Below are 51,059 nucleotides of genomic sequence, written 5' to 3'. Positions count from 1 at the left end.
TTCTCCACCTTCCACGACAAGGCTCGCATCAACGCGGCGACCAGCCGTTCGCGCACCGGATGCGCGGCCACCAGGTCGGTAAGTTCCGTGACCAGCTCCGCGCCGTGGCCGAGGCCGATCTCCGCATCGAATCGATCCTCCATGGCGATCAGGCGTAACCCTTCGATCCGGGTGAGCGCCGCGTCGAACGCCGCACTCTCCTGCAGACCGACGTCCTGCATGGCCGCACCGCGCCACAATGCGAGGGCATCGCGCAGCCGCTGTACCCCGGCAAGACCCTCGTCGTTGTGGGCCTGGGCGACGAGGCGCTCGAACCGCACGGCGTCGACAGCGTCGGGTTCCACCCGCAATCGGTATCCGTCCGGCTGCCCCTCGACCAACCCTTCCGGCAGCACCTTCCGCAGCCTGGAAACCAACCGCTGCAAGGCATTCGCCGCGTCGGCCGGCGGGTGTTCACCCCAGATCCAGTCGATGAGCGTCGCCTTCGGGACGGCGTGACCTGGTTCGAGTGCGAGGGCGATCACCAGTCCGCGCAGCCGCGCGCCCGGCACATCGACGAAAACACCGTCGTCCCTGCGAATCTCGAATGGACCAAGTATCCCGATCTGCACCTGGCCGATCTTGCCATGGGCAATCTGCGGACGCCGCGCCGAAAAGTTGCCCCGGTACTGGCCTTTCGTGGTCGCCGGCCGGGTCGGTGTCAGCGCCGTGACAGCCGTATGTCAGGTCCGGCGGTGAATGTGGTCTCAACAACCGCAACGAAAAGGACATCCGATGAGTCAAACGGCGCCTATCCCGCACGGTCTCCCTGTGGAGCGCGATGCGGGCCCCTTCGACCCGCCCCGTGACATCACCCGGCTGCGCGAGGTCGGTCCGGTCAGTCCCATGGTCTTTCCCGACGGTCACGAGGGCTGGCTCGTCACCGGCTACGACGCGGTCCGAAAGCTCATGGCCGACACTCGGTTCAGCTCCCGCCAGGACATCGGCATCGTGCACGCGGCATACGAAACCCCGGGCATGCCCGTCCCCACCGAGCCGTCCCCGCAGGTGCCGGGCTTGTTCATCGCGATGGACCCGCCGGACCACACCCGGCTGCGACGCAAGTTCACCGGCGCGTTCACCGTCAGACGCATGAAGCAGCTCGAAGAGCACATTATCGACATAGCCGCACGGCAACTGGACGAGATGGCGCGCCTGACCCCGCCGGTCGACCTGGTCAAGGAATTCGCGCTGCCGGTGCCCTCGCTGGTGATCTGCGAACTGCTGGGTGTCCCCTACGCGGACCGCGCGACCTTCCAGGTCAATTCCGCCCAGTTCCTGGTTCGGGACCAGTCGTTGGAGGAGAAGATGGCCGCGTACGGCGCGATGACCACGTACCTGGCCGAACTGGTCACGCGCAAACGTGCCGAACCCGGTGACGACCTACTGTCCGACCTCGCCCGCGATGACGATCTCGGCATCGAGGAGCTGGTCGGCGTCGCCTTCCTGTTGTTGCTCGCAGGTCACGAGACCACCGCCAATATGCTGGCCTTGGGCACCTTCGCGCTGCTGGAGCACCCGGCGCAGCTGGCCGAACTGCGCGCCGACCCGGACCTGGTCCCCGACGCCGTCGAGGAACTCATGCGCTACCTGTCCGTCGCCGATATCTTCTATCGCTACGCCACCGAGGACATCGAACTCGGCGGTGAAACGATCGGTAAGGGTTCGACCGTCGTCGTCTCGCTGCTGGCCGCCAACCGCGACCCCCAGCGCTTCGACAACCCCGACGCCCTGGACATCCACCGCAAGGCTCGCGGTCACCTGTCCTTCGGTCACGGCGTCCACCAATGCCTCGGCCAGCAGCTGGCCCGCATCGAGATGCGCGCCGGTTTCGCCGGACTGCTGCGTCGCTTCCCGACCCTCGAGCTCGCCATCCCCGCCGACGAGGTGAAACTCCGGACCGATATGAACATCTACGGCGTCCACGAACTGCCGGTCACCTGGACGGAAACCGCCCGATAGAGCTGTCGGCCGAGCCGCACGTAGGGAGAGGACGAAAGTGCGTATCACTGTGGATCGGGAGCGCTGTATCGGTGCGGGCATGTGCGCCCTCATCGCATCGGCGGTCTTCGATCAGGACGAGGACGACGGACGGGTCCGGTTGCTCGACCCCGCACCGCGGCGCAGTCACGCCGCAGTGCGGGAGGCCGTGACGGCTTGCCCGTCCGGGGCACTCACGGTCGACGAGTCCTGAGCCGGATTCAGCGGCGCCCCATCGTCAACGCACGACCAAAGCACTTGGGGGTTCAGTTGGTGGTCAGGGTGCGGTCGAGCAAGGGGAGCAGGCGGTCCCAGTGACGCTGTAGTGCGGCGGGGTTGAAGGCGTCGGTGTCGGACATGGTGAAGCCGTGGATGGTGCCCGGGTAGATCTCGGAGGTGTAGTCGACACCCGCGGCATCCAGGGCCCGATTGAGCTCGCCGAGGGCCTCGGGCGTCAGGTCGGTTTCGGCGTGGCCGAAGTGGACCTGGGCGGTGAGCTCGGCGAGACCGTCAGGCCCGTCAGCACCCCCGGGTGCCGCTCACCGTGGTCGGGGAAGGCGGCGAAAGCGTCGGCCTGGCCGTCGGTAGTGGGGATCTGCAGCGTCTTGGTAGGCATGAATTCTCCTGTCGTGGTTGATGTGTCGAGCCGGCATCAACACGACGGCGGCGGAGCCCGCGCAGCGGCGCAAGTCACTCGATCGAATAGTGGGGCCCGCACCGGCTAATACGGCGCGCAGTAGCGCACCAGGTCACCAATCCGTTTGTGGCGCAACGCCGTTACGGTAGTCATCAGCTCACAGCATAGCCACCGGACAACCCGACGCCGGGCCGCGGAGTCGGTCCGGGTGAAAGGGCGCGAAGCTGTCACGGAATGCGGTGCGAGGCGATAGCATCGGGCAATTCCCGCGCTGTCGAGCGCCGCGACGGTTGGGACGATGCACCTGGGGTGGGTGCACTGCCATGCGATGCCCATAGATCGGCCTTGATGAATGTATGAAGATCCCGACCTTGCCCAAGCTCAGGTCTTTCTGGAGTTGTTGGCGAATCGGGCCGAAGCGCTGACCCGGGAACTCGGATTCGCGCACCGGCTCGACTCCCCGCCGCGCGAGGAATTGGTGAATGAGCTGCGCGCCGTACAACGCTTCATAGACCGCATTCACCGTCGGTTTCCGGAAACCTGCCGCCGCCTGGCGACCTGACAAGCGTGCCGATCGATGTTGCGTAGTGGCATCTGAGGACGGAAAACCGTTGCCGCCGAACGAGATCGGGAACTTACTCGTCGGGACCGGCTGCCGACCGGGCAGGCGGTCGGGAGCCGGTCCGTGCGATTTACACCAATTCGGGAACGCGGAGATGGGCGAGGGCCAACTCGAACTCGCACATGTCGACCATCTTTATCCCGGCCTGGCGGGTGATCCGCTCGCGCATAGCGGTTGCGTCGTTGCGGTTGTGTTCCATGGCTTCGGCGGTGTCGAAGGTGACGCAGGAGACGCCACGGCCGGCTGCGCGATCGACCAGCAGGCTCGCGCTGCAGAAACCCTCGAGGGATTCCATGTCGCGCAGGGCGTGGGATTTGTAGGTATCTATTGCCTCCTCCTGCCGATTCGGGTCGGTCTCGGTCCAGACCGCACGGGCGCAGGCACCCTCTTGTGAGCGGTGGTCACGATGTAGGACGGCGATTTCCCATTGCTCGATCTGAGTGCCGCCATCGCCGAATGCCGCGGCCGCACGGTCCCGAATGGGGCGGACCCGGTCGGCGCTCTTGGTCATCGCGTCCTGGGTTTCCCATGACGTGGTGATGATGCACCGGCCGGACTGGCGATCGACCAGCAACGATAGTCCAACGCAGCCGGGTATGTCTTGCACAGCCGGCATTACCTCGTCGCGTACGTGCGCAATCCCGGCGTCGATCGCGGAGGTTTGCGCCTGAATAGTGGTTGAACGTGCGAACACGATCACTCCCTCGGTGTTCAGGGCAGCGCCCCGGCGGCGCCACCGGTATGTTCACCCTGCCCCGCCGCACCGCGCATGGCAATAGGCACTCAGCACACTCTGCGCAATGTGCGTTCGGGCTCGCGAGCCGCCGCCGTGGCTTCCGGAGTTCGCGGAGGATGGCGGTGGCGACAGCCACGCTCGTCATTCGCGCCCAGCATCGAATACCTCGGCGTCCAACGCTCGAGTTGTCCAGTCATGGGCGCGAAAGCCGAAGGGGCAAGGGCTACTTCGTGTCTGTGGCCAGTTGGATCAGGCGGGCGCGGACGAGTTCCGGACGTTCGTCGACGACGAAATGTCCACAGCCGGTTACTGGTTCGAGGGTGTAATCGTCGGCGCGGGCGGTTTCGGCGGCGGCGAGCGAGCGATGTACGGCGGGGTCTTCCACACCGAACAACGCGCGGATCGGGATGGTCGCGCGACGGCGTTCGGGATGGCGTGCGGCATCGGGGATTTCGCGCAGCCAGAAGGTGCGGTAGGTGTCGGTGGCGGCGCGGGCGCAGACCGGATCGCGGAACCGGTCGGCGAAGATGCGGATCACCTCGAGGGAGACCTTGCTGCGGTCGGTGATCGCCGCTGCGAAGACCAATTCGACGAATCGGGTGCGCTGTTGCAGTGGTACGCCCACGGTGGCGATCAGCGGCTGGTAGGTGAGGAAGCGCCAGATCTGTCGCATGACCGTCATCGGCCGCACCCACGGATGGGCCATATTCAGCACCAGATAGCCGTCGAAACGGTCGGGTTCGCGCAGCACCATGCGGTAGCCGATATAACCGCCCCAGTCGTGGCCGACGAGCAGTACTCGGTGCAGGCCGAGCGCATCGAGCAGCGCGAACACATCGGATGCCACATCCTCCTTCGACCACCGATGCGGCGGCGGACCCGACCAGCCGTATCCGGGCAGGTCGGGCGCGATGATCCGGAGTCCTTCCGGCGGGTCGGCGAGTAGATCCCGGTAGGCGTAATGGTGCTGCGGCCACCCGTGCAGCAGCACGACCGGGCGACCGTCCTCCGGTCCGGATTCGGTGACGTGGAACCGGACATCGCGGGCTGTCACGAACGACCGGCGCACACCGGGAATGGCCGGCGGGTCGGAGGTAGCGGTACCGTCGGTAACAGGCATACGCCCACGATAGTTCGCCGAGCGTCTGCTGAACGTCCTTCTCGGGTCGGATTCGCACCACCACCTGTGGTCGGAAACGGCGTACTGGACCCGCTGCCGGGGTCGAAGTCGCAGCAGAACGTCCAGAAGCTCGGGTTCGGAGTTGCTCTACCCGCGTGTCATTCTGGTCCGTTAGTAGCGGCCGAAGGCGAGCGCGACATTGTGCCCGCCGAAACCGAACGAGTTGTTGATCGCGTACTCGATCTCCTGGTCGCGCGCCTCGCCGTGCACCACATCCAGATCGATCTGCGGATCCTGGTTGTCCAGGTTCAGCGTCGGCGGCACGACACCGTCGCGGATGCTGAGCACGGTGAGAATCGATTCCAGCGCGCCCACCGCGCCGATCGAATGTCCCAGTGCGGATTTCGGCGCGTAGACCGAGGCGTGGTTACCGACGGCCTTGTTGATCGCGTTCGCCTCGGCGGTGTCGCCGACCGGGGTCGCGGTCGCGTGGGCGTTGATGTGGGTGATGTCCTTCGGGGTCAGACCCGCGATCTGGATGGCCTTGGTCATCGCGCGTGCCGCGCCGGCGCCATCAGGGGCGGGAGCGACCAAATGGTAACCGTCGGACGTGATTCCGGCACCGAGCAGGCGCGCGTGGATGGTCGCACCACGGGCCTTGGCGTGTTCTTCGGTCTCGATGACCATCAGCGCACCGGCCTCTCCGAAGACGAATCCGTCGCGATCGGAGTCGAACGGCCGCGAGGCGCCCTTCGGATCGTCGTTGCGGGTGCTCATCGCGCGCATCATGGTGAAGGCCGCGATCGGCAGGACATCGATGTATCCCTCGACGCCGCCGGTGACGACCATATCGGCATCACCCATCGCGATCATGCGCCAAGCGTTGACGATTGCCTCGGACCCGGACGAGCAGGCCGAGACCGGCGTGATCACCCCTGCCTTCGCCTGCAACTCGAGACCGACCACCGCCGACGGGCCATTCGGCATGATCATCTGAACGGCCAGTGGCGAAATCTTGCGGTAGCCACCATTTTTCAGTCTGGTATTCGCATCGGTGATCGCATCGGCGCCACCGAGCCCGGTGCCGATCGCCACGCCGAGTCGCTCGGGATCGACCTCCGGGCTGCCCGCATTGCGCCACACCTCGCGGCCGAGGACCGTCGCGAGCTGTTCGACATAGGCCATCCGGCGCTGTTCGACCCGGGTGAGCAGGGTCTCCGGCCGGACCTTCAGGTGACCACCGATGCGGACCGGGAGGTCGTACTCCTCGACGAAGGGATCCTCCAGTACGTCGATTCCGCTCTCGCCGTTGAGGAGTCCCTTCCAGGTCGCGTCGACATCACCCGCGATGGAGGTGGTCGCCGCGAGACTCGTCACGACGACGTTCGGGAATCGCCCGTTGGCGGCAAAGAGGTTTCGCACGAGAGTCGCTCCTGGTTTTCTTCCGATAACGCGGTTTTCGGTGTCCTGGCGAATGCCTTATCCGAACTGGACAGGCGTTCGACGGACTACGACGGCCGGACATCGTTGTCGCGCGGCATCGTCGCAGGCGTTCTACTGTGCCGCCGAATGCACCGAAATGCATTGCTGAACAGGTATTTCCGCTGGACATCGTCTCGGGAAGAGCATACCGGCGCGGTTTGATCATGGTATGCCCGTCGTTACGAACCTTCGCGCCGGCGGTTGTGGGAAACCTCCAAAGTCGCTGGAACGGCGCGCAGCCTTGGGCGGTTCGGGCGTAGTGTGCTGGCCCGCTGACCGGTTCTGTCCGGCCCATTCGGTCGCCATTATCGCTGCAGATATGCAATCTTGTTATTGCACAACGGCATTGAAGGGGTCGCCCCAGCGGCACGGTGAAGGGGTGTGGCGGGATCATGGTGTCGTCGAACACGGCCAGGCGCGGGGGTCGCTCGGCCGACCCGCTGTGGCCGGGCATGCTCCCGCCCGGACGCGCACCACAGGTCCTGACTGCGCCCCGCCCACATCGCCGGAAGCGGCGTACGCCGCGCCGGCACTGGCTGGTCGGCAGTGTCGCGTTCTTCGGGGCGCTGGCGGCGGTGGCGGTGGTGCTGGTGTATACGGCCGAGGCGAGCAATACCCGGCAGTCGACGGCCACGGTCACTGATCCGGTGCTCGGCGGCGGACCGAACTGCGAACCGACGCGCACCGAACAGTTGGTGCGCGGTAATGGAACCGGGTCGACCAAATCCGGTCCGGATGTGATCCTGGCCTTCCAATACGCCTATTACGTGACCCGCTCGGGCTGGGACGCCCGCGCATTGACCATATCGGATGCGGCGGTGTCCTCGGTCGCCGTGATCGATGCGGGCATCACATCGATTCCGCTCGGCACCCAGCACTGCGTCATGATCTCCCCGATGCTCGACGGTCGCTTCGACGTCGTCATCACCGAGTTCCGTACGGATGCGACGGTGCGCACGTATCGCCAGTTCGTCACCGTCGCGCCCCACGAAGCCAGCACCGTCATTACCAAGATCGCCCCGCCGTCCTGATGCTGGTAATCGAAGCGATCAGCCCCGCCTACCAGGAAGACCCGCGGCGGTCGCCGCGGCAGTCAGCACCGCTTCGAGCATTTCCGGAGTGAGCCGACCGGTGAAGGTGTTCTGCTGGCTGACGTGATAGCAGCCGAACAGATGTAGCGGCGCTCGATCATCAGCCGTCGGCGCCAACACAACGTGGGCACCGTGCCCGAATTCGGGCCGCGGCCGCGGCACCGTCCAGCCCGATGCGGCGAGGACCGGAAGCAGCGCCCGCCAGCCGAACGACCCGAGTACGACCACAGCTCGCACTGTCGGTGTGAGCAGGCGCAATTCGGTTCTCAGCCAGTGACTGCAGCGGTCCCGCTCGTCGGGCGTCGGCTTATTGCCGGGCGGTGCGCAGTGAACTGGTGCGGTCACACGCGCGCCGATCAGCCGCAATCCGTCGTCGCGGTGTACCGCCGTCGGTTGATTGGTCAGCCCGACGTTGTACATGGCGGCAAAGAGGAAATCCCCACTGCGGTCGCCGGTGAACATTCGCCCGGTCCGGTTGCCGCCGTGGGCAGCTGGGGCGAGTCCGACGACGAGCAGTCGTGCGTCATCCGGACCGTATCCGGGAACTGCCCTGCCCCAGTAGGTTTCGTCACGGTACGCGGCGCGCTTGTCCCTGGCCGCCCGCTCTCGCCAGGCGACCAGCCGGGGGCAGGCGAAGCAATCCGCGACCGCGGCATCCAGTTCGGCGATGGTCTCGCACACGATCACATCGTGCCGCAGGCCATGTCCACTACGCATCGATAGCCGCCCGATTGTGTACAAGGTCGCGCGAGCGGTTCGAGACGACGGTGCGGCGCGCATAAGGACCCGGACATGTGAGGCTGACCACGTGGGTCAATTGATAGCATGGCCTTTCTGGCCGACCGGATGCGGGCAACGCCCCCGGATTCACCTCGAAAGAGTCTGTTCATGCAGTTTGAAATCGTCGAGCGAGACGAAACGTGGGTTGCCGGGCTCCCGGTGCGCAGCCCGAAACGTGCGCTCGGGGAACTGCGTGACCACGATCTGGAGACCGCGTGGGCGGCGGTGCTGCATCAGGAACTCGGCGGTCAGCTGGCCAGCGCCTACACCGACTACTCCGGTGAGCTCGGCACCTATAACACCCAGATCGTCGGCTATGAGTGTGCGTCCTTCGATGAGGTCACCCGCGGCCACCTGGTGGCGCGACTGCCGCGCGGCACCTATGCCAGATTCTCCTCGGTCGGTAACTTTCCGCAGGTGATGACCGACCTGTGGACGCAGATCGCCTACGCCGAGGAACACAACCAGATCAAACGCACCTATACCGGCGATTTCGAGTGTTATCCGCACGCCTACAAGATCGATCTCTACTTGGCGGTCGAGGCGCGATGACCTACGCGATCGTGGTCCGGCGCGAGGCCGTCTACGGCGGTCTGGTGGTGCCGCGGGTACGTCCGAGCTTCAAGGTCAGCAATAGCGACCTGATCGAATTCCTCAAGGATCGGCTGCGTGACCGTGCTGGCGACGACCAGCCGATGTACACGGTGTACGTGCCGGATCCGGCCGGAAACTACAACGCGGTCGTATGTTTCGAGTACCCGGGTCCGAGTGCGGTTCCGGTCGGTGACGTACTGGTCAAGGTGCCCAAGGGTGTCTACGCGCGATTCGAGCCGAACGGGGATTACCACGATCCGGTCGAGGATGTGTGGGCCCAAGTCGACGATGCGACGGCCTCCGCCGAGATCACCCGGGCGTACCGGGAGGAGATCGAGGTCTGGCGTGGGCCGGATTCGGTCGAGTTGTTCATCTCCATCCTCGTCTGAGATAGCTATATATTAGCTGCATCGGTACCGACTGGTCTCCACGTTCTGTTCGATGGTCGATTAGAGCGTTCTGACCTGCGGAAATTGCGCGGTAGGCGATTAGTTTTCGGAAGATTAACCAGATATCTGGTCAATTCTTGCTGGATGACGGATACTGCCCTAGGCAATCTCATCCGATCGGCGAGTCGTCTGGCGAGTCGGTCAGGCCGGCTCGATGACCGTACAAGTGTGCGGTAGCAAACGGAGTAGGAAAACCATGACTGTCGAAACAGTCGCAGTCGGCCCGGGCGGCACACATGATGCCGAGGTGTTGCGGTTTCGCGACATGTATTCCGGATATGTCTTTCATGTCGCTACTCCGCAGGCGCATCCGGATCTGTGGCGCCGTTATCTGTGTGGGGCGCTGCAGGTTTACCGGCATTACGGCGTTGATCACGTATTGGAATACGACAGTGTTGTCGACGGCCGCTCGACTTCGTTGTTCTTCGCCGCTGTCGATCCGTCCGGCGCGGTCGTCGCGGGATTGCGGGCACAGGGCCCCTATCGTATGGCCGACGAAGTGCAGGCACTGCGCGCGTGGGCGGGTCGACCCGGTGCCGACGGGTTGCGCACGATGGTTGCTGATCGGATACCGGAGGGCGTAGTCGAGGTGAAGGCGGTCTGGGTGGCGCGAGCGGTCGAGCATCGTGCGGCGCTCGCGGCGGCGGTCTCCCGCTGCGTTGTGCACGCTGCCCGACTACTCGATGCTCGGTTCGGCTTCGTCACCACTGCCACGCGAAATATCACTCTGTACCGTTCCAGTGGTGGGTATGTCGCCGATCGGACTCCGTCGGTGCCCTATCCGGACGACCGCTACCGGACCGTTCCGATGTGGTGGGACATTCAGACATATCGCACATTAGCCACAAAATTGCAGGGCTCGATGACGGCGCTGGAGTGTGCGGCGCTCGATGCCTGGCGGTCGCCGCATTGTCGAGCTCCCTCGGGTGGACCAGGGATCGGAGGATTGGCGCAGGCATGAACGGTGACCTCACCGCGGACTACCGCCCGCTGATTCTCGACGAAAACGCCACATACGACGCACAGATCCTCATGCAATTACGGAAAGCACCGCAGGTCCGCATTCTCGACCTGCGTGATGTGCTGCGCGCCGAACTCGCCAAGGTCCGGCGGCCGCCGTCGGATCTAGGTGGCCCGGAGACAGACCGATGGGTCTATTACCCGTGGCGGCGCGCGGTCGTGGGGTTGCCAGGGGAGAAGACCTTCCGGACAATTCGCTTGGATCGCAACCAGAACAAGCTCACCCGCGCCGAACAGGAACGTTGCGCGGGCCTGGCGGTCGGAGTGGTCGGACAGAGCGTCGGGCACGCGGTCGCTCACACCTTGGCCCTGGAGGGCACCTGTGGCCTGCTGCGCCTGGCCGATTTCGACGATATCGAGCTGTCGAATCTGAATCGGGTGCCCGGGGGGATCTTCGATATCGGGGTGAACAAGTCCGTCGTGACGGCGCGCCGGATCGCCGAACTCGATCCGTATCTGCCGGTCGAGGTCGCCACCGCGGGTGTCGACGAGCACACCGTCGACGCATTCCTGGACGGGTTGTCGCTGGTCGTCGAGGAATGCGATTCACTCGATGTCAAGTTCGCAGTCCGGGAAGGCGCACGCCGACACCGCATTCCGCTGGTGATGGATACCAGCGATCGCGGCCTTCTCGATGTCGAGCGCTATGACCTGGAACCGGACCGGCCGCCGTTCCACGGTCTGCTCGGCGCGACCGTCGGCGCGGATCTGCATGGGTTGTCCACCAAAGACAAGGCGCCGCACGTCATGCGGATTCTGGATCCGAAGGAACTCTCGGCCCGGATGGCCGCGAGTCTGGTCGAGATCGACGAAACCGTGACAACCTGGCCGCAACTCGGCGGTGACGTGCAACTGGGCGCGGCCATCGTGGCAGCGGCGGTGCGCCGGATCGGGCTCGGACAGAAGCTGTCCTCGGGCCGCACCCGGGTCGATCTGGAGCGTGGCCTCGACGAGCTGGCCGAACCGGAACCCGGATGCGAGAAGGTATCCGACGAATTCCCGGTGCCCGAAGACGGGGTGTCGACTCCGGACGGGTCCGCCGTCGAAAAGCTGCTCGAAGCCGCACAGCGCGCGCCGTCGGGCGGCAATAGCCAACCGTGGTGCCTGCGGGTCGACGGTGCCGAGTTACACATCGAGCTCGTCCGAACCCGCTCGTCGGCACTGGATATCGGCTACCGCGCCAGCGCGGTATCGATCGGTGCGGCGCTGCACAACGCCCGCGCCGCGGCCGCCGCGCACGGCGTACTCGGCCCGCACGAGTTCATCGAGGACAGCTCCACCGCATTCGCCGCGGTGCTACATCTCGGCAACGGCACCGACCCCGTACTGGCCGGCGACTATTCCGACGCGCTGACCCGCGCGACGAACCGACATCTCGGCACGGGCGCGCCGCTGGCGGATCATGTCCTGCCCGCACTGGCCGAGGCCGCCGCAGATGCGTCGGTCCATGCCATTACCGAGCCCGATCAACTCCGCGCCGCGGCCGCACTGCTGGGCGAATCCGACCGCATGCGCTATCTCACCCCGCGCCTGCATCAGGAGATGTTCGGCGAACTACGCTGGCCTGGCGAGGATCCGCGCACCGGGATCGATATCCGGAGTATGGAATTGGCCGCTGACGAACAGGCCAAAATCCGGATCGGCGAGCGCTCGGATGTCATGGATCGACTACGCGAATGGTCCGGCGGTGCCGCGCTCGGCGAGTACTGCCGCGACCGGGTGCTGTCGAGTTCGGCGGTGCTCGCGATAACTTTTCCGCGTCGATCCAGCACAGAGTCGGTATCGCTTGCCGACTACGCGCGCGGCGGCGCGGCCGTGCAGCGGGTCTGGATCGCGGCGCAACGGCTCGGTCTTGCCGTGCAACCGGTCTCGCCGTTATTCCTGTACGCGCGGCACCCCGACGAGCTGAAGGGGATTTCCCCGGATTTCGCGGATACACTAACGTCACTTCAGGGCCGTTTCCTGGACCTGCTGAGAGTGCCTGAGCATGAGATCATGGCATTGGTGCTTCGCCTGAGCTATGCGGCAGCAGCCACGGTCCGCAGCAGGCGGCTTCCAGTGCCGGGCGCGGGCAACCGCAGCTAGCGCGATCGGAGATAGGGTGCCTCGGCGAACGCTCGACTCATTGGTGACCCAGGTCGCCTCCGAGTTGATGGGCGTCGACGCCACGACGATGGTGGCGGCCAGTGAGCGCGTGCTTGCCCGATTGGTCGAGCATTTCGATGTCGATTTCAGCTACCTACGCCATACCGATAGAGAGCAGCGGGCGACCGTGCTCATCGCGGAATGGCCGCACCGTGGTGACATACCGGATCCGGACCCGCTGAAGATCGTACATTTCGAACACGCCGACTCGGTGTTCCGGGAATTGGAACATGCCACCGAGCCGATCATCGTGCGGCCGTCGCAGCAATCCGCCGACTATCAGGAGACGATCCGGCGCTCGTCGGGCATTCCACAGGTCGCGATGGCCGCGGTGCCGCTGTTATCGCGCGGCGAGTCGACCGGCGTGCTGGGATTCATCAAACAGGGCGATCGCGACTGGAGCGCTCGGGAACTCAACGTGCTCAAGGCGATCGCCGCTCTTTTCGCCCAGTTGCAGGCGCGCGTGGTGGCCGAGGAGCGATTGCGCTATATCGCCCTGCACGATGATCTGACCGGACTGGCGAACCGGCGGGCCCTACTCGAACATATGGAGGAGCGGCTCGGACCGGGCAGTCCGGGTCCGGTGGCCGCTTTCTTCCTCGATCTCGATCGGCTGAAAGCGCTCAACGATTTTCTCGGACATACCGCGGGGGACAACTTCATTCGCACACTCTCCTCGCGACTGCGCGAAAATCTCGATCCCAATGACATGATCGCCCGGCTCGGCGGCGACGAATTCGTCATCGTGCCCGCCAAACCGATGGATCCGGTGGCAGCCGAATTGGAGGCGACGCGGATCCAGCAGCTCATCGGACGGCGGGTCACCGTCGGCGGGGAATCGGTCAGCCGCGGCGCCAGTGTCGGTGTCGCGGTGGGTATTCCAGGGGAGACCACGGTCGCGGACGTGCTGCGCCGGGCCGATCACGCGCTGCTATCGGCGAAATCGGGTGGTGGCAATGGCGTCGCGGTCTTCACCGATGCCATGCGCGCGCAGTTCGAACTGCAGGACGATGTCGAGCTGAATCTGCGCGGAGCGGTCTCCGACGGCTCGCTGCTGCTGCACTATCAGCCCGAGGTCGATCTGCGCACCGGCCGGGTGGTGGCGCTGGAGGCACTGGTGCGCTGGTTGCATCCGACCAGGGGACTGCTGCCGCCCGGTGCGTTCGTCACCGTCGCCGAGGCCACCAACCTCGCGGGTGAGCTGGGCCGCTGGGTGATCCGGTCGGCGTGTGCGCAGTTCGCCGAATGGCGCAGGCGGGGGCTGGCGGCGAATGTCGTGATGCGGATAAATGTCTCGCCGGTGCAGCTGGTCAGCCTGGATTTCGTGGAGCGGATCGAGGATATGCTGCGGCTGTTCGGGATAGATGGCAGTTCGGTCTGCCTGGAAATCACCGAACACGTGGTGGTCCAGGATCTGGCGCGCACCCAGGTCACGCTGCGCGGACTCAAGCGGATGGGTGTGCAGATCGCCATCGACGATTTCGGCACCGGATACAGCTCGCTGTCGCATCTGAAGGCGCTCCCGGTGGACGCGGTGAAGATCGACCGCGGTTTCGTGCAACGACTCGGTGCGAGCACCGACGATCTGGCGATCGTGAAATCCATCATCGGATTGGCCGGGTCGTTCGGGCTCGGCGTGGTGGGGGAGGGCGTCGAGACGCCGGTGGCCGCACGCACCCTGGTCGGGCTGGGTTGTTATCGGGCGCAAGGATTTCTGATCGCACGACCGATGCCCGCCGATGAGGTAGAGGCGCATCTGGCCACCGGGCGCATTCCGTTGGATCTCGATCTGCCGCGGGCGGGCCGGGGTATCACCCGGGCGTGACCGGTCCTGACTGCTGATCGAAACGCTCGGCCCTGACCCAGAGTCGACGCCGGTCGCCGACGGTCATCCGCACCGAACCGACGGTTCGCCGAACCCGAGCCCTGATGCATGAGCTCAGCGATGTCCGCGCATTCGACCGGTGCGAACCCGGTCCTCGTTAGCAGGGTCTTTCACGGCTGTTCATGCGGTGTTGGGCGCATGGGTTCCGGGCAGAACCCGATTCGCTGCACGATCGGCGATGTGCGCATCGTGCAACTGGCGAACTTCTACGGTCCGCGGTCGGGCGGGCTGCGCACCGCATTGCATCACCTGGGCGAGGGGTATGTGGCCGCCGGGCATGACGTGGTGCTGATCGTGCCCGGACCGCGCCGGGCCGAAGAGATCCTGCCGACCGGTGCGGTGCGGATCACTTTGCCCGCCCTGGCGATACCGTGGACCGGCGGTTATCGCGCGGCGGATCCGCGCCGGGTGGCCGATGTGCTGGCCGGATTGCGACCGGATGTGCTCGAGGTTTCGGATCGGCTGACGCTGCGGGGGTTCGGACGCTGGGCGCGCACCCGCGACGTGGCGAGCGTCATGATCTCGCATGAGCGCTTGGACCGACTACTCGGCCAGATCATGCCTGGCCGGGTGGCCCGTCGGTGCGCCGATATGGCGAACCGGCGCACTGCGGACGACTACGACATAGTTGTCTGCACAACGGAATTCGCCCGCGAGGAGTTCCTGCGCATCGATGCGCCGAATGTCGAACTGGTGCCGCTCGGCGTGGATCTGGAGCTGTTCAGCCCGGGTCGCCGCGACCACCGCCTGCGCGCTGACCTCGGCGCGCCCGGACATCCGCTGCTGGTCCACTGCGGCCGATTGTCGGTGGAGAAGCGGGTAGATCGCAGCATCGAGGCTATTGGCGCGCTGCACCGGGCGGGAATCGAGGCTCGGCTGGTCGTGGCGGGTGAGGGACCACGGCGCGAGGCCCTGGAGCGTCGGGCCCGTGCCTTGCCACCACTGCCCGGAGGGCGACCCGCGGTGCACTTCACCGGATTCATTTCCGACCGGTCGATGGTGGCGAAACTGCTTGCCACCGCTGATGTTTCGCTGGCACCGGGCCCACACGAAACTTTCGGCCTGGCCGCGCTAGAGGCGTTGGCCGCGGGTACGCCGGTCGTCGCCAGCCGGTCTTCGGCGCTCGCCGATATTGTCACCGCCGAGTGCGGTGCGGTCGCCGCCGATCGCCCGTCCGCCTTCGCGCAGGCCGTCACCGATGTACTCGCGCTGCCGACCGCCGATCGTCGGAAGGCGGCGCGCACTCGGGCCGAGCAGTTCACCTGGCCGCGGGCGGTCGCGGGAATGCTGGCAGTGCTCGGGCGATAACCCGCGGGCGTGCACTGCCGACCGAATCCGGCAATTTCGCCATATCCAGCGAAAAGGGCGCGATGACGTGTCTGGATCGAACTTTCGACCGTATGAACTTCGCAACCGCGCCATTGCCGCGTACCCTGCGTGCAACTGATGCGGGCTATTCGAGATGGGATCCGGTGTGCTTGGTTTTGGGCGCAGGAAGACGGTGCGTGGTGCGAAGGTGCTCGTCACCGGGGCCGCGAGCGGAATCGGCCGGGCGAGCGCCGTGGCGTCCGCGACCGCCGGCGCCGAACTGGTGCTGACCGATATCAGTGCCGAGGGCCTCGACGATACGGTTCGTACCATCAAGGAGGCCGGCGGTACCGTGCTCGCCGCGCGTGCCCTGGATATCACCGACTACGACGCGGTTACCGCCTTCGCTACCGACGTGCATGCCGAATTCGGCAGCCTCGATATCGTCATGAATATCGCGGGCACCTCCACCTGGGGCACCGTCGAGAATCTCGAGCACCGCCACTGGCGCCAGATGGTGGACGTCAACCTGATGGGCCCCATCCATGTGATCGAGAACTTCGTGCCGCCGATGGTCCGGGCGAAACGCGGTGGGGCACTGGTGAATGTCTCCTCGGCGGCCGGAATCCTGGCGCTGCCATGGCATGCCGCCTACAGCGCCGGCAAATTCGGCATCCGCGGCGTCTCCGAGGTTTTGCGATTCGACTTACGGCGTCACGACATTTCGGTGCATCTGGTGGTGCCCGGCGCGGTGAATACACCGCTGGTGCACAGCGTCGAGCTGGTCGGCGTGGACAAGGAAGATCCGAGGGTGCAGCGACTCACCAAGGCATTCACCAAACATGCCGTGGCGCCGGAAGCTGTTGCGGCGGCGATCCTTCGCGGTATCGAGCGCGATCGGTTCCTCGTCTACACCTCCTTCGATATCCGCTTCGGTTATTGGTTGGCCCGCAAATTCGCCTACCCCTATGAATTCGTGATTCGCCGCAGCAGCGATCGATTCAGCAGGCTGCTGGCTTCGATGGGCAGTTGAGCGTCACATCGAGCACGCGGGCACCCGGCCCCTGTTCGCCGAGGCGGTCGTGCTCATTGACCAGTCGGCAGCTGCCGAGTGACAGGCAGCCGCAGCCGATGCAGCCGGTCAGGTTGTCGCGCAGGCGAGTCAGCTGGGTGATGCGGTCGTCGAGGTCGGCCCGCCAGCCAGTGGACAGGGTCTCCCAGTCGCGCCGGGTGGGGGTGCGACCCTCGGGAAGTTTGTCCAGTGCGGCGCGGATTTCGCTCAGTGGGATGCCGACCCGCTGGGAGATGCGGATGAAGGCGACGCGGCGCAGCGTTTCGCGGGCATATCTGCGTTGATTTCCACTCGTGCGACGGCTCGAAATGAGACCCTCGCGTTCGTAGAAGTGCAACGCGGAGACCGCTACTCCGCTACGCTCGGACAGCTGCCCGGGGGTCAGCTCCTTCGCTCGCCAATCGGTTGTCGACATCCCGCTCCTCCAATCACCTGAACCATACTTCAGGTTAGGGTGTGCTGGGGTCGGAATCGGAGACACCCAATTGCGTGCTCTTACGGCCGCGGCGAACTACGGTCGGATCATGGCAGCAGACGCGGTGCGGGCGGGGCACGATGGCGGTGCGGACGATGGGTTGGCGGGTGTGGGCGATCCAGACGGTCGACTGGCGGTCACCTCCGAGGTCGGGACCCTGCGCACGGTGCTGCTGCACCGGCCCGGCGACGAGTTGCGGCGGCTGACCCCGCGCAATAACGATCAACTGCTTTTCGACGGCATTCCGTGGGTCGAGCGGGCCCAGCAGGAGCACGACATCTTTGCCGGTGTGCTGCGCGAACGCGGTGTCGAGGTGCTACTGCTCGCCGATCTGCTCGCCGAAACCCTGTCGGTCAGCGGTGCGGCCCGCATCCAGGGCATCTCCGGGGCCGTCGACGCGCGCAAACTCGGACATATGCTGGCCGACGAGCTGGCGGCCTTTCTGCGCGGCGTCCGAGCCAGGGATCTGGCCAATATCCTCATGGCCGGGATGACCTTCGACGAACTGCCCTTCGACGGCGACAACACCTCGCTGGTGCGGCGCATGCACCACGGTGCCGATTTCGTCATCGATCCACTGCCGAATCTGCTGTTTACCAGGGATTCGTCCTTCTGGGTCGGCCCGAGGGTCGCGATCACCTCGCTCGCACTGCCCGCCCGGATGCGCGAGACCTCGCTGACCGATCTCATCTATGCATTCCATCCGCGTTTTCTCGGCGTGCGGCGGGCCTACGAATCGCATACCGCGCCGATCGAGGGTGGTGATGTGCTGTTGCTGGCGCCGGGCGTGGTCGCGGTCGGCGTCGGTGAGCGCACCTCGCCCGCGGGTGCGGAAGCGTTGGCGCGCAGTCTGTTCGACGACGATCTCGCCCACACCGTGCTGGTCGTCCCGATCGCCCAGAGTCGCGCGACCATGCATCTGGACACCGTCTGCACCATGGTCGACACCGATGCCGTCGTGATGTATCCGGCCGTCCGGGATTCGCTGTGCGCGTTCACGATTCATCGCGAAGACGCTGGGCCGAATGCCTATTTCGGCGGCGGACGCAACGATCGGGCCCGGGTGAGCATGCGCGGTCCGGATCCATTTCTGCCCGCGGCCGCCGACGCGATGGGCATCGGTAAGCTGCGGGTCATCGATACCGGACTCGATGTGGTCACCGCCGAACGCGAGCAGTGGGACGACGGCAATAACACCCTGGCGCTCGCGCCCGGCGTGGTCGTCGCCTACGAGCGCAACGATATGACCAATGCCCGGCTCGAGGATGCCGACATCGAGGTGTTGCGCATTCCCGGCTCCGAATTGGGCTCCGGCCGTGGCGGACCGCGGTGCATGTCCTGCCCGCTGTCCCGAGATGACGTGTGAGCGTGCGATGTTCACCATTTCCGTGACCCACGATTCGCCGATTCCGCCCTATGAGCAGCTCCGGCTCGGTGTCATCGCCCAGGTGCGCTCCGGGGAGTTGACGGCGGGTACCAAGATCCCGACGGTGCGCGCACTGGCCGCGCAACTCGGGCTCGCGCCGAATACGGTCGCTCGGGCCTATCGGGAACTCGAGTCCGACGGGGTGGTCGAAGCCCGGGGCAGGCAAGGATCTTTCATCGCGTCCTCGGGCGACCCGACCAAAGATCTGGCAGGGCGGGCCGCGACCGACTATGTCGCTACCATTCGACGGCTCGGTCTCGATGACGAGGCCGCCCTGCAGTACGTCAGGGCGGCGTTGGAGAGCTAGTTCTCGCGGGCATCAGCGCCAACTGGGCAGCCACAGGTGGTCGTGCCAGTTGCCGGGGGTAATCGGCAGCGCGGTAAGAATCGGCCACAACCAGATGAAATTGGCGATTACCAGGCCGAGGTAGATGCAGACCGCGAGCAGTCCGAGGCCGCGTCGTTCACTGGGCACGGCGGGCAGGTAGGTGCCCGCCGGGCTGCGCGGTATTCGAACCGATCGAGCCGGGCCGAGAATATCGCCGCACACCAACGCGACGCCCATCACCAGGAACGGGGCCAGCGGTACCGCGTAGAAGTAGTACATCTGCCGATCGAGGGTGAAGAACCAGGGGATGAGCCCGGCGCCGTAGCCGGTGAGCACCGCCGCATAGCGCCAGTCCCGACGGACCACACTGCGCCACAGCATCCAGCCCAGTACCGGGAAGGCGATCCACCAGATCGCCGGGGTGCCGATCAGCATCACGGCCTTCAGGCACTGGGTCTGACCGCAGCCGGTGACACCGTTGTCGGCGTAGTAGTAGAGCATCGGCCGCAGCCCCATCGGCCAGGTCCATGGCTTGGATTCCCAGGGGTGATGGTTACCCGCCGAATTGGTCAGCCCCTCGTGGAAGCGCAGCGTTTCGCCGCTGTAGTACCACAACGATCGCAGCGCGCTCGGCAGGAACGACCACGGCCCACCCCGACCGACCTGATTGCCGACCGCATAGCGGAAAACGCCGTCCTCACTGGCGAACCAGGCCCAATAGCTGGCCAGATACACCCCCAGCGGAATCAGCACCAACGCGTACAGCGCGGGCCCGACATCGCGCACCGCCGCACCGACCCAGGGCCGCCGCACACCGTAGGCACGCCGCGCCGAGACGTCGAAATAGACACTCATGATCCCGAACGCGAGGATGAAGTACATGCCGGACCATTTTGTGCCGCAGGAGAGTCCGAGCAGCACCCCGGCGCCGAAGCGCCACCAGCGCACTCCTAGCCGCGGACCCCATGCGCTCGCATCGATCCGACTCTCGCGGTCCACCTCGGCCATTCGGGCCCTGACCTCGTCGCGATCGACGATCAGACAGCCGAACGCGGCGGTGACCAGCACCGCCATGAAGATGTCGAGCATGCCGATGCGCGAGGAGACGAAGGTGAGTCCGTCGGCGATGAGCAGAATGCCCGCGATCGCGCCGACCATCGTGGAGCGCGCCATCCGCCGAACGATCCGGATGACCAGCAGCACCAGGATGGTGCCCGCCAGCGCCGCGCTGAAACGCCAACCCCAGCCGTTGTAGCCGAACATCCACTCGCCGACCGCGATCAGCTGCTTGCCGATCGGGGGATGCACCACCAGCCCGTAGGCGGGATTGTCCTCGACGCCACCGCCGGTGAGGATCTGCCAGGCCTGTGGCGCGTAATGCTTCTCGTCGAAGACGGGGGTGTAGGCGTCGGTGGGATAGTCCAACATGATGAACCGCGTCAGCGCCGCGATCGCGGTGAGTACCGCCGTGACCACCCACCCCTGCATCTTGTCGACCGGACCGAAGTCGGGCGACGGCCGCAGGGGCGCGGGGCTCGACCAAGAGGGCACGGCCCCGGCAACGGTCGCGCGCTGGTCGGTCACCTGGGTCACGTCCCGATCGTATGCTGTGTGCGCCACCGAGACCCGCACCGGTGAGCGCGCCGCCGCGCGAATCACACCCTGAGTGGCGGTTCAGGTGGCGTCTGAAGCGTATCGGAGTCCGGGTGATCACCCAGCGCGGGATTGATTTTCTTCTGGTGAGAGAATTTGCCTCCGGCAAAGGTAACGACTGATTTCGCGTGGACATGGGTAACTCGCCGGGGACGCCCAGCCGCGTACTCGATGACCGGTCCGGTGACCAAGTCCCGAGCCACCAACGACCGGCAAAAGACCCGGGGAGGCGCAGGAGCGTGGCGGACAAGGTGGGGCGGTTGGTGCTCGCGGCAACGCCGATGGGTGAGATCGGCGATGCCTCACAACGGCTACGCGAGGCGCTCGGATCCGCCGATATCCTCGCGGCCGAGGACACCCGGCGCACCCGTGCCCTCGCCAAGGCCCTGGACGTGGAGATCACCGGGCGAGTCCTGCGGTTCGACGATCACGTGGAATCCGCGAAGGTTCCGGCGCTGCTCGATGAGATCGACAGTGGCGCCACAGTGCTGCTGGTGACCGATGCCGGTATGCCGTCGGTGAGTGATCCGGGTTATCGCATGGTGGTGGCCTGTGTCGAGCGTCAGCTGCCGGTTACCTGTCTGCCGGGACCGTCGGCGGTGACCACCGCCCTGGCGTTGTCCGCGCTCCCGGTGGAACGCTTCTGCTTCGACGGATTCGCGCCGCGCAAATCCGGCCAGCGGCGAGAGTGGTTGCGCACCTTGCGCACCGAGCCGCGAGCCTGCGTATTCTTCGAGGCGCCGCACCGGCTCGCCGACTGCCTCGCCGATGCGGTCGAAGTGCTCGGCTCCGATCGGCGGGCAGCGGTCTGTCGGGAACTGACCAAGACCTATGAGGAGGTTGTGCGCGGCAATCTCGGCGAACTCGCCGCCTGGGCGGTCGAGGGGGCGCGCGGCGAAATCACCGTCGTCCTCGAAGGCGCCCGACCCGTCGCGGCCGATCCCGCCGATCTGGTCGACGAGGTCGAATCGCTGACCGCCGAAGGTATTCGCCTCAAGGACGCGTGCGCCCAGGTGGCCGCCGAGACCGGCGTTTCCCGCCGCGAACTGTACGACGCGGTACTGACCGCGCGCCGCAACGGCGGGGACAGTCCATAGCGCGACTCGCCAGCGCCGACACTCCCGTGCGGCCGCATTGGGGGAGTGTCATGGTGCCATCGATCATCGGCGCGACGATGATCGGTGTCATGACCTCTTTGGAAAGCAAGGCGAAGGCGTTTCTCGAACTGCATGTCCCGGGCGATCCCGGTGTCTTTCCGACGGTGTGGGATGCGTGGTCGGCGAATGTCGCTGTCGCGGCAGGTTTTTCGGCGCTGACCCTGGGTAGTCATCCGGTCGCCGATTCGGTCGGGCGCAGCGATGGCGAGGGGATGACATTCGCGGAACTGTTGACGCGGGTCCGGCAGATCACCGGTGCGGTCGATGTTCCGATCTCCGTCGATATCGAATCCGGTTACGGGCTCGAGCCCGCGCAGTTGATCGAGGGGCTGCTGGATGCGGGCGCGATCGGCCTCAATATCGAGGACACGGTGCACAGTGAGGGCGGCCGGTTGCGCGGTGCCCAGGAGCACGCCGACCTGGTGCACGGCCTGCGTCAGTTCGCCGATGCCGCAGGTGTGCACGTGGTCGTCAATGCCCGCACGGACCTGTTCATGCGCAAGGACGGTGACGACAGTGATCGCCTCGACCGCGCCATCGAGCGCCTGAAGTTGGCCGCCGCGGCGGGTGCCGACTCGTTGTTCCCGGCCGGACAGCATTCCGACGCCGATATGCGCCGTCTCACCAGTGAATTGCCGCGGCCGATCAGCGCTGTCGCCCAGCCCGGCGCATCCGAAAAGACGGTGCTGGCCGATCAGGGCGTCGCCCGCATCACCTTCGGCCCGTTGCTGCAGTGGGCACTGACCGACGAAGCCAACAGGCTGCTGCATCGCTGGAAGTAGTCCAGCTCCAGCGGGCTGGCCGAACAGACTGACGCGCTACCGCAGCATCGAGCGGTAGCGCTTCAGTAGGGCGGTGAGCTCGGTCAATAGGTCGTCCGGGCACAGCTCGTAATGGTCGCCCCAGTAGCGGCGCGTCTTGTTATCCCAGATGCGATAACCGCCGGGGACTCCCCGCGCGACGTATCGTCTCCTGCGGATTACTTCTTCGGCTCCACGTACCGTGGGTAGACCGCTTCCGGCTCCGGCAGTGCGGTTCCGGGGACCAGCGGGGTCGCGATATCGGCAAACGAACGGTTCTGCTGAGCCAGCAGATCCAGGATCTTGCCCGCCGATTCCGGCATAACCGGCTGTACCAGAATCGCGACGATGCGCAGCAGTTCGATGGTCACATACAGCACCGTCGCCTCGCGGGCCAGCGACTCCTCGGTGGCCGTCTTGGCCAGTGCCCACGGCGCCTCAGCGGAGAAGTAGCGGTTGGCCTCGCCGAGCGTCAGCCAGATCGCCTCCAGCGCCAAATGCATTTGCTGGGTGTCGAATTCGGCTCGGCAGCGCTCCAGCAGACCATTGGCCCGGTCGAGCAGGGCGCGATCGGCCTCGGTGAATTCGCCCGGCGTCGGCACCACGCCACCGCAGTCGCGGGCGACCAGCTTCAGGCTGCGCTGCACCAGATTTCCGAATTCATTGGCCAGATCGGTATTGATCCGCCCGACGATCGCCTCGTGGCTGTAGCTGCCGTCCTGGCCATAGGAGATCTCGCGCAGCAGGAAGAAGCGCACCGCGTCGACGCCGTATTCGTCGACCAGCGCGAGCGGGTCGACCACATTGCCGACCGACTTGGACATCTTCTCGCCCTTGTTGTACAGGAACCCGTGCACGAAAACGCGTTTCGGCAATTCGATCCCGGCCGACATCAGGAACGCCGGCCAGTACACGGTGTGGAACCGGGTGATGTCCTTACCGATGATGTGCACGTCGGCGGGCCAGAAACGCTGGAACGCAACGGATTCCGTATCCGGGAAGCCGACGCCGGTGACATAGTTGGTGAGCGCGTCCACCCACACGTACATCACGTGATCGGGATGTCCCGGCACCGGCACGCCCCAGTCGAAGGTGGTGCGCGAGATGGACAGGTCCTTCAGACCCGCCTTCACATAGCTCACCATCTCGTTGCGGGCCGTTGCGGGCGCGATGAATTCGGGATGTTCGTCGTAGAGCGCGAGCAGCTTGTCCTGGTAGTGCGACAGCCGGAAGAAATAGTTCGACTCCTCGGTCCAGGTGACCGGCGTCTTCGATTCGGTCGAGATCCGGGTGCCGTCCTCGAGCAGTGTCGTTTCTTCCTCGGTGTAGAACGCCTCGTCGCGCACCGAGTACCAACCCGAATAGTTGTCCAGGTAGATATCGCCGTTGGCGAGCATCCGCTCCCAGATCGCGGCGCTGGCCACCTGGTGGTCGTCATCGGTGGTGCGGATGAAGCGGTCGTAGGAGATGTCGAGGATCTTGTCCATCGCCTCGAACACATCCGAGTTGCGCGCGGCGAGTTCCTCCACCGGCACGCCCTCGGCGACCGCGGTCTGCTGCATCTTCTGCCCGTGCTCGTCGGTGCCGGTCATGAAGAAGACGTCATAACCGTCCAGCCGCTTGAAGCGGGCGAGGGCGTCGGACGAGATGTACTCGTACGCGTGCCCGATGTGCGGCGCACCGTTCGGGTATGCGATGGCCGTTGTGATGTAGAAGGCGGCGCGGTCGGCTGCGCTCATACGTGCGCCTCGCTGACGCTCGGCTCCGGTATGACCGCACCGGCGGCTGTGTAGATCGATCGCTCGCTCATGGTGCATCTACTGTAATGCGCGTGGATTCCGACGCTCACGTGAATATCCCCCGAGTCGATCGCCGCCGTCGCGCGCCCGCGTTCCGGTGTGCCGGAGTTCGCCGATGAGCGGCAAACGGCCCGCGCCCGAGCTGCCGGAACCGCTCGCGCCGCTGGTGGACGCGCATACCCATCTGGATGCCTGCGGGGCCACCGATGCGGAGTCGACGGCGGTGGTCGTGGACCGCGCGGCCTCGGTGGGGGTCGGCCAGGTGGTCACCGTCGCCGATGATCTGGCCGCCGCGCAGTGGGCCGTGCGGGCCGCGCATTGGGATCGAAGGGTGTTCGCCGCCGTGGCGCTGCATCCGACGCGGGCGAACGCGCTCGACGACGCGACCAAGGCCGAACTGGAGCGGTTGGCCGCCGATCCGCGCGTTGTCGCGATCGGCGAGACCGGACTCGATTACTACTGGCCGGGCAAGCTCGAGGGCTGCGCCGATATCGAGGATCAGGTCGAGGGCTTCCGCTGGCATATCGACCTGGCCAAACGCCTGCGCAAACCACTGATGATCCACAACCGCGAGGCCGACCACGATCTGCTGGCGGTACTGCTGGACGAGGGTGCGCCGGAAACCGTGATCTTCCATTGCTTTTCCTCCGACACCAATATGGCGATGTCGTGTGTGGCCGAGGGCTACATCCTCAGCTTCTCCGGCACGGTGAGCTTCAAGAACGCCCATGAACTGCGCGAAGCCGCCAAGGTGGTGCCCGACAACCAGATTCTGGTGGAGACCGATGCGCCGTATCTGACCCCGCATCCGTTCCGTGGTGCGCCCAATGAACCGTATTGCCTGCCGTACACCGTGCGTGCCCTCGCGGAATTGCGTGAGCAGGATCCGGTGGCGCTCGCGAAAATAACCACCACGAACGCCCACCGCATTTACGGTATCTGAATCGATTGCATTTCTGTTATGGCCGGGTCGGGAGTTCTCCTGGCATCGCTCGAGAAGTCGTTTCCGCGATCTTGGGTTAACGCTGACAGTCCAATCCGCCGCTGATGTGCAAGAGGTCTGGATGGTCGATGTGCGCTAGGTCACTTCGCTCGATGCGATTCGTGATTTACCTGCGGCGGCGATATTGATTTGGGATATCGAAAACCCGCCGTTCGGAAGGCTGCGGTTGTCGACTCCTGACCCCTTCGTTATCGTGCTGTTACCATGTCTCCATTCGCGAGGATCAACCAGTCCCGCTCGCCGCTGCTGTACGCGGCGGTCGCGGCGCTGCTGGTGACGCTGATCGTCGGTGCCGCGATGGCGATCGTGAACCGCAAGACGGTCACGGTCGTCGTGGACGGCGAACAGACGACGCAGACCACCATGTCGCGCAACGTCAGCGGAGTGCTGAAGGCCGCGGGTTTCGATGTGAACGACCGCGACCTGGTCCGGCCCGCACTGGCCGCGACGATTACCGATGGTGCGACCATCACCTACAACCGCGCGCGTGAGGTCGCTATATCGCTGGACGGCAAGGCCGAGAAGGTGTGGTCGACCGGCCTGACCGCGGGTGATGTGGTCGACCAACTGCACCTGCCCCGCGAGGTATTCGTTTCACCAGCCCGCAACGAGAGGTTGCCGCTGGAGGGGGCCGCACTGCAGATCGCCAGCCCGCGTTCGGTATCGCTGCTCGACGGCATCGGCCATCCGGTCGATGTGCGATTGGCCGCGCCGACCGTCGGTGATTTCCTCGCCGTCGCGGGCATTCCGCTGATCGAGCAGGACACCGTCGAGCCCGCGGCCACCACCCCGCTCACCGATGGGCTGCGGATCGTGGTGACCCGCCAGCGCGTCGAGAACAAGGTCGAGACGGTGCCGTTGGATCCGCCGGAGAATGTGATCGAGGATCCGACCCTGAATATGAGCCGGACCGTGGTGGAGAGCCATGGGGCACCCGGCGTGCAAGATGTGACGTTCGCGGTCACCATGGTCAATGGCCAGGAGGTCAGCCGACGGCCGATCGCCGCCACGGTGCAGGTGACGGCGCAGCCCAAGACGGTCCGCAAGGGCGCCAAGCCCGGCACCGAGGTGCCGCCGGTGCATGACGGTGATATCTGGGACGCGCTGGCCCGCTGCGAATCCACCGGCAACTGGGGCATCAATAGCGGCAACGGCTACTACGGCGGCATCCAATTCGACCAGGGCACCTGGGAACGCCAGGGCGGTCTCAAATACGCCCCGCGCGCCGACCTGGCCACCCGCGAAGAACAAATCGCCGTCGCCGAAGTCACCCGCGCCCGCCAGGGTTGGGGCGCCTGGCCGGCCTGCACCGGCCGTCTGGGCATCGGCTGATCGCCGATCCGACCGCAGCGCCTGTGCCCCTCGGTCGCGGATAGGCGGAGTTGATACTTTGTCGGACGTGTCCGAACCCGATATTTCCGCTCGTGGAAGTGCTGCGCTGCTCGGGCCCGCCGAGGTGCGGGCGCTGGCCGAGCGGCTCGGCGTGCGCCCGACCAAACAGCTCGGACAGAACTTCGTGCACGACGCCAATACTGTGCGCCGAATTGTCGCGGCAGCCGGGGTTGGGCGCGGGGATACCGTCCTCGAGGTCGGGCCGGGACTCGGTTCGTTGACATTGGCGCTGCTCGATGTGGTGGATTCGGTCATCGCCGTCGAGATCGATCCCGTACTGGCGAAACATCTTCCGGTGACCATCGCGGACCGTGCGCCGGAACTGGCCGGGCAGTTGACCGTGGTGGAAGCCGATGCGCTGCGGGTCCGCGCGGAGGGCCTGCCCGCGGCGCCGTCGGCGCTGGTGGCGAATCTGCCCTATAACGTCGCCGTGCCGGTGCTGCTACACCTGCTCGCCGAATTGCCCAGCATCATAACGTCATTGGTGATGGTGCAGGCCGAGGTGGCGGACCGCCTCGCCGCCGAGCCCGGCAGTCGCATCTACGGCGTACCGAGCGTCAAGGCAGGCTTCTTCGGTACCGTGCGCCGCGCGGGCGCGGTGGGCACCCAGGTGTTCTGGCCGGTGCCGCGCGTGGACTCCGGGCTGGTCCGCATCGAACGCTATGCCGAACCGCCCTGGCCGATGGACGAGGGGCACCGTCGCCGCGTCTTCGAAGTCGTCGACGCCGCCTTTGCTCAGCGCCGCAAAACCCTCCGCGCCGCCCTCGGCAACTGGGCCGGTTCACCAGCCGAAGCCGAACGACGCTTGCTCGCCGCCGGTATCGACCCGACCGCCCGCGGCGAAACCCTGGACACCGCAGCCTTCGTACGCCTCGCCGCCCAGGGGTGAGCGCATCCCCATGGCTGGCTTGCCGAAGTGTCGCCGTTGCGAAACAGATTGTGGATAACCAACTTTTGTCTTGTTGGTCGCAACATCGGCGCCACGTGCCGCCAAGATCGACTCGCGAATGCCGCAGCACGCCGCGCGCCACACAGAAATCACAGGTCATCGCATCGAATGTCGGTTCTGACACGCGCTGGTCGGCGTATGCGGTCAGGGGTGACCGCCACCTGAATGGCGTCCGCCATCGGATGTGGATGGCGCTGTGGATGATTCGATGCGCGCGGTGAACTCAGCGGTACGTACGACACCGATGGGGGACAAGTCTAGACACCACCGAAATGCGCCCGCATTCGGGGTCGGTCGTGGCAGCCGACCTCCGGACCCGCTGTTGTGCGATCGATTTCGCCCCGCGGATGGACGTGCAGGTAGACAAGGTTTTGGCGCGCAAGGCAACCGGATGAGCCTATGCGCCGCGGTCCGATGCGGACTCGGTTGGATCGCCCAGTGGGGCGCCGATACCGAGTGCGGCACCGAACAGTTCGATGAGACCTCCGCCGCAGGCGGCGAATCTCGGCCGGGGCTGGATCAGGCCGCGACCTCGTATCCCGCCTCGTCCACGGCGGCGACGATATCGGCGTCTGCGAGCGGCGCGGTGCTGTCCACCCGGACCGCACCGCTGGCGAGGTCGACATCCACGCTGGTCACGCCATCGATCTTGCCGATCTCCGTCTTGACCGAGTTCACGCAGTGTCCACAGGTCATTCCCGTGACGGTGTAGGTGCTCGTGGACATCTCCGACTCCTTCGCTCACATTGATCATACGGTGCGGGGGTATCCCCAACGCCTCTGAAAATACCCCCTGAGGGTATTGAGTGCAAGTGAGAGCCTCATCGTTCTGAACACCAGTTGGATGCGCAATGGCGAGACCGAGGCATTGGTGGCCGACTGGTCGCCGTTGAATCGAATCGGCCAGCTCGGTGATATCGCGGATGTCACCGTCTTCCTCGCCGCCGTCACCGGTCAGTGCGCGCCGCCACTGGCGGGGCGTTGCGTGTAGCCGTCCGACACAAGGGCGGTGAACGTCTCATCTCGAGCTGAGCACCTGCCGTTCCCACGGGATAGGCTTGAGCACCGTGTTGTCAGTTGTGCCAAGTCCCGTCGTAGTGCGCGCGCCGTCCAAGGTGAACCTCCACCTAGGTGTCGGTGACCTGCGTGCGGACGGCTATCACGATCTGACTACGGTATTTCAAGCCCTCTCGCTCAGCGATGATCTGGAACTCGCGCCGGCCGCCTCGCTGACCGTGCGGGTCAGCGGCGAGGGCGCCGACGATGTGCCGACCGATCGGACCAATCTGGTGTGGAAGGCCGCCGTGCGCGTCGCGCATCTGGCCGGCCGTGCGCCGCTGGTGGAAATCGCCATCAACAAGGGCATTCCGGTGGCGGGTGGGATGGCGGGCGGCAGTGCGGATGCCGCCGCGACGCTGGTGGGCCTGAACGAACTCTGGGATGTCGGGCTGACCCGCGACGAGTTGTTCGCGGTCGCAGCCGAACTCGGCAGCGATGTGCCGTTCGCACTGCACGGCGGCACCGCACTCGGCACCGGTCGGGGCGAGCGGCTGCTTCCGGTGTTGTCCCGCAATATCTTTCACTGGGTTCTTGCCCTGGCCAAGGGCGGATTGTCCACCCCGGCCGTCTTCGCCGAACTCGATCGACTACGCGAGGTCGGCACCCCACCCCGGCTCGGTGAGCCGCAGGAACTGATGCAGGCGCTGGCCTCCGGCGACCCGAGACAGCTTGCGCCCCTGCTGGGTAACGATCTGCAGGCGGCCGCACTGTCGCTGCGGCCGGAGTTGCGGCGGACCTTGCGCGCGGGCGTCGGTGCCGGTGCGCTTGCCGGGCTGGTCTCCGGGTCCGGCCCGACCTGCGCATTCCTCTGTGACAGCGAGGATGGCGCGGTGGCGGTCGCGGCCGAGCTCGCGGGCGCGGGCGTGTGCCGCAGCGTGCGTACCGCGAGCGGACCGGTCTCCGGTGCTCGGGTCATCAGCAGCGGCACGCCCGGAAAGCGCTGACTTTTCGCCCGTCAGGCGATGACGTGTCGACGAGGCGGTCCACCTGGCCGGCGTCGAGCCCGTAGCGGAACAGCGTGCGATCCCGGACCGAGCGTTCGGTGGGGCGACGGTGGGTTCGGCGTGCTCGGTACGCTTGCGCGGGGCGAGCACACGCCCGGCCATACCCTGGAAGGATCCATGTCCAACCTGATCAATCTCGAACAGGTCTCCAAGAGCTTCGGTATCAAACCGCTCCTGGACAACGTTTCGCTCGGCATTCACGCGGGCGAACGGATCGGTGTCGTCGGCCTGAACGGCGGCGGCAAGACCACCCTGTTGGAGGTGCTGACCGGTCTCGAGCCGCCCGATAGCGGCCGGGTGAGCCGGGTCGGCGGGCTGCGTATGGCAGTCGTGACCCAGCGTGGTGTGCTGCCTCCCGGCGCGTCCGTCGGATCCGTCGTGCTGGCCGGACTGGCCGATGACGCGATGCCCCCCGGCGCGAGCGACGGGCCCGGAGACGGCAACTTGCGTGACCACGCAGGGCCTCGGGAGCGCCGAGATGACTACGGCGTTGCCGAACACGAATGGGCGTCGAACCCGCGCATCCGGTCCGTTATGGCGGGCATCGGCATCGAGGGCCTCGGCCTGGATACATCGGTCGACAATCTCTCCGGTGGCGAGCGCCGCCGCGTCGCGTTGGCTGCCGCGCTGGTTCGTGACCTCGATCTGCTCGTCCTCGACGAGCCGACCAATCATCTCGATGTCGAGGGTGTGCAGTGGCTGGCCGAACATCTGCTCGAGCGCCGCAGCGCCCTGGTGGTCGTGACCCACGATCGCTGGTTCCTCGACACCGTGGCCACCGATACCTGGGAGGTCGTCGGCGGCAAGGTCGAGAGCTACGAAGGTGGTTACGGCGACTGGATTTTCGCGCGTGCCGAGCGGGCGCGGCAGGCCGATGCCGCCGAAGCCCGGCGCGCGAATCTCGCGCGCAAGGAGTTGGCCTGGCTGCGGCGCGGTGCGAAGGCCCGCACCTCCAAACCGCGCTATCGGGTGGAGGCGGCCGAGGCGCTGATCGCCGATGTGCCGCCGCCGCGCGATAGCGCCTCACTGGCCGCCTTCGCGCGAAAGCGCCTGGGCCGCGTCGTCATCGAACTCGAGGATGCCACCCTCACCACTCCGGACGGCCGAGAGTTGGTGCGCGAGTTGACCTGGCGCTTGGCGCCAGGGGAGCGAGTCGGTCTCGTCGGCGTCAACGGCTCCGGCAAGACGACGCTACTGCGCACGCTGGCCGGTGCCATCGAACCCGCCGCGGGCAAACGCATTCAGGGACAGACGGTCGAAATCGGTTGGCTGCGTCAGGAACTCGACGACCTGCCGACCGAGCTGCGTGTCCTGGAGGCGGTACAGCAGATTGCGCAGCGAATCACGTTGGGGGATAAGGAGATCTCCGCCGGGCAGCTGGCCGAGCGCCTCGGCTTTACCCCGGCCCGGCAGCGCACCCCCGTCGGCGACCTATCCGGTGGTGAGCGGCGCAGGCTGCAACTGACCCGGATCCTGATGTCGGAACCGAATGTCCTGCTGCTCGACGAGCCGACCAACGATCTGGACATCGATACCCTGCAACAACTGGAAGACCTGCTGGACAACTGGGCGGGCACCCTGGTCGTGATCAGCCACGACCGGTATCTGATCGAGCGCATCTGTGACTCCACCTGGGCCCTGTTCGGCGACGGAAAGCTCACCAACCTGCCCGGTGGCATCGACGAATACCTGAAAAAGCGTTCCGCACTGAGCTCCGCCACAACGCGATCCGCCGAACCCAAGCCCGCCGAAGCCCCGGCGACCGATTCCGCCGCTTACCGCGCCGCCCGCAAGGAGCTGGCCAAACTGGAACGCGCCATCGACAAACTCACCGAACGCGAACAGCGCCTGCACACCGCCCTGGCCGACGCCGCCACCGAACCGGACAAGCTCATCACCCTGGGCGCCGAGCTGAAACAGGTCCTGGCCGAAAAGGAATCCGCCGAAGAGCGCTGGCTGGAACTCGCCGACGGCGCCTGAACCGCCTGGCACACTGTCCAGCGCTCCGGCGCCTCGCCGATTACGTTCGACGGAACTCCGGGCTACTGCGGCAGCGTCGGCTAGCTGTCGCCGGACACGCGCCCGTCCTGGACGACGACAGGCAGGCAGGTCTGGACGAAGTCCGCGCCGAAGCCGGTGAGTGCGATGCTGCGGTAGTAGACCTTGGTACCGAAACCGGAGCGCTTCAACACTTCTCGGACGGGGGATTGGGCCTCGAGGAGCTGGTAGCGGTTCGGATTGCCAACCGGTTCCTTGACGAATTCGATCAGGCCGAGGCGGCGCAGATTGGGTAGATATTGCTGGATGCGGTTGGGGAACCGCAGGCCCGCGTGTTCGCCGATCAGGTTGAGCCCGGAGATGATTCGCTCGACACCGATACCGCGCGGCCGTCCGGCGCGGATATCGATCGAGGGCTGCGGGCCGTCGAGGTGCAGGAAGCGCAGGATGCGCGCCTCATCGGGGGTCAACTCCTCGAGCATGCGCGCGAAGGCGGGGTGGGTTTCATGGTGCTCGCCCTGCGTACTCGCCGACAGCCGCAGCAGTGCGGCGCCCTGCTCGCGCAGCGTGGGAATGGCATCGGGCGTGGGCTGTTCGGGCGTGGTGGGCAGCCGCAACGCACGCCGTACCGCGTCCCGAACCTCGGCCTCCGCTTCGGCAAGCACCTCACGCGGTGGATTTCCGGCGATACTGCCGCGCACCACGGTGGCCCCGACGCCGAGGGCGGTGTCGATGCCCCACGCGGTCACTCCGGCCGCCGCGCTCACCACGACCCGGGCGACCCCGGTGCTCGCCCGAACTGTCTTGCGTACCGAGCCGGGCTCCCGCTTCGGCGCGGCCGACTCGACCGCGCCGACGGGCAGGCGCGCGATCTCGCTCGATTGCCCGGATACCGACTCGGAAGTTGTTGCTGTTTCGGCCACCTCGGACTGCGCCGCTCGCTCGCAGCCGTGCCCGGCGGCACGCGGATCGTCGCCGCCAGCTTCCGTCACAGCCATGTTGTCGCTACTCCCGTTCCGAAGATCAGGATGTGAGCGTATCCGGCGAAGAGTCCCAACACGCCGCCATGCAGAAAAAGAAGCCATTCGTCCTGTTTGATGGCTGATCGCAGCATATCCACGAAGTCGGGGGGCGATAGCGCCGACATCTGTTTGGCGATGTAGTCGTTGATTTGCCTGCCTTGCTGGACGTTGAAGTCTGGATCCGCGAAGGCGATCGGCGCGATAGATATCGCCTCGGTGGTCAGCGTCGATTGCAGCGAGTCGTACTCCCGGCTGCCGAGCACGAACTTTACCGCTGGTCGCGCCGCCCCGAGCGCCCGGTCCGCGGCCGGGCGCAGCGTGTCCTCGAGCATCTGCATGGTCCGGTCCGAGCGCGGACCGTTGAGCAGTTCGTCACCGATATTGGCGACGGTTATGACCTGACTGGAGACCAATTCCGCGTAGCCATCGGTGATTTCGAGCTGTCGCTTGATCAGCAGACCCTGCCGCCACGGGCACCACCACTTCGGGTACGCCGGCGCGAAGATCATATTCAGGCCGATCCAGTTGACCATCCAGCCGATGATGACGCCGCCGACCGGCAGCAGCACCAGCGTCGACCAACCGGTCAGGTGCAGCAGTGCGACCAGCACGACACCCATCGGCGCGCCGAAGTAGAAACCGAAGTTCTGCATGAAGCGCAGTTCCTTGGCGCCGAGGACCTGGAAAAGAATATTGAGCAGATGCGGACGCGCCTGGAAATAGCGGATGACCATCTGCTTGACGTCCAGCAGTTGATCGATATTGGCGCCCAATTCTTCGGTCAGCTCGCGCAGAATATCGGGCAGCTGTTGGCGGACCCGCGCGTGAATCATCTCGCGTACGCCGGTCGGCAGGTTGTACCAGAGTTGCGGATGTTCGCGGCGCAGGATTTCTTCGACGATGTCTTTTATCTGCGCGTCGGCGATAGCGGCGAGGTGTTCGGCGAGCTTGTCCGGTTCCAGCTCACGATAGAAGTCGGCAACGCTACCGAGTTTCGCCAGTCCCTTGTCGACCGCGATGCTCGCCATTTTGTCCGCACGTGAGGGCACGATGCCCTGCCAGCCTATTCGGCCGTCGTAGCTCAGCAACGGCAGCACCTGAATTCGCTTGGGCAGGAAGGGAAACAGTGCGCGCAATCCGGGTAGACGAATGCCGTGGAAGGCGACCGGCTTGAACAACATCAGGATGCCGGTCCAGTTGGTGATGTAACCGATGATGCCGGTGAAAAGCGGGATAGTCACTAACTCCAGGAGGACCGTCGGGTGGACCCCGAAAACACTCTCCAACACGACACCCTCCTGCCGATACCGGTGATCGCCGCCTCACCGGCAACTCAAACTAGCACCCCAGTCGGCAGACGGACCCTACTGTGAGGGCGAGAACCCGCGAGTGTCCCGGGGCCACAGCGGATTGTCTGAGACGTCGGTCACACTGTGTGTCCAGGATGTCGTAGTGTCAACAAGTGCCGGAGACAATGGCGACCGTCACGCGTCCGACAGCAGGGGTCGGCGTGTTTGCCGGTCCAGTCGGCTCGCGGTAGGGCATGCCTGGAAGGCTGGCGGGCAATAATCTGTGGGCGTATTCGTACGTGGCAATACATCGGAGTAGAACGTGACAGACGACAGGACCGGACAGGACGTAGCCCGGGCCGGTTCCCGCTCGGTGGAGCACAGCTCGGATGTCGAACAGCGGCAGATCAGCAATGAGGCACGGCTGATTCGTGGTGTGTTCCGGGCGGCAGGGCTCGCGGCGGGCACCGTGGTACGCGGTAGTCAGTGGGCCGTCGGCACGACCTATGAGGTGACCAAGGAGATCACCCAGGCCGCGCTCGACGGTGATTCGTCGGCGGATATCGCCGAGCGCACCGGTAATGCGTTGCGCTCCATCGCGCGCAGCGCGCTCGGCGTCACCGAGGGATCGGTGCGCGAAATCGTCAGCTATGTACCGACTTCCAATGGAAGTACGCCACAGCCGGCGGCGATCGGCATCGGCGCGCCGCTGCACTCGGCCAGCAGCGAAGAGTTACGTCGACGCGGCGATGCGCTGCTCGCCCGCTCGGCCGATGTCTATTTCACCGAGGATGTGCACCCGGCCTATGACCGGATCCTCGACGAATTGGCGCCGGATGAGGCGCGCATTCTGCGGTTCATGGCATTGAACGGTCCGCAGCCTACGGTCGATGTGCGTACCAACCGTCCGCTCGGCATCGGCTCGGAGTTGGTCACCGGTGATCTCACTTCGGTTCCGGAACAGGCCGGTGTTCGTTATCCGGACCGCGCGCGCACCTATCTGATCAACCTCAACCGCCTCGGCCTGACCCAGGTTTCCGAGGACCCGGTGGTGCTGAGCCGGTACATGGTGCTCGAGGTGCAGCCGGTGGTCGAGGCGGCGTTGAAAAGGGCCGGGCGCGCGCCCAAGATCGTGCGCAAAAGTCTGCGGCTGACCGAATTCGGCAGCGACTTCTGCAACACCTGCTTCACCATCGGGAACTGACCCGTCCGGTTGACCGCACATTCGGCTCGAAGTGATAGCAATCTGATACAAATCTCCCAATCTCTTTAGCGCGGCGACTTCGAATGGGATTGTTGAGTTATGGACCGGGATGCTGTGTCAGCGATCAGTCGCCTGAAGTTCAGGTATCTGCGCACCCTCGACACCAAGTCGTGGGATGAATTCGCGGATACCATGGTCCCGGAAGCGACCGCCACCTACAGCGAATACCTGCAGTTCGAGTCGCGGGATGCGTTCCTGGCGTTCATGCGCAACACCCTCGGTCCGCACGTCATCACCGAGCATCGATGCGACCATCCGGAGATCGATGTCGAGGGCGACACCGCCACCGGCACTTGGTACCTCGCGGATACAGTGCTGATACCGGCGCACAATATGCTGTTGCGCGGCGCGGCGTTCTACTCCGATCGCTACGTCCGCTGCACGGATGGGCAATGGCGCATCGCGCATACCGGATATGAGCGAACCTATGAGGTGGTTCTCTCGCTCAGTGATCTGCCGAGTCTGCGGCTGACGTCGAGTCGCTGGGGGCTGATCACGCGCGAAGACGGCATCGCGGCGGTCGAACGCGAGCCGGGCAGCACCACCCCGCAGTGGCGCGGGCCCGCGTCGAAGGCGGCCGAACCCGAGGCCGGGTGAGCGCATCGCCCCGAGCGCCGCGACTGCGCCGGATTCCTCGGAATCGGGCGCAGCGGGGGGCCTAGTCCGCCGTGGCGACCAGCGGCTCGAGCGTGAGCTTCGGATGCTCCTTCTCGATGTACTGCAACCGCCATTTATCGCTGAACAGCGCCAACAGCACGCCGTCGGAGCGGGTGAATACCTCGACCCCGCGCTGCCGATCGAGTTCGGCCATCGACTCCGCGTCGGTGCGCCGGGCCAGCGTGTAGGGCAGGTGCTCCATATGCGTCTCGACGTTGAATTCCGCGAGCATCCGCGCGGTGACGACCTCGAACTGCATCGGACCGACCGCCGCCAGCACCGGTGACGCATCGCCGCGCGCGTCATTGCGCAACACCTGCACCACGCCCTCGGAGTCGAGCTGGTCGATGGCCTTGCGGAACTGCTTGTACTTACCCGCACTCTGCGCCCGCAGCACCGCGAAATGCTCTGGCGCGAAGGACGGGATCGGCGGGAACTCCACCTTCTTGTCCACGAACAGCGTGTGTCCGGGCGCCAGCGCGGTGGCATTCACGAGGCCGACCACATCACCCGGGTAGGCGGTATCGACGGTCGAGCGCTCGCGCCCGAAAACGGTGAGCGCGTACTTGGTTGCGAACGGCCGACCGGTCTGCGCGTGCGTGACAACCATGCCACGCTCGAATTCACCGGAGACGATTCGCATGAACGCGAGCCGATCCCGGTGTGCCGCATCCATTCCGGCCTGCACTTTGAAGACGACCGCGCTGAACGGGTCGGTGGTGTTGCGCGCCGTGCCGCCGATATCGGCGCGCGAGCCGGGGGCGGGCGCCAGTGCGACCAGCGTCTGCAGCAGTTGTCGCACACCGAAATTCAGCATCGCGGAGGCGTAGATGACCGGGGAGGTCTGTCCGGCCAGGAACATCTCCTGATCGTGGTCCTGCCCGGTGGCCGAGAGCAGTTCGCTCTCCTCGGCGGCGGTCGTCCACGCCTCACCCTCGCGGGCCTCGGCCGATTCCGGATCGAGCGATTCCTCCGGCGCGATCGTCGCGCCACCCGCTGTCCGGGTGAAGTGGATGTACTCCACGGCAGCCCCCTCCGGACCGCGACGCAGCAGCCCCCGGAAGTCACCGGCGATGCCGACCGGCAGGAACAGCGGGGTCGGGGTGAGGCCGATGCGCTCGCTGATCTCGTCGAGCAGTTCCAGCGGCGCGCGGCCCGGGCGGTCCCATTTGTTGATCACGGTGATGACCGGGATGCCACGATGGCGACACACTTGGAACAACTTCAGCGTCTGCGGCTCCAGACCCTTGGCGGCATCGATGAGCATGACCGCGGCGTCCACGGCGGTGAGCACGCGATAGGTGTCCTCGGAGAAATCCGAGTGGCCGGGGGTGTCGACCAGGTTGATCACGTTATCGATATCCGAGCCCGCGGCGCGGTAGTTGAACTGCAGCGCGGTCGAACTCACGGAGATACCGCGCGCTTTCTCCATCTCCATCCAGTCCGACACGGTGGATTTGCGCCCGGCTTTGCCGTGGATCGCGCCCGCCTCGGAGATCATTCTGGCGTGCAACGCCAGCGCCTCGGTGAGCGTCGACTTGCCGGCGTCGGGGTGGGAGATCACCGCGAATGTGCGCCGCCGGGCGACCTCGGCGGGCAAACCACGCGGGGCGGGCGTGACGACACCCTCAGTGGAGGCGGTCAACTTCAACAACCTTTCAGACAGCCGATCGGCAACCGCTCCAGCGTACGCGACCGGGTTGACGACGAGGCTGCCAGTCCGACCACCCGATTCAGCTGGACATAAACACTTGCGCTATGGTGTTCGGGTTGTCTCGGCGAGGGTGACCGCAGACGTAATGCGTTCACCGTGATCGACGCGGCTCGGCTCTCGGCCGTCCCCGTTCGGTCTTCGCCCGACGAATAGACCATTTCGCCAGGGCGGATAACAGTTCCTGGCGCACTGTTGACAGCCTGCTAGAGCCGTAGGGAGTAGATCCAGTCATGTCCGACGCCAACCTTCTCGAAGCCGCCGTCCGTACGGAGTTCGGCAAGGGCGCCGCCCGCCGCACCCGTCGCGCCGGCAACGTTCCCGCCGTGCTGTACGGCCACGCCGCCGACCCGCAGCATCTCTCGCTCAACGCCCAGGCCTTCGCCGCCATCCTGCGCGAGCACGGCACCAATGCGGTGCTGAACCTCGTCATCGACGGCAAGAAGCAGCTCGCGCTGACCAAATCCGTTGTGGTGCACCCGATTCGCCGTTACATCGAGCACGCCGACCTGCTGATCGTCAAGCGTGGCGAGAAGGTCACCGCCGATGTGAACGTCACGCTGAGCGGTGACGCCGGCCCCGGCACCCTGGTTACCCAGGAATCCACCACGCTCTCCATCGAGGCCGACGCGCTGAGCATTCCGGAGGCCATCGAGGTCTCGATCGAGGGTGCCGAGGCCGGCACCCAGATCACCGCGGGCGCGATCGAGCTGCCGAAGGGGGTCACCCTGGCTGGTGACCCGGAGGCCCTGATCGTCAATGTCATCGCCGCCCCGGCCGCCGAGGCTCCCGCCGAGGGCGAAGCCGAGGCCGAGAGCGCCGAGTAAGAACTCCCCGGATCGGTTATCCGCATGACCGAATCCTCGACCGGGCCCGCGCTCGTGGTCGGACTTGGCAACCCGGGCGCCGAGTACGAGCGCACCCGGCACAATATCGGCTTTCTGGTCGCCGACGTGCTCGCCCAGCGCGTCGGCGGCCGTTTTGCTGTGCACAAGAAGTCCGGCGCGGATCTGTTGCAGGCCCGGCTGGACGGGCGTCAGGTATTGATCGCCAAGCCGCGCTCGTTCATGAATCTATCCGGGCGACCGGTCGCGGCGCTGGCGAAATTCTTCTCGGTGCCGCCGACCGAGGTGATCGTCGTGCACGATGAACTGGATCTGCCGTTCGGTCAGGTCCGGCTCAAGCGCGGCGGCGGTGAGGGCGGGCACAACGGATTGCGTTCGGTCTCCAGCGCCCTGACCACCAAGGACTATCTGCGCACCCGCATCGGCATCGGCCGCCCGCCGGGTCGCCAGGACCCGGCGGACTATGTGCTCAAACCGTTTTCGTCGGTGGAGCGCAAGGAGGTGCCGGTGATCGTCGAACAGGCCGCGGACGCGGTCGAACTGCTCCTGCGCGTCGGGCTGGAACCGGCCCAGAACCAGCTGCACTAGGCACGTTCAGCCGCGGTTCAGCGCAGGTGGATCGCGGTGGCGGAGCGGCGCAGCTTGCCCGACGAGGTTTTGGGCAGTGCGCCGGGGCCGAGGACCGCGACGGTGCGGGGGCGGGCGCCGACCTCGGAGAAAACCGCATGCACGATTTCGCGTTCGATGCGCTTGACCTCGTCGGCGTTCTGGTGGTCGTTGCTCTCCACGACCACTGCGAAGCTTTCGCGTTTCTCACCCGCGTCCAAGCGGACCGCGACGGCATTGCCAGGGCGCACACCCAGCACGCGCATGGCGGCGCGCTCGATGTCGGTCGGGTAGATATTGCGGCCGCCCATGATGATGACGTCCTTGATCCGGCCGCACACCACGATCAGGCCCTCATCGGTAAAGTAGCCGATGTCGCCGGTATCGAACCAGCCGTCGCCATCCTGCGCCGGGCGGAACCCGTTGACCGTGACATAACCGGAAGTGACCGCCGGACCGCGCAGTTCGATCACACCGACGGAACGGGTCGGCAGCGGCTGGCGCTCCGCATCGACGACCCGGCCCTCCAGATTGTCGACCAGATAGCCGAGCGTCGGCAGGCGGCGGACATTGCCGTGGTGATCATGGGCCGGAACGGCCTTGCCCAGTGCCTCCAGCAGGTCGGCATCGATGACATCGAGGATCTGTCCGTGTCCGGGATCCGGAATCGATACGGCCAGTGTGGTTTCGGCCATCCCGTAGACCGGGGTGAGCGCCATCGGATTGAGCCGGAAGCGTTTGCCGGCCGCGGCGAGGGCCTCCATGGTGTCCGGATCGACGGGCTCGGCGCCGTTCCACATGTATCGCACGCTACTGAGATCGTAGGCGCCGTCCTCGGCCTGCGTGAGCCGGCGGGCGAGCAGCGAGTACGCGAAATTCGGTGCCGCCGTGACGGTGCCGCGATACTTGTCGATCAGCTCGGCCCACAGCAGAGGCCGCATCAGGAAGTCGATCGGCGTCACGCAGACCACTTCGGCGCCGAATTGCATGGGAACGCTGAGGAATCCGACCATCCCCATATCGTGGAAAAGGGGCAGCCAGCTGATCATCACATCGTCGTCGAGCTGAAATTTCACCCGATCGAACATGGCGTAGGCGTTGGCGTAGAAGTTCTCATGCGTGATCCGCACCGCCTTCGGCGATCCGGTGGAGCCGGATGTCAACTGCTGCAACGCGATATCGGTCTCGACGGTCGGCACCGGATCGGTCTCCGGGCAGTCGCGCAGCTGATCGATGCGCACCACGGTGATGCCGCGCTCGCGCAGCAGCGGTTCGGCGGCCTCGAAGGGCGCGCCGAGTACCACCGCGCGCGCCTCGATCATCGACAGCACGGTCTCGGTATCGCGGGCCCAGACCACCAGGTCCGTGCGCGGGGTCGGCTGATGCAGCATGGTGATCGACGCGCCGCGCATCCAGATGCCCTGACAGGCCGGTGCGATATCGACCGGCATCCCGGCGAGTACGCCGACCGCGTCGCCGTGTCCGATACCGGCGGCCGCCAGTCCGCCTGCCATCCGGCGCGCGATCCGGTGGATCTCGCCCCACGTCTGCCGCAGCGGCGCATTCGGCTCCCCGGTTACCAGCCCACGAACCGAGGTTTGCGCCGTCGCGTACATCTCATCGGTGAACCTGCTCAAGTCCAACTCCTGATCGGCACGGTGCGATGGCCGGACGTGCTCCGGCCTGCTTCCAACTATCCCGGCAATTCTGCTTTGCGTTAACGGTTCCGGGCGGTAGGCGGTGGGCTTGTCGGATCTGGTCGGCTGATCGGGGGCTCGGACCTACGAACGGTTCGTTCCGAAGGTGGCGGCGTAGCGGTCGACATAGTTGCGGCCGGACCGGGCCGCCAGCTCCCGCATCCGCTCGTCGGTGGCGGCGCGCACCTGGCAGCTGGGCGTGCCGATTCCGGTGTGGACCGCCGGGCTCGGAACGAGGTGTGGGTCCGCGCGGCGGGGGTCTCCTGTTCGAACGCTTTGCCGCGCTGGTCGCCGCGGCCGCACCGGCCGCCGACGACCCGAGGGCCGTCGCTATCGCGCTGTGGACCAACCTGCACGGCATCGCCGCTCTCCAGGCGAACCGCAGTCTGCGCCTGGTCGTCCCGGCGACCGATACTCGCGCCCTCCTCGCCCAAGTCCTCGCCTTGCACCTGGCCTGACAGCCACATCGCTGTCGGGATCGTGTCGGCCATATCGGCCGCCGATCCCGCAGCGGGTGTGAATCCGGGCAGCGGGTGTGGATCCTGACTCGCGTGCGATCTGCTCGTCGGCGCCATTCGACTAACGGCGTTGCGGGAGTGGGATTCTCGCAAGGTCGGTGGCGATCACAATCTCGCCGCTGAAGTACGCCGACGCCTCGGCGCGGTGGTCGTCGAGATCGCGGTAGCGCTGGGAGAAGTGGGTCAGCACCAGGGTGCGCACGCCCGCCTCGGCGGCGACCCGGGCCGCTTGTCCGGCCGTGAGATGGCCGTATTCCTCGGCGAGGTGGACGTCGGCGTCCAGGAAGGTCGCCTCGATCACCAGCATGTCCACGCCCGAGGCGAGGGTCGCTACACCTGGGCAGAGGCGAGTGTCCATGATGAATGCGACGCTCTGGCCCGGCCTCGGCGCACTGACCTCGGCCAGTGTGATTGTGCGCCCGTCGAATTCGATGCTGCCAGCGTGTTGCAGTTGTCCGACCGCCGGGCCGTGCAGACCGAAGGCGGCGAGCCGCTCCGGCAGGATGCGCACACCGCTCGGTTCGGTGAGCCGGTAGCCGAAGGTGTCGACCGGATGCGATAGTGCGACCGCTTCGAGAACGAACGGTGCGCCTGGGGCGTCCAGCGCACCCGGATCGGCGATCGGATGCGGCCGCAGATCGACAGTGCGATAGAAGGAGGTGGCATTGCTCAGCCGACCGAAGAACACCTCACCCGAGGCGGGGTAGTACACGTCGACCGGATGGGCGACCTTGTCGAGGTTGATCCGCTGGATGATGCCGGGCAGTCCGAGGCAGTGGTCACCGTGGAAATGCGTCACCGCGATCCGGGTGATATCGGTGACCGATACACCCGCGTACGTCATCTGCCGTTGGGTGCCCTCGCCCGGATCGAAGAGGATGCCCTCCTCGCCCCAGCGCAGCAGATACCCATTGTGGTTGCGCTGCTTGGTCGGAACCTGACTCGCGGTGCCGAGCACGATCAGTTCGCGAGGTGACATCAGAGCGTAGCGACCGCGCCGACGAACCGGTCGAGCTCCTCGAAAGTGACAAAGCAGTGCGGTGAGGCACGCACCACCGAATCCAGGCCACGGGCGGTCATATCCAGCAGCGTAGAGCTGGCATGGCTCGCCGTCACCGTAATATCGCGGGCCGCAAGACGATCGCGCACTTCGATGGCGGATTTCCCGTCGACGGTGAACGAAACGATGCCGCTGTGCCGAATCCCGATATCGCGCACCGCTACGCCAGCGATTTCCGGCAGCGACTTGCGCAGGTGTTCGGCGCGGGCCGCGATCGCGTCGTAGACGTTCTCGGGGCCGAGCTCGAGCAGATATCGCACGGCCGCGCCGAGACCGAGTCGCGCCGCGACATCGCATTCCCAGAATTCGAATCGGCTCGCGTCCGGTACCAGGGAATACTCCCGCGGGCCGGTCCACTGCGCACTGTGCAGGTCCAGTCGCTGCGGCTCCATCGACGCGGCCAATTCCGGTCGCACATAAAGGAATCCGGTGCCGCGCGGCCCGCGCAGCCATTTGCGGCCGGTAACCGAGAGCGCGTCGATATCGAGTTCGGCCACATCGATCGGCAGCTGTCCGGCCGACTGGCAGGCGTCGAGCAGCACCAGCGCACCGACCGAATGCGCGATCCTGGTGGCATCGGCGGCTGGATTGACCAGACCGCCATTGGTCGGAGCGTGCAGCACCGACACCAGCTTGACCCGTTCGTCGACCATGTCGGCGAGTGCGTCGAGGTCGAGCTGGCCGCTGCTGTCGCTGGGAATTTGTTCGACCACCGCACCGGTCGCCTTGGCCCGCTGCAGCGCGGCGATGGCATTGCTCGCATAGTCGGCGCCCGAGATGAGGACGCGGTCGCCGGGCCCGAGCGCGACCGAATAGAAGAAGTCGGCCCACGAGCGGGTCGCGCTGTCGCTGAGCGCGATGCTGGTCGGATCGGCGTTGATGAGCCTGCCGATATCGGTTTTCACCGCGGCGAGGTCGTCGAGTCGCTCGTTCGCCGCGCGGTAGCCGCCGATTTCGGCCTCGCGTCGCACATGCGCCACAACGGTATCGGTGACGACTCGGGGCGGTAACGAGGAGCCCGCGCTGTCGAGGAAGACCAGATCGGATCCGGAACCGTAGACGGGTATGTCGGCACGTACGCGCTTCTCGTCGAGCATGGCCTGACAGTATCGCCGAAATCGGCGCTTTGGGCTGTCGCACGAGTCGAGGCAGGTCCGGGACATGGTGCACCAGTGCCCCCGCTGTGCACGACCGCGAATTCAGATTCTTGTCACATTTCTGGTCGGTGCCCCCCAGCTACGCTGGTTTGGGTCGGCGCACCGGGGTACGACCAGCATCGACGGCGATACAGATCACCTGAACAACGACAGGCAGCGCTTTCGCAGCGCGACTACGGTTTATCCGGTTTCACATGGTGGAGGTTGCTATGGCGATCACGCTCGAACATCCGGCGCGGGTCATAGCGCTGGAAAATGGCGAACTGTCCTCACGGGCCGCGGCCGAGGCCTATCTCGAAAAAATCTGCTTCAAGCTGGGACCACCGACGCTCATCGGCGCCGAACTGGAATGGCTCACCGTGCAGGGTGAGTGTTCGTCGTCGTCCGGCCCGTCGGCCGCCCCCCGCCCGCAACTGGCTGCACTCGCAGATGCCCTCGGACCCTACGCACCGCGGTCCATCGCCCCCGATTCACCGGCACTTCCGCTGCCAGGGGGCAGCCGGGTCACTATCGAACCCGGCGGTCAGATCGAACTCTCCAGCGCTCCGTTCGCCGCTGCCGCGCAGTTGTGCGAGGGACTGCACACCGATGCCCGGATGCTGCGGGATCTGCTCGAATCCCGATCCATCCGCACCGTCGCCGCCGCCGCCGATGCGGATCGCCGCCCCAAGCGGGTGCTGCGGTTACCGCGCTATCGCGCCATGGAACGGTCCTTCGGCGGTATCGGCCCCTTCGGCAAATTGATGATGTGCAATACCGCCGCGACGCAGGTCAGCGTCGATGCCGGTGCGGATCGCGCGGAGGTCACCGCGCGGTGGAATGCGCTGTACACCATCGGTCCCGCGCTATTGGCCGCCTTCGCTTGCTCACCCGAGTTACACGGCGCGCCGGTGGGTGCCTGGGCGTCCCAGCGGATGCGCACCTGGTTGCGTCTCGACCACGCCCGCACCCGTCCCGCGGTGGAGTCCTGGCCGGACCCGGTCACCGGCTATGCGCGTTGGGCCCTGGATGTCCCGCTGCTGTGCGTTCGCCGCCCCGATGGCATATCCGGCAACGGCAGCGATATCGGCTGGTCCGCGCCGCCGGAGGCGACCTTCGCGGACTGGTTATCCGGTGGGCTGGACGACGAGATCGGCCGGCGGCCCGATATCGACGATCTCGACTATCACCTGACCACGCTGTTCCCGCCGGTACGGGCCTCCGGCCACCTCGAGGTCCGCTACCTGGACGCTCAGCCCGATAACGACTGGACCGTCCCGATCCACATCTTCGACGCTCTGCTGTCGTCTCCCGCGGTCATCGTCGAGGCGACGGCGCTCGCCGCGCCGCTCGCGGGCCGCTGGCTCGACGCGGCACGCTGCGGGTTGGCCGATCCGCAGATCCGTCGCGTCGCGGTCGAGTTGCTGACCTTGGCCGCGGCACATGCGGCGAGTCCGGCGGCGGCCCGCGAGATCGAATCCGCCGCCGAGCGATGTCGCAGCGGTCGCACCCCGACCGGTGAACTCGTCGCACAGCGTGCGGATCAGCCCGAGGACCACCGGTGACCGGGGCCCCGCAGCCTCGAGTCGCCGACCAGAACAAGTTCGGGAGATACCCATCGTGACCATTCAGTTCCCCGCGACAGATAATTCCGGCACCGAACAATTGCGGGACCGGATCGCCGAAGCGCTCACCCGCGCAAGGGCTCGCACCACCGGCCTCACCACCCTCGATGAGGCGGAGCTGGTCGCCCAGCATTCGCGACTGATGAGCCCGCTCGTCTGGGATCTCGCCCATATCGGCAATCAGGAAGAGCTATGGCTGGTGCGCGATGTCGGCGGCCGCGAAGCCGTCCGCGCAGATATCGATGAGCTGTACGACGCCTTCAAACACGCTCGCGCCAATCGCCCGCAGCTCCCGCTGCTCGACCCCACCCAGGCCCGCGGCTATGTCCGCACCGTGCGCGACCGGGTGTGGGATGTCTTGGAAACCAGCGCTTTACACGGTGATCCGCTCGTCGACGGCGGTTTCGCATTCGGCATGATCGCCCAGCACGAGCAGCAGCACGACGAAACCATGCTCGCCACCCATCAATTGCGCACCGGCCCCGCCGTGCTCTCCGCACCCGCCGCGCCCACCGCCGACACTCCGGTCGGCGGCGAAGTCGTTATTCCCGCCGGCGAATTCACCATGGGCACCTCGACCGACCCGTGGGCGCTGGACAACGAGCGCCCGGCCCATCCGGTACACCTGCCCGCGTTCGCCATCGATGTCGCACCGATCACCAATGCGCAGTACCAGGCCTTTATCGCCGACGGCGGGTACGAGCGGCCCGAGCTGTGGTCCGAGCCCGGTTGGGCGCACCGGCAGCAGGCGGGCTTGGTGGCGCCGCAGTTCTGGGAGTGCGATCCGGTCGGGCACTGGTGGCGCCGGGTATTCGGCGTGATGACCCCGGTGCGCCCACAGCAGCCGGTGGTGCACGTCTGCTGGTTCGAAGCCGAGGCCTACGCCACCTGGGCCGGTAAACGCCTGCCCACCGAGGCCGAATGGGAGAAGGCGGCGCGCTTGGATCCGGAGACCGGGACTTCCCGCCGCTACCCATGGGGCGATGCCGAACCCGATTCCGCCACCGCGAATCTCGGCCAGCGGCACCTGGAACCCGCCGAAGTCGGCGCATACCCGGCCGGCGCCTCCCCGGGCGGTGTGCACCAGCTCATCGGCGACGTATGGGAATGGACCGCATCGGGTTTCGAGGCGTATCCCGGCTTCCGGGCCTTCCCGTACGCCGAATACTCCGATGTCTTCTTCGGCGGCGACTACCGAGTGCTGCGCGGCGGCTCCTTCGGCACCGATCCGGTCGCCTGCCGCGGCACCTTCCGCAACTGGGACCACCCGATTCGTCGCCAGATCTTCTCCGGCTTCCGCCTGGCTCGCGATCTGCGAAAAGGCGAGGGCGAGTGAGGGTATCGATAACCGCCGCGCCGAATCCGGTCGGCGGGCAGTCGGCCGCGATGCCACAACTGCCGACCGGCGCGTCGATGGGAGGTGGGCGCTGATGTGTCGTCAACTCGGTTACGTCGGCCCACCTGTGCGGGTGGGTGAGATGTTGACGCTCGGTTCGCATTCCCTGCGGACCCAGGCGTGGGCACCGAAGGATATGCGCGGGGGCGGGACGATCAATGCCGATGGGTTCGGGGTGGCCTGGTGGCGTGACGATGACGGCGTGACCGTCAGCAGGTATCGCAATGCGGCACCCATCTGGACCGATCCCGCGGTGGAAGAGGTGCTGCCGCAATTGGAGTCGCGGGCGGTATTGGCGGCGGTTCGCTCGGCCACCATTGGCATGCCGGTCGAGCGGAATGCCTGTGCGCCGTTCACCCACGGTCGGTGGGCATTCAGCCATAACGGTATGGTGCCCGATTGGCGGCGAGCCCTCAGCGCGGTCGCCGAGGAATTCGGCTCCACCGCAACCGAACTCGGCGCGGGTCCGCTGTTCGCCCCAGTCCAGTTGCTGGCGGCCGAATCCGCGACGGACTCGGCGACGCTCTGGGTGATACTGCGCGGCCTGCTTTCGACCGATACGCCCGATGGTTCGTGGGCGGCGGCACCGGCGGCATTGAATCTGCTGATCGCGGCGGTACTGGCCCAATCCCCGGGTGCCCGACTGAATTTACTGCTCGGCGATGGTCGGCAGTTGTGGGCGACCACCGTCTGCCACTCGCTATCGGCCCTGGTCACCGATGATTTCGCCCTCCTGTCCTCAGAACCGTTCGACGAGGACCCACGGTGGCAGCCGATTCCCGATCGACACCTGGTCAGCGCCCGCCCCGGTGCGCTTTCCGTCACGCCGCTACTCGACGTTCCAAGCACGAAAGGCTCGCTCCTATGACCGCACCCACGCTGGAGATCCACCTATCCGATGACGACCTCACCTCGGCGCTGCGCGCGGATGCCAGGCTCGGCCTGACCGCGGACCCGAAGTCGTTGCCGCCCAAGTGGTTCTACGACGCGCGCGGCAGTGAACTGTTCGAGCGGATCACCGAACTCCCCGAGTACTACCCGACCCGCACCGAACGCGCGCTGCTGGAGCGGGTCGTCGGCGAGATCGCCCGCACCGCACAGGCCGAGGTCCTGGTCGAACTCGGCTCGGGCTCGGCCGCCAAGACGCGGCTGCTGCTCTCCGCGCTGACCGCCGAAGGACCGCTGAAAACCTATGTTCCGCAGGATGTCTCGTCCTCGGCGCTGCGGGCCGCCGCCGGGGAGATCGCGGCCGAGTTCCCCGGCCTCGCGGTGCACGGCGTAATCAGCGATTTCACCGACACCCTGCATAACCTGCCGCGCGGCGGCCGACGCATGATCGCCTTCCTCGGCGGCACGCTCGGCAACCTCGTCCCCGCTGAACGGGCCGAGTTCCTGTCCAGCATCTACCAGGTGCTCGAGCCCGGCGAGCGGCTACTGCTCGGCGCGGGCCTGGTCATCGATCCCACCGTATTGGTCCCCGCCTACGACGACGCGGCTGGTGTCACCGCCGAATTCAACCGGAATGTATTGCATGTGTTGAACAGCCGTCTCGACGCCGATTTCGAACCGGATAAGTTCGCTCACGTCGCGGTCTGGGATACCGATAACGAGTGGATCGAAATGCGCCTGGAGGCCACCGAGGATATGACCGTGACGGTCCGTGAGCTCGACCTCACGGTCCGGTTCGCGCGCGGGGAGCAGATGCGCACCGAAATCTCGGCCAAATTCCGCATCGACGGACTGGATGCCGAACTGGCCGCCGCCGGATTCGAGACCGAACAGGTCTGGACCGATCCCGACTACCGCTTCGCGCTCGTCCTCGCCGCCCGCGGTTAGGCGCGAGCGGGCGCACCACTGACCACCGCGCCCAGCCATTCCATGAAGGGCCGCATCGCCTCCCAGGCGGTGCGGACCTCTTCGGCCGCGCGGGGCTTGTCCAACCAGGCCGGTGCGCCGTATTCCTTACCGCAGGTCAGCGATTTGTGCCGCAGCAGATCGATGCGCGGATGGTCGGCGTCGTACCCCTTCGGCTTGGTCTTCAACTGGTCACCGCCGATGGTGAATCCGGAATGGGTGAGCTCGGCCAGGATCGCCTCCAGCTCCGCGCCGCGGACCTCGTCATCGATCGTGGCGCGCAGCTGAGCGATCTGGGCGGGGGAGCCCGCATAGAAACCGGCGCCGACGAACAGCCCGGCGGCACTGATCTGCACATACCAGCCCGCACCAGGTGCCACGCTCACTACCGCGCCCTGCGCCGTCTTGTAGGGCACCTTGTCCTTGGAGAAGCGCACGTCCCGGTACGGGCGGAAGACCTTGGCGGTGCCGAAGTCCGCCTCCAACTCCGCGGTCAGCGCGATCATCGGCGCCTTGACCGACTCCTCGTAGACATCCCTGTGCGCGGTCCAGAAGGCCTTCGAGTTATCGGCTTCCAAATCCTCGTAGAAGTCGAGCCCCGCGAGCGGGAACCCACCGAATCGACTCATGGCCGGACCTCGCTGCGATCACTCATGGGACAACCCTACGGCGCGTGCGCTGGACGCGGCGACGGCCGGGCGATCCGCCGCCGCGCTGGTGCGAATTCGGTCAGTGGTAGCCGTACTCGGCCCGATCGACGATGCTCGGTGTCGGATTCCGGTCGGTCAGCTATTCGGCGAAACTACCCTTGACCAGCCGGTACTCGCGATCCTGGCAAAGGGCTGGCCGGGCCCTGATCGGTGCCGGTTGGGTCAGTCGGAGTCCGGGATCATGCTGCCGCTGAAGACGGTATAGACGAGGATCAGCCCGATGATCAGTGAGATGGTCGACACGATCGCGGCCCATTTGCCGAGGGATTCGCCCTTTTTGTGGCCGACGATGCCGAGAATGATGCCGACCGGGCCGAATAGGTAGGGGCAGAACAGTAAGGAGATGCCCGCACAGACGAAGGCGATGATCGACAGCGGCTGGGCTCCGGGGCGTGATCCCGGTGCGCGGTACGGCGGCGGAGTGTGGGCGCGATAGCCGCCGTTCGGGGTTTGCGGGTCGGCATCGTTGATCGGCGGATAGACCGTGCCGGGCTGATCTCGGTCATCGCGTGCCGAGGATTCGAGCGGCTCGGACCCGTCGACGGGTCTGTCGGGCGACGCATCGCCTGGTTCGGGATGCTGCGGAGTGGTCATCGAACTCTCCTCGTGTCATCCGGTCGGCGGGCAGGTGGGCTATAGGTCCGTATCGTTGACGATCTCCATCGCGGCGACCTCGGCGGGCCGCTCGTCCTCATCGGCAAGTGCGGCGGCCAGGCTGCGCGGGGTCCACTCCTGGTCGAGTTCCTCGCTGATGCCGAGTCGGCCGTCGTCCTCATTTTCGCGATAGCCGATGTGCAGGTCACCGGGCGGATCCTCGACATTGCGGCGATATGCGCGGATCTCGTCTTCCTGCTCGTCGTCCCCCATATCCATATCAAGCGGGTCACGGTCCATAACCCCAGTATCCCCCTCGGCATCCGGGTGAAGCGGATCAAACGCGGGCGTACGGTTGCCCGTTGAAGTGTCCGCATTTAGTTTCATTCGATACCGTATCGAATGAAGTAGTCTGGCGTCATGGCCGCCGATGTTCCTCACCGCACCGCTGCCTCGCGTGCGACCGACCGTCCCGGGGATCCTTCGCCTTTCGCTCTCGGCCTGCTGTTACGCCGGGCGCACTGGCGTGCGGCCTCGGTGATGGGGGAGGCGCTTCGGCCGCTCGGCATCGAGTTGCGGCATTTCGCGGTGCTGATCGAGCTGGTCAATCACGGGCCGACGGTGCAGCGGGATCTGGCGGCGGCGACGGGGTCGGACAAAGCCGGGATCATGCGCATCGTGGACGACCTGGAGCGCAAGGGTCTTGCCGTACGCAAGACCGTTGCGGGGGACCGGCGAGCCCGCGCAGTGGAGATCACACCTCGGGGACTGGAGCTCTTCGATGCGGCTCACGTGGCGGCGGAGCCGCTGGCTGAGCGTTTGGTTGCCGAACTGGGGCGCGGCGAGCCCGAGCGGTTGACGGATCTCCTGACCCGGCTCGCCGATTCCGCCGACGACGAGGCATAGTCGCGCCGCGCACCCGTTATCGCCGCGGGTAGGAGCCGCCGCGGCTGGCGGCGACGACAACCGGGTGGCCCTTGGCGGAGGGAGTCTCGCCGGCGGTGTGGCCGAGCAGGAGCGCGTTGTCCAGCCATGCCTCGATAGTCGAGGGGATCGAGAAGTTGTCCATGGG

At 66.0% G+C, this 51,059-nt stretch carries 52 protein-coding genes; 31 read left to right on the top strand and 21 right to left on the bottom strand.

Going from position 1 to position 51,059, the window contains the following annotated elements; translation table 11 throughout:
- Window positions 1-611 (bottom strand): AfsR/SARP family transcriptional regulator (locus ACW2Q0_RS09530; RefSeq protein ID WP_457188286.1); only part of this gene is annotated, 611 nt, incomplete at its 3' end.
- Between the two features lie 163 nt (window positions 612-774).
- Between ACW2Q0_RS09530 and ACW2Q0_RS09525 the strand changes: the two genes are divergently transcribed.
- Window positions 775-2,001, top strand: a complete 1,227-nt coding sequence (locus tag ACW2Q0_RS09525) for a cytochrome P450 (protein ID WP_457188285.1) — start codon at window positions 775-777, stop codon at window positions 1,999-2,001.
- Window positions 2,002-2,038: 37 nt separating this feature from the next.
- Window positions 2,039-2,233 carry a ferredoxin gene (locus tag ACW2Q0_RS09520; RefSeq protein WP_457188284.1) on the top strand — a complete coding sequence of 65 codons (195 nt, stop codon included), beginning with the start codon at window positions 2,039-2,041 and terminating at the stop codon, window positions 2,231-2,233.
- Between the two features lie 52 nt (window positions 2,234-2,285).
- On the opposite strand, the gene ACW2Q0_RS09515 is transcribed toward ACW2Q0_RS09520, so the two are convergent.
- Together ACW2Q0_RS09515 and ACW2Q0_RS09510 are read right to left on the bottom strand one after the other, a co-directional pair.
- Window positions 2,286-2,477 (bottom strand): dienelactone hydrolase family protein, encoded by a 192-nt coding sequence (locus ACW2Q0_RS09515; protein ID WP_457188331.1) that lies wholly within the window; start codon window positions 2,475-2,477, stop codon window positions 2,286-2,288.
- The gene (locus ACW2Q0_RS09510) at window positions 2,474-2,635 is read right to left on the bottom strand and encodes a hypothetical protein (protein ID WP_457188283.1); all 162 of its coding nucleotides are present in this window, start codon (window positions 2,633-2,635) and stop codon (window positions 2,474-2,476) included. The genes ACW2Q0_RS09515 and ACW2Q0_RS09510 overlap by 4 nt, the downstream gene beginning before the upstream one ends.
- Before the next feature lie 373 nt (window positions 2,636-3,008).
- Between ACW2Q0_RS09510 and ACW2Q0_RS09505 the strand changes: the two genes are divergently transcribed.
- The gene (locus tag ACW2Q0_RS09505; protein ID WP_457188282.1) at window positions 3,009-3,218 is read left to right on the top strand and encodes a hypothetical protein; all 210 of its coding nucleotides are present in this window, start codon (window positions 3,009-3,011) and stop codon (window positions 3,216-3,218) included.
- 130 nt (window positions 3,219-3,348) lie between these two features.
- On the opposite strand, the gene ACW2Q0_RS09500 is transcribed toward ACW2Q0_RS09505, so the two are convergent.
- From ACW2Q0_RS09500 to ACW2Q0_RS09490, 3 genes are all read right to left on the bottom strand, one after another.
- Window positions 3,349-3,972, bottom strand: coding sequence for an antibiotic biosynthesis monooxygenase (locus tag ACW2Q0_RS09500; protein WP_457188281.1), 624 nt, complete (start codon window positions 3,970-3,972; stop codon window positions 3,349-3,351).
- A 265-nt stretch (window positions 3,973-4,237) separates the two neighbouring features.
- Window positions 4,238-5,134, bottom strand: coding sequence for an alpha/beta fold hydrolase (locus ACW2Q0_RS09495; protein ID WP_457188280.1), 897 nt, complete (start codon window positions 5,132-5,134; stop codon window positions 4,238-4,240).
- A 171-nt stretch (window positions 5,135-5,305) separates the two neighbouring features.
- A complete protein-coding gene (locus ACW2Q0_RS09490) occupies window positions 5,306-6,556 on the bottom strand; it encodes a KasA/KasB family beta-ketoacyl-ACP synthase (protein WP_457188279.1) in 1,251 nt (416 codons plus the stop codon).
- Between the two features lie 452 nt (window positions 6,557-7,008).
- On the opposite strand from ACW2Q0_RS09490, the gene ACW2Q0_RS09485 reads away from it, so the two are divergent.
- Entirely contained in the window at window positions 7,009-7,647 is a 639-nt protein-coding gene (locus ACW2Q0_RS09485) for a hypothetical protein (protein WP_457188278.1), read from the top strand.
- An 18-nt stretch (window positions 7,648-7,665) separates the two neighbouring features.
- Here ACW2Q0_RS09485 and ACW2Q0_RS09480 read toward each other — a convergent pair whose 3' ends face one another.
- Window positions 7,666-8,424: a uracil-DNA glycosylase gene (locus ACW2Q0_RS09480; protein ID WP_457188277.1), complete on the bottom strand. Its 759-nt coding sequence runs from the start codon at window positions 8,422-8,424 to the stop codon at window positions 7,666-7,668.
- A 171-nt stretch (window positions 8,425-8,595) separates the two neighbouring features.
- Here ACW2Q0_RS09480 and ACW2Q0_RS09475 point away from each other — a divergent pair, with 171 nt between their 5' ends.
- The 7 genes from ACW2Q0_RS09475 to ACW2Q0_RS09445 all read left to right on the top strand — a co-directional run bounded on the left by ACW2Q0_RS09475 (window position 8,596) and on the right by ACW2Q0_RS09445 (window position 16,921).
- Entirely contained in the window at window positions 8,596-9,039 is a 444-nt protein-coding gene (locus ACW2Q0_RS09475; protein ID WP_457188276.1) for a GyrI-like domain-containing protein, read from the top strand.
- Window positions 9,036-9,470 carry an effector binding domain-containing protein gene (locus ACW2Q0_RS09470; RefSeq protein WP_457188274.1) on the top strand — a complete coding sequence of 145 codons (435 nt, stop codon included), beginning with the start codon at window positions 9,036-9,038 and terminating at the stop codon, window positions 9,468-9,470. The genes ACW2Q0_RS09475 and ACW2Q0_RS09470 overlap by 4 nt, the downstream gene beginning before the upstream one ends.
- Window positions 9,471-9,726: 256 nt before the next feature.
- Window positions 9,727-10,491: a hypothetical protein gene (locus ACW2Q0_RS09465; protein ID WP_457188272.1), complete on the top strand. Its 765-nt coding sequence runs from the start codon at window positions 9,727-9,729 to the stop codon at window positions 10,489-10,491.
- Window positions 10,488-12,635, top strand: coding sequence for an Rv1355c family protein (locus ACW2Q0_RS09460; RefSeq protein ID WP_457188270.1), 2,148 nt, complete (start codon window positions 10,488-10,490; stop codon window positions 12,633-12,635). Before ACW2Q0_RS09465 ends, ACW2Q0_RS09460 begins: the two co-directional genes overlap by 4 nt.
- 67 nt (window positions 12,636-12,702) lie before the next feature.
- Window positions 12,703-14,520, top strand: a complete 1,818-nt coding sequence (locus ACW2Q0_RS09455; RefSeq protein ID WP_457188329.1) for a putative bifunctional diguanylate cyclase/phosphodiesterase — start codon at window positions 12,703-12,705, stop codon at window positions 14,518-14,520.
- 240 nt (window positions 14,521-14,760) lie between these two features.
- Window positions 14,761-15,888, top strand: coding sequence for a glycosyltransferase (locus ACW2Q0_RS09450; protein WP_457188327.1), 1,128 nt, complete (start codon window positions 14,761-14,763; stop codon window positions 15,886-15,888).
- Between the two features lie 154 nt (window positions 15,889-16,042).
- On the top strand, window positions 16,043-16,921 hold the full coding sequence (locus ACW2Q0_RS09445; protein WP_457188268.1) for an SDR family oxidoreductase: 879 nt from the start codon (window positions 16,043-16,045) through the stop codon (window positions 16,919-16,921).
- Here the strand turns inward: ACW2Q0_RS09445 and soxR are convergent.
- Entirely contained in the window at window positions 16,890-17,375 is a 486-nt protein-coding gene (gene soxR / locus ACW2Q0_RS09440) for a redox-sensitive transcriptional activator SoxR (RefSeq protein WP_457188266.1), read from the bottom strand. The genes ACW2Q0_RS09445 and soxR overlap by 32 nt on opposite strands.
- A gap of 109 nt (window positions 17,376-17,484) precedes the next feature.
- Here soxR and arcA point away from each other — a divergent pair, with 109 nt between their 5' ends.
- Window positions 17,485-18,801, top strand: coding sequence for an arginine deiminase (gene arcA, locus ACW2Q0_RS09435; protein WP_457188264.1), 1,317 nt, complete (start codon window positions 17,485-17,487; stop codon window positions 18,799-18,801).
- 7 nt (window positions 18,802-18,808) lie between these two features.
- A complete protein-coding gene (locus tag ACW2Q0_RS09430) occupies window positions 18,809-19,168 on the top strand; it encodes a GntR family transcriptional regulator (RefSeq protein ID WP_457188262.1) in 360 nt (119 codons plus the stop codon).
- Window positions 19,169-19,180: 12 nt separating this feature from the next.
- Here the strand turns inward: ACW2Q0_RS09430 and ACW2Q0_RS09425 are convergent, their stop codons facing one another.
- Entirely contained in the window at window positions 19,181-20,782 is a 1,602-nt protein-coding gene (locus tag ACW2Q0_RS09425; RefSeq protein ID WP_457188260.1) for a dolichyl-phosphate-mannose--protein mannosyltransferase, read from the bottom strand.
- Between the two features lie 299 nt (window positions 20,783-21,081).
- On the opposite strand from ACW2Q0_RS09425, the gene rsmI reads away from it, so the two are divergent.
- Window positions 21,082-21,939 carry a 16S rRNA (cytidine(1402)-2'-O)-methyltransferase gene (gene rsmI, locus ACW2Q0_RS09420; RefSeq protein WP_457188258.1) on the top strand — a complete coding sequence of 286 codons (858 nt, stop codon included), beginning with the start codon at window positions 21,082-21,084 and terminating at the stop codon, window positions 21,937-21,939.
- A gap of 89 nt (window positions 21,940-22,028) precedes the next feature.
- On the top strand, window positions 22,029-22,781 hold the full coding sequence (locus ACW2Q0_RS09415) for an isocitrate lyase/PEP mutase family protein (RefSeq protein ID WP_457188256.1): 753 nt from the start codon (window positions 22,029-22,031) through the stop codon (window positions 22,779-22,781).
- A gap of 197 nt (window positions 22,782-22,978) precedes the next feature.
- Here the strand turns inward: ACW2Q0_RS09415 and metG are convergent, their stop codons facing one another.
- Window positions 22,979-24,538 (bottom strand): methionine--tRNA ligase, encoded by a 1,560-nt coding sequence (gene metG / locus ACW2Q0_RS09410; RefSeq protein ID WP_457188254.1) that lies wholly within the window; start codon window positions 24,536-24,538, stop codon window positions 22,979-22,981.
- 175 nt (window positions 24,539-24,713) lie between these two features.
- On the opposite strand from metG, the gene ACW2Q0_RS09405 reads away from it, so the two are divergent.
- The 3 genes from ACW2Q0_RS09405 to rsmA all read left to right on the top strand — a co-directional run bounded on the left by ACW2Q0_RS09405 (window position 24,714) and on the right by rsmA (window position 27,882).
- Complete coding sequence (locus ACW2Q0_RS09405; RefSeq protein ID WP_457188252.1) at window positions 24,714-25,541, top strand: TatD family hydrolase; 828 nt, start codon at window positions 24,714-24,716, stop codon at window positions 25,539-25,541.
- 264 nt (window positions 25,542-25,805) lie between these two features.
- Window positions 25,806-26,933 (top strand): transglycosylase family protein, encoded by a 1,128-nt coding sequence (locus tag ACW2Q0_RS09400; protein WP_457188250.1) that lies wholly within the window; start codon window positions 25,806-25,808, stop codon window positions 26,931-26,933.
- Window positions 26,934-27,000: 67 nt separating this feature from the next.
- On the top strand, window positions 27,001-27,882 hold the full coding sequence (gene rsmA / locus ACW2Q0_RS09395) for a 16S rRNA (adenine(1518)-N(6)/adenine(1519)-N(6))-dimethyltransferase RsmA (RefSeq protein WP_457188248.1): 882 nt from the start codon (window positions 27,001-27,003) through the stop codon (window positions 27,880-27,882).
- 579 nt (window positions 27,883-28,461) lie between these two features.
- Here rsmA and ACW2Q0_RS09390 read toward each other — a convergent pair.
- On the bottom strand, window positions 28,462-28,668 hold the full coding sequence (locus ACW2Q0_RS09390) for a heavy-metal-associated domain-containing protein (protein ID WP_457188246.1): 207 nt from the start codon (window positions 28,666-28,668) through the stop codon (window positions 28,462-28,464).
- Window positions 28,669-28,786: 118 nt separating this feature from the next.
- Here ACW2Q0_RS09390 and ACW2Q0_RS09385 point away from each other — a divergent pair, with 118 nt between their 5' ends.
- From ACW2Q0_RS09385 to ACW2Q0_RS09375, 3 genes are all read left to right on the top strand, one after another.
- Window positions 28,787-28,933: a hypothetical protein gene (locus ACW2Q0_RS09385; protein WP_457188244.1), complete on the top strand. Its 147-nt coding sequence runs from the start codon at window positions 28,787-28,789 to the stop codon at window positions 28,931-28,933.
- A gap of 76 nt (window positions 28,934-29,009) precedes the next feature.
- A complete protein-coding gene (locus ACW2Q0_RS09380) occupies window positions 29,010-29,945 on the top strand; it encodes a 4-(cytidine 5'-diphospho)-2-C-methyl-D-erythritol kinase (protein WP_457188242.1) in 936 nt (311 codons plus the stop codon).
- Window positions 29,946-30,122: 177 nt separating this feature from the next.
- The gene (locus tag ACW2Q0_RS09375; RefSeq protein WP_457188240.1) at window positions 30,123-31,985 is read left to right on the top strand and encodes an ABC-F family ATP-binding cassette domain-containing protein; all 1,863 of its coding nucleotides are present in this window, start codon (window positions 30,123-30,125) and stop codon (window positions 31,983-31,985) included.
- Between the two features lie 80 nt (window positions 31,986-32,065).
- Here the strand turns inward: ACW2Q0_RS09375 and ACW2Q0_RS09370 are convergent, their stop codons facing one another.
- Both ACW2Q0_RS09370 and ACW2Q0_RS09365 read right to left on the bottom strand, forming a co-directional pair.
- Window positions 32,066-33,001, bottom strand: a complete 936-nt coding sequence (locus ACW2Q0_RS09370) for an Abi-alpha family protein (RefSeq protein ID WP_457188238.1) — start codon at window positions 32,999-33,001, stop codon at window positions 32,066-32,068.
- Complete coding sequence (locus ACW2Q0_RS09365; RefSeq protein WP_457188236.1) at window positions 32,992-34,314, bottom strand: DUF445 domain-containing protein; 1,323 nt, start codon at window positions 34,312-34,314, stop codon at window positions 32,992-32,994. The genes ACW2Q0_RS09370 and ACW2Q0_RS09365 overlap by 10 nt, the downstream gene beginning before the upstream one ends.
- A 322-nt stretch (window positions 34,315-34,636) precedes the next feature.
- Between ACW2Q0_RS09365 and ACW2Q0_RS09360 the strand changes: the two genes are divergently transcribed.
- Window positions 34,637-35,518: a DUF4393 domain-containing protein gene (locus ACW2Q0_RS09360; protein ID WP_457188234.1), complete on the top strand. Its 882-nt coding sequence runs from the start codon at window positions 34,637-34,639 to the stop codon at window positions 35,516-35,518.
- A 99-nt stretch (window positions 35,519-35,617) separates the two neighbouring features.
- Window positions 35,618-36,175: a nuclear transport factor 2 family protein gene (locus tag ACW2Q0_RS09355; RefSeq protein WP_457188232.1), complete on the top strand. Its 558-nt coding sequence runs from the start codon at window positions 35,618-35,620 to the stop codon at window positions 36,173-36,175.
- A 61-nt stretch (window positions 36,176-36,236) separates the two neighbouring features.
- Here ACW2Q0_RS09355 and ACW2Q0_RS09350 read toward each other — a convergent pair whose 3' ends face one another.
- Complete coding sequence (locus ACW2Q0_RS09350; RefSeq protein ID WP_457188230.1) at window positions 36,237-37,880, bottom strand: peptide chain release factor 3; 1,644 nt, start codon at window positions 37,878-37,880, stop codon at window positions 36,237-36,239.
- A 299-nt stretch (window positions 37,881-38,179) separates the two neighbouring features.
- On the opposite strand from ACW2Q0_RS09350, the gene ACW2Q0_RS09345 reads away from it, so the two are divergent.
- Both ACW2Q0_RS09345 and pth read left to right on the top strand, forming a co-directional pair.
- On the top strand, window positions 38,180-38,773 hold the full coding sequence (locus tag ACW2Q0_RS09345) for a 50S ribosomal protein L25/general stress protein Ctc (RefSeq protein WP_457188228.1): 594 nt from the start codon (window positions 38,180-38,182) through the stop codon (window positions 38,771-38,773).
- A gap of 24 nt (window positions 38,774-38,797) precedes the next feature.
- Complete coding sequence (gene pth / locus ACW2Q0_RS09340) at window positions 38,798-39,379, top strand: aminoacyl-tRNA hydrolase (RefSeq protein WP_457188226.1); 582 nt, start codon at window positions 38,798-38,800, stop codon at window positions 39,377-39,379.
- Window positions 39,380-39,396: 17 nt separating this feature from the next.
- Here pth and ACW2Q0_RS09335 read toward each other — a convergent pair whose 3' ends face one another.
- The gene (locus tag ACW2Q0_RS09335; protein WP_457188224.1) at window positions 39,397-41,034 is read right to left on the bottom strand and encodes a fatty acyl-AMP ligase; all 1,638 of its coding nucleotides are present in this window, start codon (window positions 41,032-41,034) and stop codon (window positions 39,397-39,399) included.
- A gap of 26 nt (window positions 41,035-41,060) precedes the next feature.
- Here ACW2Q0_RS09335 and ACW2Q0_RS09330 point away from each other — a divergent pair, with 26 nt between their 5' ends.
- Entirely contained in the window at window positions 41,061-41,552 is a 492-nt protein-coding gene (locus tag ACW2Q0_RS09330; protein ID WP_457188222.1) for a WHG domain-containing protein, read from the top strand.
- Between the two features lie 121 nt (window positions 41,553-41,673).
- Here ACW2Q0_RS09330 and ACW2Q0_RS09325 read toward each other — a convergent pair whose 3' ends face one another.
- Together ACW2Q0_RS09325 and ACW2Q0_RS09320 are read right to left on the bottom strand one after the other, a co-directional pair.
- Window positions 41,674-42,591, bottom strand: a complete 918-nt coding sequence (locus ACW2Q0_RS09325; RefSeq protein WP_457188220.1) for a ribonuclease Z — start codon at window positions 42,589-42,591, stop codon at window positions 41,674-41,676.
- Complete coding sequence (locus ACW2Q0_RS09320; RefSeq protein WP_457188218.1) at window positions 42,591-43,769, bottom strand: aminotransferase class V-fold PLP-dependent enzyme; 1,179 nt, start codon at window positions 43,767-43,769, stop codon at window positions 42,591-42,593. The genes ACW2Q0_RS09325 and ACW2Q0_RS09320 overlap by 1 nt, the downstream gene beginning before the upstream one ends.
- 269 nt (window positions 43,770-44,038) lie before the next feature.
- Here ACW2Q0_RS09320 and egtA point away from each other — a divergent pair, with 269 nt between their 5' ends.
- From egtA to egtD, 4 genes are all read left to right on the top strand, one after another.
- Window positions 44,039-45,373: an ergothioneine biosynthesis glutamate--cysteine ligase EgtA gene (gene egtA / locus ACW2Q0_RS09315; protein ID WP_457188216.1), complete on the top strand. Its 1,335-nt coding sequence runs from the start codon at window positions 44,039-44,041 to the stop codon at window positions 45,371-45,373.
- A 61-nt stretch (window positions 45,374-45,434) separates the two neighbouring features.
- The gene (gene egtB / locus ACW2Q0_RS09310; RefSeq protein WP_457188325.1) at window positions 45,435-46,769 is read left to right on the top strand and encodes an ergothioneine biosynthesis protein EgtB; all 1,335 of its coding nucleotides are present in this window, start codon (window positions 45,435-45,437) and stop codon (window positions 46,767-46,769) included.
- 94 nt (window positions 46,770-46,863) lie between these two features.
- The gene (gene egtC, locus ACW2Q0_RS09305) at window positions 46,864-47,697 is read left to right on the top strand and encodes an ergothioneine biosynthesis protein EgtC (protein ID WP_457188214.1); all 834 of its coding nucleotides are present in this window, start codon (window positions 46,864-46,866) and stop codon (window positions 47,695-47,697) included.
- The gene (gene egtD, locus ACW2Q0_RS09300; protein WP_457188212.1) at window positions 47,694-48,665 is read left to right on the top strand and encodes an L-histidine N(alpha)-methyltransferase; all 972 of its coding nucleotides are present in this window, start codon (window positions 47,694-47,696) and stop codon (window positions 48,663-48,665) included. Before egtC ends, egtD begins: the two co-directional genes overlap by 4 nt.
- On the opposite strand, the gene ACW2Q0_RS09295 is transcribed toward egtD, so the two are convergent.
- From ACW2Q0_RS09295 to ACW2Q0_RS09285, 3 genes are all read right to left on the bottom strand, one after another.
- Window positions 48,662-49,312, bottom strand: a complete 651-nt coding sequence (locus ACW2Q0_RS09295; protein WP_457188210.1) for a DUF2461 domain-containing protein — start codon at window positions 49,310-49,312, stop codon at window positions 48,662-48,664. The genes egtD and ACW2Q0_RS09295 overlap by 4 nt on opposite strands.
- A 243-nt stretch (window positions 49,313-49,555) precedes the next feature.
- Window positions 49,556-49,987 (bottom strand): hypothetical protein, encoded by a 432-nt coding sequence (locus tag ACW2Q0_RS09290; protein WP_457188208.1) that lies wholly within the window; start codon window positions 49,985-49,987, stop codon window positions 49,556-49,558.
- 39 nt (window positions 49,988-50,026) lie between these two features.
- Window positions 50,027-50,287, bottom strand: coding sequence for a hypothetical protein (locus ACW2Q0_RS09285; RefSeq protein WP_457188206.1), 261 nt, complete (start codon window positions 50,285-50,287; stop codon window positions 50,027-50,029).
- Between the two features lie 120 nt (window positions 50,288-50,407).
- Between ACW2Q0_RS09285 and ACW2Q0_RS09280 the strand changes: the two genes are divergently transcribed.
- Window positions 50,408-50,893 carry a MarR family winged helix-turn-helix transcriptional regulator gene (locus ACW2Q0_RS09280; RefSeq protein WP_457188204.1) on the top strand — a complete coding sequence of 162 codons (486 nt, stop codon included), beginning with the start codon at window positions 50,408-50,410 and terminating at the stop codon, window positions 50,891-50,893.
- A gap of 16 nt (window positions 50,894-50,909) precedes the next feature.
- On the opposite strand, the gene ACW2Q0_RS09275 is transcribed toward ACW2Q0_RS09280, so the two are convergent.
- Entirely contained in the window at window positions 50,910-51,056 is a 147-nt protein-coding gene (locus ACW2Q0_RS09275; protein ID WP_457188202.1) for a hypothetical protein, read from the bottom strand.
- Window positions 51,057-51,059 lie beyond the last annotated feature (3 nt).

The sequence above is a fragment of the Nocardia citri genome, assembly GCF_054065835.1.
This window is presented reverse-complemented; position numbering and strand designations above follow the sequence as displayed.

Coding starts and splice junctions, on each gene's coding strand:
- ACW2Q0_RS09525 (WP_457188285.1), top strand. CDS start 775: ATGAGTCAAACGGCGCCTATCCCGCACGGTCTCCCTGTGGAGCGCGAT.
- ACW2Q0_RS09510 (WP_457188283.1), bottom strand. CDS start 2,635: ATGCCTACCAAGACGCTGCAGATCCCCACTACCGACGGCCAGGCCGAC.
- ACW2Q0_RS09505 (WP_457188282.1), top strand. CDS start 3,009: ATGTATGAAGATCCCGACCTTGCCCAAGCTCAGGTCTTTCTGGAGTTG.
- ACW2Q0_RS09495 (WP_457188280.1), bottom strand. CDS start 5,134: ATGCCTGTTACCGACGGTACCGCTACCTCCGACCCGCCGGCCATTCCC.
- ACW2Q0_RS09485 (WP_457188278.1), top strand. CDS start 7,009: ATGGTGTCGTCGAACACGGCCAGGCGCGGGGGTCGCTCGGCCGACCCG.
- ACW2Q0_RS09480 (WP_457188277.1), bottom strand. CDS start 8,424: ATGCGTAGTGGACATGGCCTGCGGCACGATGTGATCGTGTGCGAGACC.
- ACW2Q0_RS09475 (WP_457188276.1), top strand. CDS start 8,596: ATGCAGTTTGAAATCGTCGAGCGAGACGAAACGTGGGTTGCCGGGCTC.
- ACW2Q0_RS09470 (WP_457188274.1), top strand. CDS start 9,036: ATGACCTACGCGATCGTGGTCCGGCGCGAGGCCGTCTACGGCGGTCTG.
- ACW2Q0_RS09465 (WP_457188272.1), top strand. CDS start 9,727: ATGACTGTCGAAACAGTCGCAGTCGGCCCGGGCGGCACACATGATGCC.
- ACW2Q0_RS09460 (WP_457188270.1), top strand. CDS start 10,488: ATGAACGGTGACCTCACCGCGGACTACCGCCCGCTGATTCTCGACGAA.
- ACW2Q0_RS09455 (WP_457188329.1), top strand. CDS start 12,703: ATGGGCGTCGACGCCACGACGATGGTGGCGGCCAGTGAGCGCGTGCTT.
- ACW2Q0_RS09445 (WP_457188268.1), top strand. CDS start 16,043: ATGGGATCCGGTGTGCTTGGTTTTGGGCGCAGGAAGACGGTGCGTGGT.
- soxR (WP_457188266.1), bottom strand. CDS start 17,375: ATGTCGACAACCGATTGGCGAGCGAAGGAGCTGACCCCCGGGCAGCTG.
- arcA (WP_457188264.1), top strand. CDS start 17,485: ATGGCAGCAGACGCGGTGCGGGCGGGGCACGATGGCGGTGCGGACGAT.
- ACW2Q0_RS09430 (WP_457188262.1), top strand. CDS start 18,809: ATGTTCACCATTTCCGTGACCCACGATTCGCCGATTCCGCCCTATGAG.
- ACW2Q0_RS09415 (WP_457188256.1), top strand. CDS start 22,029: ATGACCTCTTTGGAAAGCAAGGCGAAGGCGTTTCTCGAACTGCATGTC.
- metG (WP_457188254.1), bottom strand. CDS start 24,538: ATGAGCGCAGCCGACCGCGCCGCCTTCTACATCACAACGGCCATCGCA.
- ACW2Q0_RS09405 (WP_457188252.1), top strand. CDS start 24,714: ATGAGCGGCAAACGGCCCGCGCCCGAGCTGCCGGAACCGCTCGCGCCG.
- ACW2Q0_RS09400 (WP_457188250.1), top strand. CDS start 25,806: ATGTCTCCATTCGCGAGGATCAACCAGTCCCGCTCGCCGCTGCTGTAC.
- ACW2Q0_RS09390 (WP_457188246.1), bottom strand. CDS start 28,668: ATGTCCACGAGCACCTACACCGTCACGGGAATGACCTGTGGACACTGC.
- ACW2Q0_RS09385 (WP_457188244.1), top strand. CDS start 28,787: ATGCGCAATGGCGAGACCGAGGCATTGGTGGCCGACTGGTCGCCGTTG.
- ACW2Q0_RS09375 (WP_457188240.1), top strand. CDS start 30,123: ATGTCCAACCTGATCAATCTCGAACAGGTCTCCAAGAGCTTCGGTATC.
- ACW2Q0_RS09370 (WP_457188238.1), bottom strand. CDS start 33,001: ATGGCTGTGACGGAAGCTGGCGGCGACGATCCGCGTGCCGCCGGGCAC.
- ACW2Q0_RS09355 (WP_457188232.1), top strand. CDS start 35,618: ATGGACCGGGATGCTGTGTCAGCGATCAGTCGCCTGAAGTTCAGGTAT.
- ACW2Q0_RS09345 (WP_457188228.1), top strand. CDS start 38,180: ATGTCCGACGCCAACCTTCTCGAAGCCGCCGTCCGTACGGAGTTCGGC.
- pth (WP_457188226.1), top strand. CDS start 38,798: ATGACCGAATCCTCGACCGGGCCCGCGCTCGTGGTCGGACTTGGCAAC.
- ACW2Q0_RS09330 (WP_457188222.1), top strand. CDS start 41,061: ATGGCCGGACGTGCTCCGGCCTGCTTCCAACTATCCCGGCAATTCTGC.
- ACW2Q0_RS09325 (WP_457188220.1), bottom strand. CDS start 42,591: ATGTCACCTCGCGAACTGATCGTGCTCGGCACCGCGAGTCAGGTTCCG.
- ACW2Q0_RS09320 (WP_457188218.1), bottom strand. CDS start 43,769: ATGCTCGACGAGAAGCGCGTACGTGCCGACATACCCGTCTACGGTTCC.
- egtA (WP_457188216.1), top strand. CDS start 44,039: ATGGCGATCACGCTCGAACATCCGGCGCGGGTCATAGCGCTGGAAAAT.
- egtC (WP_457188214.1), top strand. CDS start 46,864: ATGTGTCGTCAACTCGGTTACGTCGGCCCACCTGTGCGGGTGGGTGAG.
- egtD (WP_457188212.1), top strand. CDS start 47,694: ATGACCGCACCCACGCTGGAGATCCACCTATCCGATGACGACCTCACC.
- ACW2Q0_RS09295 (WP_457188210.1), bottom strand. CDS start 49,312: ATGAGTCGATTCGGTGGGTTCCCGCTCGCGGGGCTCGACTTCTACGAG.
- ACW2Q0_RS09290 (WP_457188208.1), bottom strand. CDS start 49,987: ATGACCACTCCGCAGCATCCCGAACCAGGCGATGCGTCGCCCGACAGA.
- ACW2Q0_RS09285 (WP_457188206.1), bottom strand. CDS start 50,287: ATGGACCGTGACCCGCTTGATATGGATATGGGGGACGACGAGCAGGAA.
- ACW2Q0_RS09280 (WP_457188204.1), top strand. CDS start 50,408: ATGGCCGCCGATGTTCCTCACCGCACCGCTGCCTCGCGTGCGACCGAC.
- ACW2Q0_RS09275 (WP_457188202.1), bottom strand. CDS start 51,056: ATGGACAACTTCTCGATCCCCTCGACTATCGAGGCATGGCTGGACAAC.